At 71.1% G+C, this 54792-nt stretch carries 61 protein-coding genes (2 of these 61 running past the window's edge); 25 read left to right on the forward strand and 36 right to left on the reverse strand.

From position 1 onward, the window contains the following. Nucleotides 1–805, reverse strand: the 5' portion of a protein-coding gene (locus EDD33_RS13760) for an ABC transporter ATP-binding protein (RefSeq protein WP_211332549.1). The gene continues 134 nt to the left of window position 1, outside the view; only the first 805 of its 939 coding nucleotides appear in the window; it begins with the start codon at nucleotides 803–805; its stop codon lies beyond the left edge, outside the window. 41 nt (nucleotides 806–846) lie between these two features. Then, on the reverse strand, nucleotides 847–1284 hold the full coding sequence (locus EDD33_RS13765) for a MarR family winged helix-turn-helix transcriptional regulator (RefSeq protein WP_211332550.1): 438 nt from the start codon (nucleotides 1282–1284) through the stop codon (nucleotides 847–849). 64 nt (nucleotides 1285–1348) lie between these two features. Here EDD33_RS13765 and EDD33_RS13770 point away from each other — a divergent pair, with 64 nt between their 5' ends. Genes EDD33_RS13770 through EDD33_RS13780 form a run of 3 tightly spaced genes read left to right on the forward strand, consistent with a single transcriptional unit; the run spans nucleotide 1349 to nucleotide 4949 of the window. Continuing rightward, the gene (locus EDD33_RS13770; protein ID WP_123391528.1) at nucleotides 1349–2458 is read left to right on the forward strand and encodes an ABC transporter substrate-binding protein; all 1110 of its coding nucleotides are present in this window, start codon (nucleotides 1349–1351) and stop codon (nucleotides 2456–2458) included. Nucleotides 2459–2514: 56 nt separating this feature from the next. Then, on the forward strand, nucleotides 2515–3939 hold the full coding sequence (locus tag EDD33_RS13775; RefSeq protein WP_123391529.1) for an APC family permease: 1425 nt from the start codon (nucleotides 2515–2517) through the stop codon (nucleotides 3937–3939). Next, entirely contained in the window at nucleotides 3936–4949 is a 1014-nt protein-coding gene (locus EDD33_RS13780; protein WP_123391530.1) for an acetamidase/formamidase family protein, read from the forward strand. The genes EDD33_RS13775 and EDD33_RS13780 overlap by 4 nt, the downstream gene beginning before the upstream one ends. Nucleotides 4950–4973: 24 nt before the next feature. On the opposite strand, the gene EDD33_RS13785 is transcribed toward EDD33_RS13780, so the two are convergent. The 9 genes from EDD33_RS13785 to clpS are packed head-to-tail and all read right to left on the reverse strand — an operon-like array spanning nucleotide 4974 to nucleotide 9917. Beyond that, complete coding sequence (locus tag EDD33_RS13785; protein WP_123391531.1) at nucleotides 4974–5732, reverse strand: MBL fold metallo-hydrolase; 759 nt, start codon at nucleotides 5730–5732, stop codon at nucleotides 4974–4976. Nucleotides 5733–5742: 10 nt separating this feature from the next. Continuing rightward, complete coding sequence (gene murI / locus EDD33_RS13790) at nucleotides 5743–6558, reverse strand: glutamate racemase (RefSeq protein WP_123391532.1); 816 nt, start codon at nucleotides 6556–6558, stop codon at nucleotides 5743–5745. A gap of 53 nt (nucleotides 6559–6611) precedes the next feature. Further along, nucleotides 6612–6998 carry a hypothetical protein gene (locus EDD33_RS13795; protein WP_123391533.1) on the reverse strand — a complete coding sequence of 129 codons (387 nt, stop codon included), beginning with the start codon at nucleotides 6996–6998 and terminating at the stop codon, nucleotides 6612–6614. Then, nucleotides 6991–7362 (reverse strand): hypothetical protein, encoded by a 372-nt coding sequence (locus tag EDD33_RS13800; protein WP_123391534.1) that lies wholly within the window; start codon nucleotides 7360–7362, stop codon nucleotides 6991–6993. Before EDD33_RS13800 ends, EDD33_RS13795 begins: the two co-directional genes overlap by 8 nt. Before the next feature lie 10 nt (nucleotides 7363–7372). After that, nucleotides 7373–8323 carry a PLP-dependent cysteine synthase family protein gene (locus tag EDD33_RS13805; protein ID WP_123391536.1) on the reverse strand — a complete coding sequence of 317 codons (951 nt, stop codon included), beginning with the start codon at nucleotides 8321–8323 and terminating at the stop codon, nucleotides 7373–7375. After that, complete coding sequence (locus EDD33_RS13810; RefSeq protein ID WP_123391537.1) at nucleotides 8320–8604, reverse strand: MoaD/ThiS family protein; 285 nt, start codon at nucleotides 8602–8604, stop codon at nucleotides 8320–8322. Before EDD33_RS13810 ends, EDD33_RS13805 begins: the two co-directional genes overlap by 4 nt. After that, complete coding sequence (locus EDD33_RS13815; protein WP_056544577.1) at nucleotides 8601–9029, reverse strand: M67 family metallopeptidase; 429 nt, start codon at nucleotides 9027–9029, stop codon at nucleotides 8601–8603. The genes EDD33_RS13810 and EDD33_RS13815 overlap by 4 nt, the downstream gene beginning before the upstream one ends. Before the next feature lie 19 nt (nucleotides 9030–9048). After that, on the reverse strand, nucleotides 9049–9624 hold the full coding sequence (locus EDD33_RS13820; RefSeq protein ID WP_123391539.1) for a DUF2017 domain-containing protein: 576 nt from the start codon (nucleotides 9622–9624) through the stop codon (nucleotides 9049–9051). Continuing rightward, nucleotides 9621–9917 (reverse strand): ATP-dependent Clp protease adapter ClpS, encoded by a 297-nt coding sequence (gene clpS, locus EDD33_RS13825; RefSeq protein ID WP_123393432.1) that lies wholly within the window; start codon nucleotides 9915–9917, stop codon nucleotides 9621–9623. Before clpS ends, EDD33_RS13820 begins: the two co-directional genes overlap by 4 nt. A gap of 47 nt (nucleotides 9918–9964) precedes the next feature. Here clpS and EDD33_RS13830 point away from each other — a divergent pair, with 47 nt between their 5' ends. Together EDD33_RS13830 and EDD33_RS13835 are read left to right on the forward strand one after the other, a co-directional pair. Beyond that, complete coding sequence (locus EDD33_RS13830; RefSeq protein WP_123391541.1) at nucleotides 9965–11275, forward strand: nicotinate phosphoribosyltransferase; 1311 nt, start codon at nucleotides 9965–9967, stop codon at nucleotides 11273–11275. Nucleotides 11276–11284: 9 nt separating this feature from the next. Then, nucleotides 11285–11860: a nicotinamidase gene (locus EDD33_RS13835; protein WP_123391543.1), complete on the forward strand. Its 576-nt coding sequence runs from the start codon at nucleotides 11285–11287 to the stop codon at nucleotides 11858–11860. A gap of 6 nt (nucleotides 11861–11866) precedes the next feature. Here the strand turns inward: EDD33_RS13835 and EDD33_RS13840 are convergent, their stop codons facing one another. Next, on the reverse strand, nucleotides 11867–12637 hold the full coding sequence (locus EDD33_RS13840) for an enoyl-CoA hydratase-related protein (RefSeq protein WP_123391545.1): 771 nt from the start codon (nucleotides 12635–12637) through the stop codon (nucleotides 11867–11869). A gap of 70 nt (nucleotides 12638–12707) precedes the next feature. Between EDD33_RS13840 and EDD33_RS13845 the strand changes: the two genes are divergently transcribed. Both EDD33_RS13845 and EDD33_RS13850 read left to right on the forward strand, forming a co-directional pair. Then, nucleotides 12708–13379: a metallophosphoesterase family protein gene (locus tag EDD33_RS13845; protein WP_123393434.1), complete on the forward strand. Its 672-nt coding sequence runs from the start codon at nucleotides 12708–12710 to the stop codon at nucleotides 13377–13379. 20 nt (nucleotides 13380–13399) lie between these two features. After that, nucleotides 13400–14287, forward strand: coding sequence for a ParB/RepB/Spo0J family partition protein (locus tag EDD33_RS13850; RefSeq protein WP_170169829.1), 888 nt, complete (start codon nucleotides 13400–13402; stop codon nucleotides 14285–14287). 62 nt (nucleotides 14288–14349) lie between these two features. On the opposite strand, the gene EDD33_RS13855 is transcribed toward EDD33_RS13850, so the two are convergent. From EDD33_RS13855 to EDD33_RS13885, 7 genes are all read right to left on the reverse strand, one after another. After that, nucleotides 14350–15540: an ABC transporter ATP-binding protein gene (locus tag EDD33_RS13855; RefSeq protein ID WP_123391547.1), complete on the reverse strand. Its 1191-nt coding sequence runs from the start codon at nucleotides 15538–15540 to the stop codon at nucleotides 14350–14352. A 30-nt stretch (nucleotides 15541–15570) separates the two neighbouring features. Further along, on the reverse strand, nucleotides 15571–16410 hold the full coding sequence (locus EDD33_RS13860) for a carbohydrate ABC transporter permease (protein WP_123391549.1): 840 nt from the start codon (nucleotides 16408–16410) through the stop codon (nucleotides 15571–15573). 49 nt (nucleotides 16411–16459) lie between these two features. After that, nucleotides 16460–17389 (reverse strand): carbohydrate ABC transporter permease, encoded by a 930-nt coding sequence (locus EDD33_RS13865; protein WP_281274176.1) that lies wholly within the window; start codon nucleotides 17387–17389, stop codon nucleotides 16460–16462. Continuing rightward, nucleotides 17386–18654, reverse strand: a complete 1269-nt coding sequence (locus EDD33_RS13870; protein WP_123391551.1) for an ABC transporter substrate-binding protein — start codon at nucleotides 18652–18654, stop codon at nucleotides 17386–17388. The genes EDD33_RS13865 and EDD33_RS13870 overlap by 4 nt, the downstream gene beginning before the upstream one ends. A 74-nt stretch (nucleotides 18655–18728) precedes the next feature. After that, nucleotides 18729–20414, reverse strand: coding sequence for a glycoside hydrolase family 13 protein (locus tag EDD33_RS13875; RefSeq protein WP_123391553.1), 1686 nt, complete (start codon nucleotides 20412–20414; stop codon nucleotides 18729–18731). Further along, on the reverse strand, nucleotides 20411–20947 hold the full coding sequence (locus EDD33_RS13880) for a DUF1697 domain-containing protein (protein WP_170169830.1): 537 nt from the start codon (nucleotides 20945–20947) through the stop codon (nucleotides 20411–20413). The genes EDD33_RS13875 and EDD33_RS13880 overlap by 4 nt, the downstream gene beginning before the upstream one ends. Then, complete coding sequence (locus tag EDD33_RS13885) at nucleotides 20944–22134, reverse strand: homogentisate 1,2-dioxygenase (RefSeq protein ID WP_123391555.1); 1191 nt, start codon at nucleotides 22132–22134, stop codon at nucleotides 20944–20946. The genes EDD33_RS13880 and EDD33_RS13885 overlap by 4 nt, the downstream gene beginning before the upstream one ends. A 37-nt stretch (nucleotides 22135–22171) precedes the next feature. On the opposite strand from EDD33_RS13885, the gene EDD33_RS13890 reads away from it, so the two are divergent. The 5 genes from EDD33_RS13890 to EDD33_RS13910 all read left to right on the forward strand — a co-directional run bounded on the left by EDD33_RS13890 (nucleotide 22172) and on the right by EDD33_RS13910 (nucleotide 26329). Next, on the forward strand, nucleotides 22172–22933 hold the full coding sequence (locus tag EDD33_RS13890) for a hypothetical protein (protein ID WP_148077096.1): 762 nt from the start codon (nucleotides 22172–22174) through the stop codon (nucleotides 22931–22933). Continuing rightward, nucleotides 22930–24090, forward strand: a complete 1161-nt coding sequence (locus EDD33_RS13895; protein ID WP_246003518.1) for a fumarylacetoacetate hydrolase family protein — start codon at nucleotides 22930–22932, stop codon at nucleotides 24088–24090. Before EDD33_RS13890 ends, EDD33_RS13895 begins: the two co-directional genes overlap by 4 nt. A 206-nt stretch (nucleotides 24091–24296) precedes the next feature. Beyond that, a complete protein-coding gene (locus tag EDD33_RS13900; protein WP_123391558.1) occupies nucleotides 24297–25232 on the forward strand; it encodes an NAD-dependent epimerase/dehydratase family protein in 936 nt (311 codons plus the stop codon). Next, nucleotides 25229–25600: a VOC family protein gene (locus EDD33_RS13905; RefSeq protein WP_211332551.1), complete on the forward strand. Its 372-nt coding sequence runs from the start codon at nucleotides 25229–25231 to the stop codon at nucleotides 25598–25600. Before EDD33_RS13900 ends, EDD33_RS13905 begins: the two co-directional genes overlap by 4 nt. Before the next feature lie 102 nt (nucleotides 25601–25702). Then, nucleotides 25703–26329, forward strand: a complete 627-nt coding sequence (locus EDD33_RS13910) for a hypothetical protein (RefSeq protein WP_148077097.1) — start codon at nucleotides 25703–25705, stop codon at nucleotides 26327–26329. 66 nt (nucleotides 26330–26395) lie between these two features. On the opposite strand, the gene EDD33_RS13915 is transcribed toward EDD33_RS13910, so the two are convergent. Together EDD33_RS13915 and helR are read right to left on the reverse strand one after the other, a co-directional pair. Then, nucleotides 26396–26854, reverse strand: coding sequence for a hypothetical protein (locus tag EDD33_RS13915; protein WP_123391562.1), 459 nt, complete (start codon nucleotides 26852–26854; stop codon nucleotides 26396–26398). After that, the gene (gene helR, locus EDD33_RS13920) at nucleotides 26851–29025 is read right to left on the reverse strand and encodes an RNA polymerase recycling motor ATPase HelR (protein WP_123391564.1); all 2175 of its coding nucleotides are present in this window, start codon (nucleotides 29023–29025) and stop codon (nucleotides 26851–26853) included. Before helR ends, EDD33_RS13915 begins: the two co-directional genes overlap by 4 nt. 99 nt (nucleotides 29026–29124) lie before the next feature. On the opposite strand from helR, the gene EDD33_RS13925 reads away from it, so the two are divergent. After that, nucleotides 29125–29424, forward strand: a complete 300-nt coding sequence (locus EDD33_RS13925) for a DUF1905 domain-containing protein (RefSeq protein ID WP_123391566.1) — start codon at nucleotides 29125–29127, stop codon at nucleotides 29422–29424. 1 nt (nucleotide 29425) lies between these two features. Here the strand turns inward: EDD33_RS13925 and EDD33_RS13930 are convergent, their stop codons facing one another. From EDD33_RS13930 to EDD33_RS13940, 3 genes are all read right to left on the reverse strand, one after another. Then, complete coding sequence (locus EDD33_RS13930) at nucleotides 29426–29980, reverse strand: (2Fe-2S)-binding protein (RefSeq protein ID WP_123391568.1); 555 nt, start codon at nucleotides 29978–29980, stop codon at nucleotides 29426–29428. A gap of 91 nt (nucleotides 29981–30071) precedes the next feature. Beyond that, nucleotides 30072–31058, reverse strand: a complete 987-nt coding sequence (locus EDD33_RS13935) for a phytanoyl-CoA dioxygenase family protein (protein ID WP_123391569.1) — start codon at nucleotides 31056–31058, stop codon at nucleotides 30072–30074. Next, entirely contained in the window at nucleotides 31049–31861 is an 813-nt protein-coding gene (locus EDD33_RS13940; protein WP_123391570.1) for a class I SAM-dependent methyltransferase, read from the reverse strand. The genes EDD33_RS13935 and EDD33_RS13940 overlap by 10 nt, the downstream gene beginning before the upstream one ends. A gap of 65 nt (nucleotides 31862–31926) precedes the next feature. Here EDD33_RS13940 and EDD33_RS13945 point away from each other — a divergent pair, with 65 nt between their 5' ends. From EDD33_RS13945 to EDD33_RS13955, 3 genes are all read left to right on the forward strand, one after another. Next, complete coding sequence (locus tag EDD33_RS13945) at nucleotides 31927–32817, forward strand: class I SAM-dependent methyltransferase (protein ID WP_123391571.1); 891 nt, start codon at nucleotides 31927–31929, stop codon at nucleotides 32815–32817. Between the two features lie 61 nt (nucleotides 32818–32878). After that, entirely contained in the window at nucleotides 32879–33409 is a 531-nt protein-coding gene (locus EDD33_RS13950) for a CsbD family protein (protein ID WP_123391572.1), read from the forward strand. Between the two features lie 11 nt (nucleotides 33410–33420). Continuing rightward, nucleotides 33421–34068 (forward strand): hypothetical protein, encoded by a 648-nt coding sequence (locus EDD33_RS13955; RefSeq protein WP_123391573.1) that lies wholly within the window; start codon nucleotides 33421–33423, stop codon nucleotides 34066–34068. A gap of 68 nt (nucleotides 34069–34136) precedes the next feature. Here EDD33_RS13955 and EDD33_RS13960 read toward each other — a convergent pair whose 3' ends face one another. From EDD33_RS13960 to EDD33_RS13970, 3 genes are all read right to left on the reverse strand, one after another. Next, nucleotides 34137–35015, reverse strand: a complete 879-nt coding sequence (locus tag EDD33_RS13960) for an AMIN-like domain-containing (lipo)protein (RefSeq protein WP_148077098.1) — start codon at nucleotides 35013–35015, stop codon at nucleotides 34137–34139. Nucleotides 35016–35168: 153 nt separating this feature from the next. After that, nucleotides 35169–36188 carry an LLM class flavin-dependent oxidoreductase gene (locus EDD33_RS13965; RefSeq protein ID WP_123391576.1) on the reverse strand — a complete coding sequence of 340 codons (1020 nt, stop codon included), beginning with the start codon at nucleotides 36186–36188 and terminating at the stop codon, nucleotides 35169–35171. A gap of 61 nt (nucleotides 36189–36249) precedes the next feature. Next, nucleotides 36250–36570 carry a putative quinol monooxygenase gene (locus EDD33_RS13970; RefSeq protein ID WP_123393446.1) on the reverse strand — a complete coding sequence of 107 codons (321 nt, stop codon included), beginning with the start codon at nucleotides 36568–36570 and terminating at the stop codon, nucleotides 36250–36252. Between the two features lie 214 nt (nucleotides 36571–36784). Between EDD33_RS13970 and EDD33_RS13975 the strand changes: the two genes are divergently transcribed. Together EDD33_RS13975 and EDD33_RS13980 are read left to right on the forward strand one after the other, a co-directional pair. Then, entirely contained in the window at nucleotides 36785–38152 is a 1368-nt protein-coding gene (locus tag EDD33_RS13975) for a GntP family permease (protein ID WP_123391577.1), read from the forward strand. Between the two features lie 28 nt (nucleotides 38153–38180). Beyond that, a complete protein-coding gene (locus tag EDD33_RS13980) occupies nucleotides 38181–38795 on the forward strand; it encodes a class I SAM-dependent methyltransferase (RefSeq protein WP_123391578.1) in 615 nt (204 codons plus the stop codon). 317 nt (nucleotides 38796–39112) lie between these two features. Here EDD33_RS13980 and EDD33_RS20360 read toward each other — a convergent pair whose 3' ends face one another. After that, on the reverse strand, nucleotides 39113–39709 hold the full coding sequence (locus tag EDD33_RS20360; protein WP_211332552.1) for an aggregation-promoting factor C-terminal-like domain-containing protein: 597 nt from the start codon (nucleotides 39707–39709) through the stop codon (nucleotides 39113–39115). Between the two features lie 398 nt (nucleotides 39710–40107). Between EDD33_RS20360 and EDD33_RS13990 the strand changes: the two genes are divergently transcribed. Together EDD33_RS13990 and EDD33_RS13995 are read left to right on the forward strand one after the other, a co-directional pair. Beyond that, on the forward strand, nucleotides 40108–40431 hold the full coding sequence (locus EDD33_RS13990; protein ID WP_148077099.1) for a hypothetical protein: 324 nt from the start codon (nucleotides 40108–40110) through the stop codon (nucleotides 40429–40431). Then, nucleotides 40428–40742, forward strand: a complete 315-nt coding sequence (locus EDD33_RS13995) for a winged helix-turn-helix domain-containing protein (protein WP_123391580.1) — start codon at nucleotides 40428–40430, stop codon at nucleotides 40740–40742. The genes EDD33_RS13990 and EDD33_RS13995 overlap by 4 nt, the downstream gene beginning before the upstream one ends. A 521-nt stretch (nucleotides 40743–41263) precedes the next feature. Here EDD33_RS13995 and EDD33_RS14000 read toward each other — a convergent pair. From EDD33_RS14000 to EDD33_RS14010, 3 genes are all read right to left on the reverse strand, one after another. Further along, nucleotides 41264–41470, reverse strand: coding sequence for an SDR family oxidoreductase (locus tag EDD33_RS14000; RefSeq protein WP_246003519.1), 207 nt, complete (start codon nucleotides 41468–41470; stop codon nucleotides 41264–41266). Nucleotides 41471–42090: 620 nt separating this feature from the next. After that, entirely contained in the window at nucleotides 42091–42411 is a 321-nt protein-coding gene (locus tag EDD33_RS14005; protein WP_211332553.1) for a transcriptional regulator, read from the reverse strand. A 2-nt stretch (nucleotides 42412–42413) separates the two neighbouring features. Continuing rightward, nucleotides 42414–43034 carry a hypothetical protein gene (locus tag EDD33_RS14010; protein ID WP_123391583.1) on the reverse strand — a complete coding sequence of 207 codons (621 nt, stop codon included), beginning with the start codon at nucleotides 43032–43034 and terminating at the stop codon, nucleotides 42414–42416. 1013 nt (nucleotides 43035–44047) lie between these two features. Between EDD33_RS14010 and EDD33_RS19805 the strand changes: the two genes are divergently transcribed. Beyond that, a complete protein-coding gene (locus tag EDD33_RS19805) occupies nucleotides 44048–44902 on the forward strand; it encodes a hypothetical protein (RefSeq protein WP_148077100.1) in 855 nt (284 codons plus the stop codon). A 1-nt stretch (nucleotide 44903) separates the two neighbouring features. Here EDD33_RS19805 and EDD33_RS19810 read toward each other — a convergent pair whose 3' ends face one another. Next, on the reverse strand, nucleotides 44904–45275 hold the full coding sequence (locus EDD33_RS19810; RefSeq protein ID WP_148077101.1) for a hypothetical protein: 372 nt from the start codon (nucleotides 45273–45275) through the stop codon (nucleotides 44904–44906). Nucleotides 45276–46524: 1249 nt separating this feature from the next. On the opposite strand from EDD33_RS19810, the gene EDD33_RS14020 reads away from it, so the two are divergent. Further along, nucleotides 46525–47157, forward strand: a complete 633-nt coding sequence (locus tag EDD33_RS14020; protein ID WP_123391585.1) for a hypothetical protein — start codon at nucleotides 46525–46527, stop codon at nucleotides 47155–47157. A 377-nt stretch (nucleotides 47158–47534) separates the two neighbouring features. Here the strand turns inward: EDD33_RS14020 and EDD33_RS19815 are convergent, their stop codons facing one another. Next, nucleotides 47535–48356, reverse strand: a complete 822-nt coding sequence (locus EDD33_RS19815; RefSeq protein ID WP_148077102.1) for a hypothetical protein — start codon at nucleotides 48354–48356, stop codon at nucleotides 47535–47537. 365 nt (nucleotides 48357–48721) lie between these two features. Here EDD33_RS19815 and EDD33_RS14030 point away from each other — a divergent pair, with 365 nt between their 5' ends. Further along, nucleotides 48722–49420, forward strand: coding sequence for a TIGR02391 family protein (locus tag EDD33_RS14030; protein WP_123393449.1), 699 nt, complete (start codon nucleotides 48722–48724; stop codon nucleotides 49418–49420). Nucleotides 49421–49429: 9 nt separating this feature from the next. Here EDD33_RS14030 and EDD33_RS14035 read toward each other — a convergent pair whose 3' ends face one another. Next, the gene (locus tag EDD33_RS14035) at nucleotides 49430–51844 is read right to left on the reverse strand and encodes a hypothetical protein (RefSeq protein WP_123391587.1); all 2415 of its coding nucleotides are present in this window, start codon (nucleotides 51842–51844) and stop codon (nucleotides 49430–49432) included. Nucleotides 51845–52179: 335 nt separating this feature from the next. Continuing rightward, nucleotides 52180–53031, reverse strand: coding sequence for an alpha/beta fold hydrolase (locus EDD33_RS14040; protein WP_211332554.1), 852 nt, complete (start codon nucleotides 53029–53031; stop codon nucleotides 52180–52182). 163 nt (nucleotides 53032–53194) lie between these two features. On the opposite strand from EDD33_RS14040, the gene EDD33_RS14045 reads away from it, so the two are divergent. After that, a complete protein-coding gene (locus EDD33_RS14045) occupies nucleotides 53195–53467 on the forward strand; it encodes a hypothetical protein (RefSeq protein ID WP_123391588.1) in 273 nt (90 codons plus the stop codon). A 6-nt stretch (nucleotides 53468–53473) separates the two neighbouring features. On the opposite strand, the gene EDD33_RS14050 is transcribed toward EDD33_RS14045, so the two are convergent. Next, nucleotides 53474–54349 (reverse strand): AurF N-oxygenase family protein, encoded by an 876-nt coding sequence (locus tag EDD33_RS14050; RefSeq protein ID WP_123391590.1) that lies wholly within the window; start codon nucleotides 54347–54349, stop codon nucleotides 53474–53476. A gap of 59 nt (nucleotides 54350–54408) precedes the next feature. Here EDD33_RS14050 and EDD33_RS14055 point away from each other — a divergent pair, with 59 nt between their 5' ends. Then, on the forward strand, nucleotides 54409–54792 hold the 5' portion of the coding sequence (locus EDD33_RS14055) for a TetR/AcrR family transcriptional regulator (RefSeq protein WP_123391591.1). It continues 345 nt past the right edge of the window; 384 of the gene's 729 nt are visible here — the first part of the coding sequence; it begins with the start codon at nucleotides 54409–54411; the stop codon falls past the right edge of the window.

Below are 54792 nucleotides of genomic sequence, written 5' to 3' on the forward strand. Positions count from 1 at the left end.
CGACCCCGGCCCCGGCCGCCGCGCGACCGACGTCGACGGGGTCGGCCTCGGCGCGGACGCCGCCGTCGCCCGAGGGCAGGAAGGTGATGCCGGCCGCGGCGAGCGGCCGGTCGAGCGCGCCGGCCTCGAAGGGCTTCACGTAGGTGCCCTGGGTCTGCAGCAGCTCGGCCTTGGTGCCCTGCGCCACGATCCTGCCGCGGCCGATGAGGATCATGTCGTCGGCGATCATCTCCACCTCGTGCAGCAGGTGGGAGGACAGCAGCACGGTCCCGCCGCCCTGCGCGAAGCTGCGCAGCAGCCCGCGCATCCAGTGGATGCCGGCGGGGTCGAGGCCGTTGACCGGCTCGTCGAGGATCAGCACCGACGGGTCGCCCAGCAGCGCGTTGGCGATGCCGAGGCGCTGCCGCATGCCGAGGGAGTAGTTGCGGACCCGGCGCTTGGCCTCGTCGCCGTCGAGCCCGACCAGGGTGAGCATCTCCTCCACCCGCTGGCGACCCACGCCCATGGTGTCGGCGCTGATCCGCAGCACCTCGCGGCCGGTGCGGCCGGCGTGCTGGGCCGAGGCGTCCAGCAGCACGCCGACGTGGCGCGAGGGGTTGGGGATGTCGGCGAAGCGGTGCCCGCCGATGAGGGCCCGGCCCTCGTCGGCGGAGGTCAGCCCCACCATGATGCGCATGCTCGTGGACTTGCCGGCGCCGTTGGGCCCGAGGAAGCCGGTCACCCGCCCGGGTTGGGCGGTGAAGGAGACCCGGTCGACCGCGGTGAAGCCTCCGTAGCGCCTGGTGACGTTCTCGAGGGTGATCACGCCGGCCATCATGCCAAGAGGCGAGACGTGGCCCCGGGACCTCAGCGCGTCCCGGCGTGCCCGTCCTGCGCCAGCAGCCCCGTGAGCTCGGCCGCGGCGGCGGCCCACGGCGGCGAGGCGAGCAGCGCGGCCTCGTGGGCGGCCACCAACGCCTCCAGCCCGTCCAGGCGCCGACGGCCCTGCCGACTCAGGTGGAGCAGCACCCGTCGCCGGTCCTCCCCCGTCTGTCGGCGGTAGACCAGCGCCGCGTCCGCGAGGGTGTCGGTCACCCGGGTGAGGGTGGGGGCGGCGACCTGCAGGCCCTGGGCGAGCCCGCCCATCGTGTGTCCCTCCCCGTCACCCAGGGCGCGGAGCACGCGCCACTGGTCGAGGGTGCAACCGTCCTCGGCGAGGACCGCGGTCAGGCCACGGGCCGCGTGGCGCTGCAGCGTGGTCAGCCGGTCCACGAGGGACGGCGGCAGCGCCGTGGCCGTCGTCACGTCCGGTCGCCCCATCGCCCGGCACCCCCTCGTCCTCCCGGTGTCGCGGAGCATACTCGGGCCCGTGGAGATCGAGGCGGCGCTGACGGACCCGCTGGAGGCGCAGCACCTGCCGCGGCCGGCCGGCCGCGTCCGCGTCGCCCTGGCCGTGCCCCAGTCGGGCCCGCTCGGGCTGACCGGTCCCTCGGCCCTCGACGCTGCGCTGCTCGCGGCCCACGAGACCAACGTGCAGGAGCGCCTGCGGGGGCGGGTGCTCGACCTCGTCCTGGTCGACGCCGGCCGGCGGCCCGGCGACGTGGCGCGCGACGTGGCCGACCTGGCGACCCGGGGCCTCGTGGACGCCGTCGTCGGCTTCCACACCAGCGACGTGCACCGCGCCGTCGAGTCCGCGCTGGCGGGCCGGACGCCGTACGTCTTCACCCCGCCGCACGAGGGCGGCCGCCGGCTGCCCGGCGTGGTCTGCCTCGGCGCCGACCCGTCCCAGCAGCTGCGCGGGTCGATCGCCTGGCTGACCCGGACCCACCGGCTGCGGCGCTGGGCCCTGGTCGGCAGCGACTACATCTGGCCCCGGTCGGTGCACCGCCACGCCCGCCGGCTCGTCGCCGAGCAGGGCGCGACGGTGGTGCTCGAGGCGCGCGTGCCTCTCGGCGGACTCGACGACCGCCTCGCGCGGCTGCTGGACGACCTGGTCACCTCGCGCGCCGACGCCGTCCTGCTCAGCATGGTCGGGCGCGACCTCGCCACCTTCAACACCGCCGCCCGCCGCACCGGTCTCGACCGACGGCTGGTGCGGCTCTCGGGGGCCCTGGAGGAGAACGGGCTGCTGGCGGCGCGCGGCGACCGCACCGGGACCCTGTACGCCGCGATGCCGTCCTTCGCCTCCCTCACCGACGACGACCGCACCGGCCTGGCCGAACGGCACGCGGCGCTCCTCGGCCCGCGGGCACCCGTCCTCGACTCCTACGCCGAGGGGGTCTACGACGGGGTCCGCCTGGTGGCCGCCCTGGCCGGCCGTGACGCGCTCGGGACCGCCTCGCTCCGCCGTGGCGCACCCGAGGTCGCCGAGCTGCGTCGCCGTCGCGGCATGCACCTCGCCCGCGCCGAGGCCTTCGACCTCGCGGTCGTGGCCGGCACGCGACGGGACACCGGACAGAGTCCTTCCATCTGGAAGTGATTGGGCCTACGCTCCCCCCTGGCCGCACGGGCGGCCCGGACCCCGACGAGGACCCCATGAGCGAACCCGACCTGACGTCCCACGACGTCGAGCGCTACGGCTACACCCAGGAGCTGCACCGCTCCCTGAGCTTCACCGACCTGCTGGTCTACGGCCTGGTCTTCATGGTCCCGATCGCCCCGTTCGGCATCTTCGGCGGCGTCTTCCAGGGCTCCGGCGGCATGGTGGCCCTGGCGTACGCCATCGGCATGGTCGCGATGATGTTCACCGCCCTCTCCTACGCCCAGATGTCGCGGGCCTTCCCGATGGCGGGCTCGGTCTACACCTACGCCGGACGCGGCATCGCCGCCCCGGTCGGTTTCCTCTCCGGCTGGATGATCCTGCTCGACTACGTGCTGATCCCCGGCCTGCTCTACCTGATCGCCTCCATCGCGATGCACTCGCTGATCGCCGCGGTGCCGGTGTGGCTGTGGCTGGTCGGCTTCGTGGTCCTCAACACGGTGGTCAACTACACCGGCATCGAGATGACCGCCAAGGTCAACAAGGTGATGCTCGTCGGCGAGCTGGTCGTGCTGGCGATCTTCGTGGTGATCGGCATCGTCGCCCTGGCCATGGGCCGGGGCCGGGGCTTCGACTTCACGCCGCTCTACAACCCCGACACCTTCTCGATCTCCCTGGTGCTCGGCGCGGTCTCGATCGCCGTCCTCTCCTTCCTCGGCTTCGACGGCATCTCGATGCTGGCCGAGGAGAGCAAGGAGCAGGCTCGCGCGATCGGCCGCTCGATGGTCGCCGCGCTGCTCCTCGCCGGGACGCTCTTCGTCGTCCAGACCTGGATCGCGGCGTTGCTGGTGCCCGACCCCGCCACGCTCATCGCCGAGGGCGACGCCGACGGCACCGCGTTCTACGACGCTGCCGCCGTGGCGGCCGGCCCGTGGCTGGCCATGCTCACCGCGCTCGCCACCGCCATCGCCTGGGGCTTCGCCAACGCCCTCGTCGCCCAGCTGGCCACCTCGCGGCTGCTCTACGCCATGGCCCGCGACCGCCAGCTGCCCTCCTTCCTGGCCAAGGTGCACCCGACGAAGGGCGTCCCGGTCAACGCCACGCTGCTCGTCGCCGCCGTGTCCCTGGTCCTCGGCCTCTACATGTCCACCCGCGAGGACGGGATCACGCTGCTCAGCACCCTGGTCAACTTCGGTGCGCTGAGCGCCTTCCTCGTGCTGCACGTCTCCGTGGTGTGGCACTACGTGGTGCGCAACGGCAGCCGGGCGTGGTTCAAGCACCTCCTCGCCCCCGCCGCCGGGTTCCTCATCCTCGCCTTCGTCGTCGTCAACGCCGACGTGGCGGCACAGACGCTCGGGTTCGTCTGGCTCGGCATCGGCGCCCTCCTGCTCGCCTTCCTGCTCGCCACCGGTCGTCGGCCCGAGCTGGTGCTCGACGACACCGCCGGCAGCACCAGCACCGCGTCGGAGGTGGCCCGATGACCGAGGTCCGCACCCTGGCCCCCACGCCCGAGCAGTGGTCCTTCGCCTTCGGGGGCCGCGAGCCGCTCCTGACCGTCGCCCCGGGCACGGTCGTCGAGGTCACGACCGAGGACTGCTTCGGCGGACTGGTGCGCGGCCACGACGACCTGCCCAGCCAGGTCTGCACCTTCCCCTACCTCAACCCCGTCAGTGGCCCGATCGCGGTCGAGGGCGCCGAGGTGGGCGACACCCTGGCGGTGCACTTCGTGGAGATCGTGCCGTCGCGCGACTGGGCCGTGTCCACGACGTTCCCGCACTTCGGCGCGCTGACCACGACGCACGCCACGGCCATGCTCCACCCGGCCCTGGAGGAGCGGGTGTGGGTCTACGACGTCGACGTGGCTGCCGGGACCTGCCGCTTCACCGCCCGCCGCTCCGACTTCTCCGTCGAGCTCCCCCTCGACCCGATGCACGGCACCGTGGGCGTGGCCCCGGCCGCCGGCGAGGTCCTGATGAGCATCACCCCGGCCGCGCACGGCGGCAACATGGACACCCCCGAGCTGCGCGCCGGCGTCACGGCGTACTTCCCGGTCAACGTCCCCGGCGGGATGCTCTCGATCGGCGACGGCCACGCCCGCCAGGGCGAGGGCGAGGTCTGCGGCACCGCGGTCGAGGCGGCGATGCAGACCGTGGTGGTGGTCGACCTGGTCAAGGGCTCGGCGCCGGGGTCCCCGCGCCTGGAGAGCGACGACTTCCTGATGACCACCGGCTCGACGCGTCCGCTCGAGGACGCCTACCGGATGAGCCAGCTCGACCTCGTCGGGTGGACCGGGTCGCTGCTCGGGCTCGACGAGCTGGACGCCCTGCAGCTGGTGAGCCAGGCCGGGCTCGCGCCCGTGGGCAACGTCGTGGACACCAACTACACGATGGTCGGCAAGCTGCCCAAGCACCTGCTCGGCCCGGCCCTGGCCTACGACGGCACCCACGACCGACTGCGCGCCGTGGGGGCGGACTACCTGCGTCGCCGCTGAGGGCCGCGGGTCGCCGGGTCCCGCTCAGACCTCGTGGACCTGGCCGGGGACGGCGAGCTCGATCGGGCCGTCGTACTCCCCCTCGGCCTCGGCCAGCACCTGTGCCGGCTCGTGCCACGGCGGGATGTGGGTGAGCACCAGCTTGCGCGACCCCGCCCGCTGGGCGGTGAGCCCCGCCTCGGCGCCGGTCAGGTGCAGGTCGGGCGGGTTGGGCGCGCCCTCCATGAACGAGGCCTCGCACAGGAACAGGTCGGCCTCGCGGGCCGTGTCGTCGAGGCCGTGGCACAGCCCCGTGTCGCCGGAGTAGGCCAGGGCGCGGCCGTCGGCCTCGATCCGCAGGCCGTACGCCGTGACCGGGTGCACCACCCGCCGCGCCGTGACGGTGAACGGGCCGATCTCGATCGCGGTGGTGCCGTAGGGGATGAAGTCGAACTCCTCGTTCATCCCCGGCTGCTCCTCCAGGTCGTAGGCGCGCGCCATCCGCCCGGCGGTGTCGGCAGGACCCCACACGGGGATCCGCGGCAGCGCGCCGTCGGGGTGGTACTTGCGCATCACGTAGTAGCCGCACAGGTCGAGGCAGTGGTCGGCGTGCAGGTGGGAGAGGAAGACGCCGTCGATGGAGCCGGCGTCGACGTGGCGCTGCAGCGAGCCCAGCGCGCCGCTGCCGAGGTCGAGCAGGATCCGCCAGGTGCGGCCCTGGAGCTCGGCCTCGACGAGGTAGCAGCTGGCGGAGGACTCGGGTCCGGGGTAGGAGCCCGAGCAGCCGATGACGGTGACCCTCACCGCAGCGCCCTCATGCCGACATCACCCACGCGCCGCCGGCGTACTGCGTGGCCCGCTGCAGCTCGGGACCGAGGAAGCGCCGGCCGATGGTCGCGAACTCCTCCGGCTGGCCGGTGGTGAGGAAGCGGTGGGTGGCCGGCTCGTGGCTCCCGCGCTCCAGGCCGTGCTGCACCAGGGTGCGGTAGACGTCCTTGGCGCACTCCTCCGCGCTGCTGACCAGCGTCACCCCGTCGCCCATCACCAGCGAGATCACGCCGGTGAGCAGCGGGTAGTGGGTGCAGCCCAGGATCAGGGTGTCGACCTGCGCCTCGACCAGCGGGTCGAGGTAGTCGTGGGCGGCGGCCAGCAGCTCGGGCCCGCTCGTGACCCCCTGCTCGACCAGCTCGACGAAGCGGGGGCACACCCGCGTCGAGAGCGTCACCTGCGGCGCGGCGGCGAACGCGTCGTCGTAGGCCATGGACTCGGCGGTGGCGCGGGTGCAGATCACGCCGATCCGGCCCTCGCGGGAGGCGGCGACCGCACGGCGGGCCGCGGGCAGGATCACCTCGACCACCGGCACGTCGTAGCGCTCGCGCGCGTCGCGCAGCACGGCGGCGCTGGCGGAGTTGCAGGCGATGACGAGTGCCTTGACGCCCTGCTCGACGAGGTGGTCGAGGCACTCCAGGGCGTACTCGCGGACCTCGCCGATCGGCTTGGGACCGTAGGGCTGCCGGGCGGTGTCGCCCAGGTAGACCACCGGCTCGTGCGGGAGCTGGTCCATCACGGCCCGGGCGACGGTCAGACCTCCGAAGCCCGAGTCGAAGATCCCGATCGGCGCGTCACTCACAAGGAGAGAGGCTAGCCCCCGGCCCGGCCCGTCGGGCGGAATGGCGAGGCACGTCACGCACGGCGTACGCCGCGCAGCACCCACCACAGGCCGACCACCGGGAGCACGAGCGGCACGAAGCCGTAGCCCGCGCCGAAGTCGGACCAGACCGTGCGGTCGGGGTAGTCCTGGGGCAGCAGCAGGCTGCTCACCCCGACGAGCAGCACGCCGGCCAGCTCGATGCCGACGGCGACGAGGGCGAGCCGCCGTCGTCCCGTCGCCAGGGCGTACGTCGCGACGCAGTAGACGACCGCCGCGAACCCGCTCAGCAGGTAGGGCAGCGGGGCGCGGGAGAACTCCGTGGTCAGCTGCAGCACCGAGCGGCCGGTCGCCGCGATCGCGAACACGCCGTAGACGAAGACGAGCGCCCGTCCCCAGCCGGTGGCCGTGGGGCTAGCCACCGGTGGCCCAGATCTGGGCCAGGCGCACGAACATGAACGGCACGAGCAGCACCGCGACCAGCAGCACGGCGGTGCCGCCACGCGAGCGGTCGCCGGCCGACCAGACCAGCCCCGCGGGCACGAAGAGCAGGGTGGCGAGCAGGTAGCCGACGTACTCCCACGCGGGGACGCCGTCGCCACCGGTGACCAGGCGGACGACGCCGAGCACCGCGAGCACGAGCAGCCCGACCTCGAGCAGCCCGAGCAGGTCGGTCAGCCGGTTGCCCGGCGGGCGGTCGCGCACCAGCTGCACGACGAGCCACACCGACGCGACCGCGCACAGCACGCCCAGCGCCAGCTGGAGGTAGTCGAAGGCCTGCTCCACCGGTGTCGCCTCAGGCCCAGAGCTGGCCCTCGAGGCGGTCCTCCGCCTCGTCGACCGTGCCCTCGTAGGCGCCCGTGGAGAGGTACTTCCAGCCGCCGTCGCACACGATGAACGCGATGTCGGCGCGCTCGCCGGCCTTGATCGCCTTGGCGGCCTGCCCGAGCGCGGCGTGCAGGATGGCGCCGGTCGAGATGCCGGCGAAGATGCCCTCGGCCTCGAGCAGCTCGCGCACCCGGCGTACGGCGTCACGCGGGCCGACCGAGAAGCGGGAGTCGATCAGCGACGCGTCGTAGAGCTCGGGGACGAAGCCCTCGTCGAGGTTGCGCAGGCCGTAGACGAGCTCGCCGTAGCGGGGCTCGGCCGCGACGACCTTGACGTCGGGCTTGCGGGCCCGGAAGCAGCGGCTGACGCCCATCAGGGTGCCGGTGGTGCCCAGCCCGCCCACGAAGTGGGTGACCTCGGGCAGGTCGGCGAGGATCTCCGGGCCGGTGCCCTCCTCGTGGGAGAGCGCGTTGGCGGCGTTGCCGTACTGGTAGAGCATCACCCAGTCGGGGTGCTCGTCGGCGACCTTCTTGGCCACCCGGACCGCCTCGTTGGAGCCGCCCGCGGCCGGCGAGGAGACGATCTCGGCCCCCCACATCCGCAGCAGCTGGCGCCGCTCGGCCGAGGTGTTCTCGGGCATCACGCAGACCAGGCGGTAGCCCTTGAGCTTGGCCGCCATGGCCAGCGAGATGCCGGTGTTGCCCGACGTCGGCTCGAGGATCGTGCAGCCGGGACGCAGCGTGCCGTCGGCCTCGGCGGCCTCGATCATCCGCAGCGCCGGGCGGTCCTTGATCGACCCCGTCGGGTTGCGATCCTCCAGCTTGGCCCAGAGCCGGACCTCGGGCGACGGCGAGAGCCGCGGCAGCCCGACGAGCGGGGTGGACCCGACCGAGGCGAGCAGGTCGTCGTAGCGCGTCATCCGCCGGCGACGGCCGGGAGCACGACGACCTGGTCGCCGTCGGAGAGCGTGGTGCCGAGGCCGCCGGTGAAGCGGACGTCCTCGTCGTTGACGTAGAGGTTCACGAAGCGGCGCAGGTCGTCCTGGCCGTCCTTGACCTCCACGAGCCGGTCCTTGAGGCCGGGGTGGTTACCCTCCAGGTCCTCGATCAGCGCCGCGAGCGTGTCGCCCTGGCCCTGGACGGCCTTCTCGCCGCCGGTGTAGGTGCGCAGGATGGTGGGGATACGGACCTCGATGGTCATGAGTGCTCCTTCACGATGGTGACCTCTTCCTCGGTCACCTCGCCGTCGATGATGCGATACGACCTGAACTCCACAGGGCCGTCAGAATTCCCGTGCTCGCGTGTGCTGACGAGCACGTAGTGCGCTCCCGGCTCGCTCGCCAGCCCGATGTCGGTGCGGCTGGGGTAGGCCTCGGTGGCGGTGTGGGAGTGGTAGACCACGACCGGCTCCTCGTCGCGGGCCCACATCTGCTTGTAGAGGTCGAGCAGCTCGCCGGAGTCGAACTCGTAGAAGGTGGGCGACCCCGCGGCGTTGACCATCTCCACCACGCGCTCGGCGCGGTCGCTGCCCTCGGGTCCGGCGACCACGCCGCAGGCCTCGTCGGGGTGGTCCCGCTTGGCGTGGGCGACGATCTGGTCGCGCACGGCCTCGGTCAGGGTGAGCACGCGGCCAGCGTAGGCGAGATCAGGCTGCGGACCGGACCAGGGTCTCCTGCAGGAAGCCCAACCACTCGTAGATGTCGTGCACCTGGGCCTGGGGGTCGTCCTCGGGCAGCGCGGCCCAGCGCTCCTCGTCGCCCTCCTCCACCCCGAGACGGGTGGCGATGGCCAGCCGCATGTCGGTGAACGCGCGCATCCAGGTCATCGCCGTGGGCGGGTCGAGCTCGACGTCGATGAACACGCCGTCCTCGGGCTCGGCCGGCAGCCCGGCGTCCTCGAGGCTGTCGATCACGGTCGCCGCCGAGGCCGCCTTGCCGTTGCGCAGCGTGGCCTCGGTGTAGCGGCGGAAGTCGCCGGCCGCCTCCTCGTCGTCGGGGTACGCCGAGGGGAACAGCCGCGCCAGCACCGGGTCGTCCGGGACGGTGGTCGGCCCCGAGAAGTCGAGCATCCGCTCCAGCGGGTCCTCGGCCTGCGGCGTGGCCTCCTCGCTGCGCAGCAGCTCGATGATCTGCCCCGCCAGCGAGCGGAGCAGGTCGGCCTCGTGCACGGTGAAGGTCGCCACCGCGGCGCCGCTGCGCCGGTGACGTCGGAAGCCGCTCACGCGGTGTCGGACTTCTGCATCGTGGCCCACAGGCCGTACTCGTGCATCGCCTGGACGTCGCGCTCCATCTCCTCGCGCGTGCCCGTCGAGACCACCGAGCGGCCCTGCTCGTGGACCTCCATCATCAGCTTCTCCGCCTTCTTCCTGCCGTAGCCGAAGTGCTGCTGGAAGACGAACGAGACGTAGGACATCAGGTTGACCGGGTCGTTCCAGACGATGGTCACCCAGGGGGTCTGGAGCGCCGTGGTCTCGTCGACCGCGGGCTCGTCGAGCTCGACCGGGGAGGTGGACACCACGCCATTGTGCACGCCGGGCACGCGGCCAGCCCTAGTGTGTCCCGGTGACCTCGACTCCCGGTGCCGCAGCGTCGACCGCCCTGCTCACCGACCACTACGAGCTGACGATGCTGCAGGCCGCGCTGGCCAGCGGCGCGGCCCACCGGCGCTCCTTCTTCGAGCTGTTCCCACGCCGGCTGCCGGCCGGTCGCCGCTACGGCGTGGTCGCCGGGGTGGGGCGCGCGCTGGACGCCCTGGAGTCGTTCCGGTTCGGCGAGGCCGAGCTGGCGTTCCTGCGCGAGGAGCGCATCGTCGACGAGCCGACGCTGGCGTGGCTGGCCGACTACCGCTTCCACGGCAACGTCTGGGGCTACCCCGAGGGCGAGATCTACTTCCCCTACTCCCCCCTGATGGTCGTCGAGTCGACCTTCGCGGAGGCCGTGGTGCTCGAGACCGTGCTGCTCTCGATCTACAACCACGACTCGGCGATCGCCTCGGCGGCCTCGCGGATGACCTGGGCGGCCGGCGAGCGTCCCTGCATCGAGATGGGCGCCCGGCGTACGCACGAGGGGGCGGCGGTGGCCAGCGCCCGGGCGGCGTACGTCGCCGGCTTCACCGCCACCTCCAACCTCCGCGCCCGCCAGAAGTACGGCGTCCCCAGCACCGGCACCAGCGCGCACTCCTTCACGCTGCTGCACGACTCCGAGACCGACGCCTTCCGCGCCCAGGTCGCCTCGCTGGGGCGCGGCACGACGCTGCTGGTCGACACCTACGACATCGCCGAGGCCGTCCGGCTCGGCGTCGAGGTGGCCGGCTCCGAGCTCGGCGCGGTGCGCATCGACTCCGGCGACCTCGGCGTGCTCGCCCACGAGGTGCGCCACCAGCTCGACGACCTCGGCGCCCACGACACCCGCATCATCGTCACCAGCGACCTCGACGAGTTCGCGATCGCCGGGCTCGCCTCGGCCCCCGTCGACGGCTACGGCGTCGGCACCCAGCTGGTCGTGGGCAGCGGCCACCCGACCTGCGGCTTCGTCTTCAAGCTGGTGGCCCGCGAGGACGACCGCGGCACGCTCGTCGGGGTCGCCAAGAAGAGCACCGACAAGATCTCGATCGGCGGCCGCAAGTACGCCCTGCGTCGGCTCTCGCCCCAGGGCGTCGCCGAGGCCGAGGTGGTCGGCATCGGCTCCCCCGCGGTCAACGACGGCGACGACCGGCCGCTGCTCACCCCGCTGGTGCGCGACGGCGAGGTCGTCGGCCGCGAGCCGCTCAAGGCCGCCCGGGCGCGGCACCTCCGCTCGCGCGACGAGCTGCCCCAGGTCGCGCGGCAGCTGTCCAAGGGCGACCCCGTGATCGAGACCGTCCACGAGCGGTAGCCTCCGCGCATGAAGAGCGCCCTGATCGTCGTCGACGTCCAGAACGACTTCTGCGAGGGCGGCTCGCTGCCCGTCAGCGGTGGTGCGCGCGTCGCCGGCGAGGTCTCGCAGCTGCTGCGGGCGTGGTCGGCAGGCGGGTCCGGCGCTCCGTCGTACGACGTGGTGGTGGCGACGAAGGACCACCACGTCGACCCGGGCGACCACTGGTCCAGCAACCCCGACTACGTCGACACCTGGCCGGTGCACTGCGAGGTCGGCACGGACGGCGAGGAGTTCCACCCCGCCCTGGAGCACCGGCCCTTCGACGAGGTGTTCCGCAAGGGGCGCCACGAGGCGGCGTACTCCGGGTTCGAGGGCACCTCCCCCGACGGGGAGAAGCTCGCCTCCTGGCTCCGCGACCGCGGCATCGAGCAGGTCGACGTCTGCGGCATCGCCACCGACCACTGCGTCCGCGCCACCGTCCTCGACGCCGTCGGCGAGGGCTTCGAGACCCGCGTCCTCACCGACCTCTGCGTCGGCGTGGCCCCCGAGTCCACCGAGGCCGCCCTCGCCGCCTTCCGCGACGCCGGCGCCCACCTCACCTGACCCCGGCTACTCGCCGGTGAAGGTCGGGCGGCGCTTGGCGGCGAAGGCGGCCATGCCCTCGGCCGCGTCGGCGGTGCGGAGCAGGACCGACTGGCCCGAGCGCTCGCGGGCGAAGGCGCCCTCGAGGTCACCCAGGGTGGTGGCGTTGACGGCCTTCTTGGTCGCGGCGTACGCCAGGGGCGGGCCGGCCGCCACCCGGGCCACCACGTCGGCCAGGCCCTGCTCGTAGTCGGCGTCGTCCACGACGTGGCTGACCAGCCCGGCCGCGTGGGCCTCGTCGGCGTCGATGCGCTCGGACAGCAGCGCCAGGCGCATCGTCCGGGCGCGGCCCACGGCCGCGGCGACCAGGGCGGTCGCGCCGCCGTCGGGCATCAGGCCGATCCGGGTGAAGGCCAGGGTCAGGGAGGCCGAGCGCGTCGCGACGACCAGGTCGCAGGCCAGCGCCAGCGGCATCCCGACGCCGGCGGCGACGCCGTTGAGGCCGCAGACGACGGGGACGGCGAGGTCGGTGACCGCGCGGACCAGCGCGTTGGCGCCGTCGACCGAGCCGCCGTCGTACTTCCCGGCCGGGTCCTCGCCGCCGAGGTCGGCCCCGGCGCAGAAGGCCGCGCCGGTCCCGGTGAGCACGACGACCCGGACGTCCGCGTCGGCGGTGGAGCCGCGCAGCGCCTCGGCGAGGTCGGCGACCATCTCGCCGGTGAGGGCGTTGGAGGAGTCGGGGCGGTCGAGGGTGAGCCACAGCGCAGCGCCCTCGCGTCGTACGAGCAGGTCGGCCATCGCCCCACTGTGCCCCGGGCCCCCGCCGAGGCGTGTGCATGACCCGCGCCACGCCGGTAGTGTCCGGGTGATGGTCACCACCCTGGTCGTCGCCGACGAGATCGCGTCGAACCTGCAGGACCACACCCTGCGGGACATCGCGCCGGGTCTCGTCCTGTCCGCGGGCGACCTGCCGTGGGACTACCTCGAGTGGATCGCCTCCACCGTCAGCTGCCCCGTCGTCTTCGTGCCGGGCAACCACGACCCCGAGGTCAGCCGGGCGCGCGAGTCCCGCAACGGCGTCTGGACCCTCGACGGCCGCTGGGCCGACTCCCCCCGCCCCGCCGGCGTGATCCACGCCGACCAGGAGGTCGTGGAGGTCGCCGGTCTCCGCATCGCCGGGCTCGGCGGCTGCGTGCAGTACCGACCCGGCCCGCACCAGTACACCCAGCGCCAGTTCAACGGCCGCGCCGGCCGGCTCGTTCGCAAGGCCCGCCGCCGCGGTCCGGTCGACGTGCTGCTCACCCACGCGCCGCCGTTCGGCCTCGGTGACGAGGACGACGGCCCGCACGTCGGGATCGAGGCGCTGCACGGCGTGCTCGAGCGGCTGGAGCCGACCTGGCACCTGCACGGCCACATCCACCCGTTCGGGATGCCCAAGCCCGACCGCACCGTGGGGCGTACGACGGTCCGCAACGTGATCCCCTGGCGCGTAATCGACATCACCGCCCGCACCGGGTCGATCGCGACGCAGTCGGCCTGAGGACGGGGGATGATGGAGTCATGGTGAGAGACACCGGCTCCCCCCGCGCCGATGCCGAGAACGACTTCCTGCGCGCCCGCAGGCACCAGACCCTGTCCCAGCTCGCCGGGTGGCTGCGCGCCGACACCGAGTCGGCCAAGGAGAGCCTGTCGTTCTCCGAGGTCGTCAAGGCGCTGGGCCGCCGCGGCGAGCACTCGCTCGGCATCCAGGTGATCCCGCTGGACCGCATCGTCGGGTCGGTCGACAAGGTCCGCGACTTCGACCGCCGCTTCCGTCCCACCACCGACAAGAGCCGCCAGCGCTGGGAGCAGATCGCCCGGAAGACCCGCGAGGGCCACTACTTCCCGCCGATCGACGTCTACAAGCTCGGCAACCTCTACTTCGTGCGCGACGGCCACCACCGCGTCTCCGTCGCCCGCTCGCTGGGGACCCGCGAGATCGAGGCGATGGTCACCGAGATCGAGACCGTCATCGACACCGAGGGCATCGGCGGCCGCCGCGACCTGGACGGCAAGAACTGGGGCCTGCGGTTCCTCAAGCGGGTGCCGCTCACCGGTCACCGCCGCGCCGAGATCAACTGCACCCGCCCCGACGACTACCACCGGCTCGCCGAGATGGTCGAGGCGTGGGCCTGCCGGCTGATGCACGCCGAGCGCGCCTACTTCGACGAGGAGACGATGGCGCGGCGCTGGTTCGACGAGGAGTACACGCCCGTCCTGCAGATGATCGACGACGCCGGGGTGCGCGGTCCGCTGGAGACCGGCGCCGACGCCTACATCCGCGTGGCCGGCGAGCGCTACCGCCTGATCCGTGAGCACGCCTGGAACACCGAGGTCCTCCAGATGATCCGCGACCAGCAGGAGCGTGCCCGCCGGCGCTCGAGCCCCGGCGGGGCCGTCCGCGCGTGACTGACGCCTGGCCGACCCCCGACCCGGCGCCGGCCCGGGCTGAGCCCCGGGCCGGACCCGGATCAGCTCGCAGCGCCCGCCCGCTCGTGCGACTCGTGGGTGAGGTTCTCGCCGGTCTCGCCGTCGAAGACGTGCATCTTCGCGGTGTCGACCCACAGCTGCGCCTGCTGGCCCGACCGCACGTGCGCCGCCGCGTCGAGGCGGGCGTTGACCTGCGTGCCCTCGCTGTGCATGTCCTGGCCGGAGTCGGCCGCGAGGTCGTCGAGGTCCCGCGAGGTCGCGGTCGAGCCGCGCACGCTGAAGTAGGCGTAGACGTCGGAGCCCATCGACTCCACCAGGTCGACCGGCACCTCGAAGGTCGAGCCCGGCTTGTCGCCCACCAGGGCGGCGTCCTCGAAGTGCTCGGGCCGGATGCCGACGATGACCTCACGACCCTTGCTGCGCTCGACCGCGCGACGGATCCGATCGGGCATCTGCAGCTGGCCGAGGCCGGTGGCGAGCGCCTCCCCCTCGATGGTGGCGGGCAGGAAGTTCATCGAGGGGCTGCCGATGAAGCCGGCCACGAACAGGTTGCGCGGCTGCTCGTAGAGCTCGGTCGGCGAGCCGACCTGCTGCACGATGCCGCCACGCATCACCACGACGCGGTCGCCGAGCGTCATCGCCTCGGTCTGGTCGTGGGTGACGTAGAGGGTGGTCGTGGCCAGCGACTTCTGGATCCGCGAGACCTGGGTGCGCATCTGCACGCGCAGCTTGGCGTCGAGGTTGGACAGCGGCTCGTCCATCAGGAACGCCTTGGGGCTGCGGACGATCGCGCGCCCCATCGCGACCCGCTGCCGCTGGCCGCCGGAGAGGTTGGCCGGCTTGCGGTCGAGGTGCTGGGTCAGCTCCAGCATGGTGGCGGCCTCGTCGACCTTGCTCTTGATGGTGGCCTTGTCGACGCCCGCGAGGGTCAGCGGGAACGCCATGTTCTCGCCCACCGTCATGTGGGGGTAGAGCGCGTAGGACTGGAACACCATCGCGATGTCGCGGTCCTTGGGCGCCTTGTCGTTGACCACCTTGCCGTCGATGCGCAGCTCGCCCTGGGTGATGTCCTCCAGCCCGGCGACCATGTTGAGGGTGGTGGACTTCCCGCAGCCCGAGGGGCCGACCAGGATGATGAACTCGCCGTCGGCGATGGTCAGGTTGAAGTCGTCGACGGCCAGGGCCCCGTCGGGGTAGCGCTTGACGACGTGGTCCAGGACGATTTCAGCCACGGGGTGCTCCTTTGTTGGTGGTCGCGGGCCCTAGCCCTTGACCGCTCCGGACGTGAGGCCGGCGACGATCCGCCGCTGGAAGAACAGCACGAAGATGACGATCGGGATGGTGATGATGACCGCGGCGGCGGCCACCGCGGCGACGGGCTTCTCGAACGTCGTCGCGCCGGTGAAGTAGGACATCGCCGCGGGCACCGTGCGGGCGCTGTTGGTCGAGGTCAGCGAGATCGCGAACAGGAAGTCGTTCCAGCAGGCGATGAAGACCAGGATCGCGGTGGTGAACACCCCGGGCATGGCCAGCGGCGCGATCACCTTGCGGAAGGCCTGGTACGGCGTGGCGCCGTCCATCTTGGCGGCCTTCTCCAGCTCCCACGGGATCTCCCGGAAGAACGCCGAGAGGGTGTAGATCGCCAGCGGCAGCGCGAAGGTGATGTAGGGCAGGATCAGGCCGAGCCAGGTGTCGAAGATCCCGATCGTCGTCCACATCTTGAACATCGGCGTCACCAGCGCGATCTGCGGGAACATCGAGATCAGCAGCGACATCGCCACGATGGTCCGCTTGCCGGGGAACTCCAGCCGGGCGATGGCGTACGCCGCCATGGTGCCCAGCAGCAGCGCCACGAACGTCGCGATCACGCAGATCCCGATGGAGTTGATGAGCGCCCGGACGAAGTCCTCGTTGGCGAAGATCTCGCTGTAGGCCTCCCCGGTCGGCTTGCGGACGAGGAAGTTGCCGTCGTTGAGGGTGTCGTCGCCCTTGAGCGAGAGCGACACGATCCACACGACGGGGATGAAGGCGTAGAGCAGCACGATCAGGTCGACCGCGGCCCAGCCGGCCTTCTTGGTGGGCGTGATGGTGTCGGCGCTCATGCGGGGCCCCCTGTCGAGCGCGAGCGGAGCGAGTGGTCGGCTGGGGTGCTCAACGCGACTCCCCCTGTCCGGGCGCGGAGGCCCCGAAGAGCTTCACGAACAGGAACGCGATGATCGCGATGGTGATGAAGATCAGCACCGCCATCGTCGAGCCGATGCCGAGGTTGAGCCCGCGGATCAGGTTGTTGTAGGCGACCATCGACACCGACGAGGTGTCGTTGGCCCCGCTCGTCAGCACGAAGATGTTGTCGAAGACCCGGAACGCGTCGAGGGTGCGGAACAGCAGCGCGACGAGGATCGAGGGCTTGATCAGCGGGACGGTGATCTTCCAGAACCGCTGCCACGCGGTGGCCCCGTCCATCGAGGCGGCCTTGAGCAGGTCCTCGGGCACCAGCGCCAGGCCGGCCATCAGCAGCAGCGCCATGAACGGCACCGTCTTCCAGACCTCGGCCAGGATGATGATCCAGATCGAGGACCAGCGGTCGGTCAGCGGCGCGGCGTCGCCGGCGAGCCAGCCGATGTCCTGGGTCCAGGCGAACCGCCAGGAGAAGGCGGCCACGACGGTGACGATGGCGTAGGGCACCAGCGCCGAGGTGCGGACCAGGCCGCGGCCCACCAGGGTCCGGTGCATCACCACCGCGAGCATCATGCCGAAGACGAGCTCGAGGAAGGCGCTGATGACCGTGATGAACATCGTCAGCCCGAAGGCCGTCCACCAGATCGGGCTGGTCAGCACGGTGACGTAGTTGGAGAACCCGACGAACTCGTTCTGCCCCGGCAGCCGCAGGTCGGCGCGGAAGAAGGACAGGTAGATGGCGTAGAGGATGGGGTACGCCGTGACGGCGAGCATGAACACGACCGCCGGGGCGCAGAGCAGCATCCCCAGCTTGCGCTCGGCCCGCTTGCCGTCGCTGGCGCGCTTCTTGGCGATCTCCACCGCCTCGTCGGCGCCGGTCGGCTGCTGCAGGGTGGTGCTCACGGCAGGATCCCCTTCCCGTCGATGGCGTCCTGGATGGCCGACTTCAGCTCCTCGGCCGTGGCCTCGGGATCGATCTGGCTGGGCGGCGAGAGCGTGCTGGACACGATGGTCGAGATGTTCTGGTAGAGCGGCGTGATCGGCCGCGGGACGGCCGTCTCGAGCTCGTTGAGCATCTCCGGGCCCATCGGGTAGGCCTCCTTGAACTCCGCCTCCTCGTAGACGCTGGGCGCGACCGGCGGGTCACCGGACTCCAGCGAGGTCTCCAGCTGGTGCTCGGGGGTGCGCAGGCACATCGCGGCGTCGAAGGTCTCCTCCGGGTGCTTGCTGTAGGTGCTGACCGCGTAGTTCATGCCGCCGAGCGTGGCCCGGGGCTTCTCGCCCTCGGCGAACTCGGGGAGCTCGGAGTAGCCGAGATCGTTGGCGACGTCCTCGTTGGCGGCCTTCATCGCCGAGAGCACGTAGGGCCAGTTCATGATGAACGCGGCCTGCTCGTTCTGCATCTGGGCGAAGATCTCGGGCTCCTGGCTGTTGGACAGCGAGGCGCTCGCGACGCCGCTGTCGGCCAGGCCCTTGAGGATCTCCAGCGCCTGCACCGTCTTGTCGTCGACGGTCACCTCGGTGCTGTCCTCGTTGACCAGGGTGCCGCCCAGCGAGGACAGGATGGTGTTGAAGGCGACGACGTAGCCCTCGTACTGCGCGGCGGTGATGCCGACGACGTAGGGCTTGTCCTCCTCCTTGAGCGCCTTGGCCTGCTCGATCACGCCGTCCCAGGTGGTCGGCGGGTCGGGCACCAGCGACTTGCGGAACCACAGCAGCTGCACGTTGGTGTGCTTGGGGACGCCGTAGAGCTTGTCCTCCCACATCGCGGTGTCGATGGTCGGCTGGAGCGTGTCCTTCGTGCCGGCGTCGGCCTGCTCCGGGGTCAGCTCGCGGATCCAGCCGGCCTCGGCGAACTCGGCCGTCCAGGTGACGTCCATGCCCAGCAGGTCCAGGCTGTCGTCCCCGGCGGCGAGGCGGCGTACGAGCTGCTCGCGCTGCCCGTCGGCGTCGCTCGGGAGCAGGTTGCCGACGATGCGGTACGCGCCGTCGGCCTGCTCGTTGCAGTCGGCGATGATCTTGTCGAACCCGGCGGCGGACGCACCGCCGTACAGGTTGATGACGGGGACGCCCCCGTCACCGCCGCCGCAGGCCGAGAGCAGGCCGCAGGCGAGGACACCGGTGGCGGCGGCACCCACCAGGCGCTGAGGACGTGGACGACGACGCATGGCTGCTCCTCGGTCCCCCGCACGGAAGTGGGATCGCGCTCACGTGACCTGGATCACAACGGGGAGACAGCAACCTAGCCGCGGGCGGGGTCCTCCACAAGCATCCAGACCGTCGCGTCCGCCGGGAGGGACGAGCCGCCGACCTCGGTGGAGGACACCAGCACCTCGCCCGCGGGCAGGTCCACCGGGCCGCCACCGACGTTCGTCAGCACGCGCACGGCGGGCCGACCCGCCGCCGTGAGGTCGAAGGCCACGACGTGCTCGGGGTCGCCGGCGTCCTCGACCCAGGACAGCTCGCGCACGCCGAGCCCGTGCTCGCGGCGCAGCCGCAGCAGGGTGCGGTAGAGCTCGAGCGTCGAGCCCTCGACGCCGGTCTGGCGGTCCACGGCCAGCTCGCCGTACGCCGCGGGCTGCGGGAGCCAGGAGGCCTCCGTCGGTCCGAAGCCGTACGACGGGGCGTCGCCCTCCCACGGCATCGGGACCCGGCAGCCGTCGCGGCCCCACTGGGTCTGCTCGGAGCGGAACCAGGTCGGGTCCTGGCGGACCTCGTCGGGCAGCTCGGTGGCCTCGGGCAGGCCGAGCTCCTCGCCCTGGTAGAGGTACGCCGACCCCGGCAGCGCCAGCATCATCGCGGTCGCCGCCCGGGCCCGCCGCAGGCCCAGCTCGGCGTCGGGCTGCGGGTCACCGGGGCCGATGCCGCCCATGCGGGACGGGCCGGGCGTGGGCTCGAAGCCCAGCCGGGAGGCGTGCCGGACGACGTCGTGGTTGGACAGCACCCAGGTCTGCACGGCGCCGTGGGGCGCCACCGCGGCCAGGGAGTCGGTGATCGAGGCGCGCAGCGCCGGCGCGAGCCACGGCGTGACCAGGAACGGGAAGTTGAAGCCCTGGTGGAGCTCGTCGGGACGGACGTAGGCGGCCAGCGCCTCGGCCGGGGTCACCCACGCCTCGGCGCACAGGATCCGGTCGGCGTCCTCCCCGGGGCGGGCGTAGGAGTCGGTCACCGTGCGCCAGCGGCGGTAGATGTCGTGCACCCCGGGCTGGTCCCACATCGGGTGGTCCGAGGTGCGTCCCACCATCTCGTGGCTGAGCACGGCGTCGTCGGGGAGGCCCTCGGCCTTGACCATGCCGTGGGCCACGTCGATGCGGAAGCCGTCGACGCCGCGGTCGAGCCAGAAGCGCAGGTTGCGCTCCATCTCGTCGCCGACCTCGGGGTTGTCCCAGTCGAAGTCGGGCTGGGTGACGTCGAAGAGGTGGAGGTACCACTGCCCCGGCGACCCGTCGGCCTCGGTGACGCGCGTCCACGCAGGGCCGCCGAAGTTGCTGATCCAGTTGTTGGGCGGCTCGGCGCCGTCGGGGCCCTTGCCGTCACGGAAGATGTAGCGGGCCCGCTCGCGGCTGCCGGGCGCGGCGGCCAGCGCCTCGGTGAACCACACGTGGTCGCTCGAGGAGTGGTTGGGGACGATGTCGACGATGATCCGCAGGCCCAGCTCGTGGGCGCGGGCGATCATCGCGTCGGCGTCGGCGAGCGTGCCGAAGCGCGGGTCGACGTCGCGGTAGTCGGCGACGTCGTAGCCCGCGTCGTGCTGCGGCGAGGTGTAGAAGGGCGAGAGCCAGATCGCGTCGATGCCGAGGTCGCGCAGGTGCGGCAGCCGCGAGGTGATGCCGGGCAGGTCACCCATGCCGTCACCGTCGGCGTCGGCCCAGGAGCGCGGGTAGACCTGGTAGATGACGGCGTGACGCCACCACTGCTGGGAACTCATGGGGACCACTTCTCGGAGAGGGTGCGGAGCACGGTGAGGTTGCGGTTGGTCGAGACCCCGAACGCCCGGTTCACGGCGGCACGCGGCGGCTTCGCCTCACCGAACGCGACATCGTAGAGGAGGTGGACGGCCCGCTCCCGCACCAGGGCCCGGGCCCCGGGGACGCCCCCCTCGATCAGCGCGGCGGCGGCCGCGTCGGGTCGGTCGGCCAGCAGCTCGACGTACTGGCGCCAGGCCGGGTCGCCGTGCTCGACGCGCACCGCGTCGGCGTCCGCGACCACCTGCACCAGCTCGGCCGGGGTCAGCAGCACGACCGGGACCTCGAAGCCGCGGTCGGCGAGCATCGCCGCCTCGAGCGCCGCCACGACCCGCTCCCGGCTGCGCATCCGGGTGCGCACCCGCACGTTGCCGGTCTGGATGTGGGTCTCGACGTCCTCGAACCCGGCCGCGGTGAGCGCGGCGCGCAGCTCGGCCATGGGGTACTGCCGCTTGCCGACGTTGACCGCCCGGAGGAAGCCGATCCAGGTGCTCACGCGGGGCCGCGGCCCGACCAGGTCCAGGCGTACGCCGGGTCCTCGACCGCCAGCGCGAGCTCGCCCAGCTCCAGCGGCCGGAAGGTGTCGACCATGACCGCGAGCTCGTCGAAGTACTCCGCCCCGATCGAGGCCTCGATCGCGCTGGGCTGCGGGCCGTGGGCGTGGCCGCCCGGGTGGAGCGAGACCGACCCGATCCCGATGCCCGAGCCCTTGCGCGCCTCGTAGTCGCCGCCGACGTAGAACATGACCTCGTCGGAGTCGACGTTGGAGTGGTAGTAGGGCACCGGCACCGACTGCGGGTGGTAGTCGACCTTGCGGGGGCAGAACGCGCAGACCACGAACCCACCCGCCTCGAAGACCTGGTGGACCGGCGGCGGCTGGTGGACCTTGCCGGTGATGGGCATGAAGTCCTCGACGTTGAACGTGTAGGGGTAGAGGCAGCCGTCCCAGCCCACCACGTCGAGCGGGTGCGTGGCGTAGGTCAGCCGGCTGCCGACGATGCCGGCGGGCCCGTGGCCGCGGTGCTTGACCAGCACCTCGACGTCGCTCGCCCCGTCGCCGTCGAGCAGCAGCGGCTCGGTGGGGCCGTGCAGGTCGCGCTCGCAGTACGGCGCGTGCTCGAGCAGCTGGCCGTAGCGGGACAGGTAGCGCTTCGGCGGCGCGACGTGGCTGCTCGACTCGATCGCGTAGAGCCGGCTCGGCTCCGCGGGCACCCAGCGGTGGGTGGTCGCGCGGGGCACCACCACGAAGTCGCCGGTGCGGTAGGCCAGCGCCCCGAACACCGTCTCCACCGTGCCGCTGCCCTGCTCGACGTAGACGCACTCGTCGCCGACGGCGTCGCGGTACCACGCCGAGGTCTCCCCCGACACGACGTAGGAGATCCGCACGTCGGCGTTGCCGAGCACGAGCCGCCGCCCGGTCACCGGGTCGCCACCGGGCGGCTGGTCGTGCAGCCGGAGGTGACGCGGCTTCAGCGGGTGGTTGGCCTGCGTCGCCAGGTCGGGCAGCTCCCACACCCGGCTGTCGACGATCGCCGACGGGACGCCGCGGTGGTAGAGCAGCGAGGAGTCGCTGGAGAACCCCTCCTCCCCCATCAGCTCCTCGTACCGCAGCGCGCCCGCCTCGTCGCGGAACGCGGTGTGCCGGGTGCGCGGGACGTCGCCGACGCAACGGTAGTAAGCCACGCCTGCCACCCTGCCCGCCGTCCTCTAGCCTCGCAACATGCCTGCTCCGTGGCGCCACGCCCTGCTCGACGACGCGGCGGTGCTGCCGCCGCGCGGACTCCTCCTCGCCCGTGCCCTCGGGGCGCACGCGCCGCTGCGGCGCGGCGACCTCGGCGACGCCGTCGGGGGCTTCGCGGTGACCGACCGCGAGCTGTCCCACCTCCGCAGCGGCGACCTGCCGGTGCACCTGCGCGTGACGGGCGGCGCGGGGATGCTGGAGGCCGCGCTGCGGTCGCTGGCGACCAGCGACCTCGCCGTACGACGGATCGAGATCGCCCTGCGCGACGAGGCCGACCTCGCCCACAACGCGCGACGCGTCGTGCAGGTGCTCGACGTGACCGACGCCCCCGACGACCTCGCGGTCCACGTCGCGCTGCCGGTGCTCACGGGCGAGCCCACCGCGGGGTGGCTGGGCGCTCTCGACGAGCTGGCCGCGCGCGAGCTCGGCGTGCTGCTCACCCACGCACCCGGCCCGGGGACCGCCGCCGCGATCGAGGCGGCGCTCGACCGCGAGCTGCCGCTCGCCCTGCTCGGCGAGGGCCTCGACGACGCGCTGACGGCGCTGCACGCGGTGCGGGTCGCGCTCGACGGCGACGGACCGGCCGCGGTCGCCGCCGCGCTCACCGACGCCGACGCCGCCGTGGCCTGGGTCCGCGACGACCCGGACGCCGCGCGTCGTACGCGGCGGTGGTGCGTCTCGGTCGCGGTGCCCGACCTGGGCGCCGCCCTGGACGACCTGGCGGCGCGGGACCTGCCGTGAGCTCCGCGGCCGGGGCGGTCTCGTGGGTCGAGGGCGCGAGCGGGTCCGGGCACGACGTCGACCACCTCCCGATGGCCGTCGTGGTCGGGGCGGGCGGGACGCCGTACGTCGGGGTCCGGGTGGGCGACCTGGTGCTCGACCTCGGCCGCCTCACCGGTGACCCCGTGCACGCCGCGCCGTCGCTCGGCCCGTTCCTCGCCCGGGGCCCCGCGCTGTGGGCGAGCACGCGCGCGAGCGTCGTCGAGGCGCTGACCGACCCGGGCCGTCGCGCCCGGGTCGAGCCGCTGCTGGCACCGGTCGCCGACGTCGCGGCGCTGCTGCCGTTCGAGGTCGCCGACTACGTCGACTTCTACTGCTCGCGGCAGCACGCGACCAACGTCGGCCGGCTGTTCCGCCCCGACGCCGCCGACCCGCTCCCCGAGGCCTGGCGGCGGCTGCCGATCGGCTACCACGGCCGGGCCGGGACGGTCGTCGTCTCGGGCACCGACGTCCGGCGACCGCGGGGCCAGCGGCCGTCGTACGGCCCGACGGAGGAGCTCGACCTGGAGGCCGAGCTCGGCTTCGTCGTCGGGGCCCCCTCGGTGCACGGGACGCCGGTGCCGACCACGGCCTTCCGCGACCACGTCTTCGGCGTGACGCTGCTCAACGACTGGTCGGCGCGTGACGTGCAGGCCTTCGAGTACCGCCCGCTCGGGCCGTTCCTCGGCAAGTCCTTCGCCACCTCGATCAGCGGCTGGGTCACCCCGCTCGCCGCGCTCGAGGCCGCCCGCGTCCCGCTCCCCGGCCAGGACCCGCCCCCGCCGGCGCACCTCGCGGTCGCCGAGCCCGCCGGCTACGACGTGGCCGTCGAGGTGGTGGTCGACGGCGAGGTGGTCAGCCGCCCGCCGTACGCCGCGACGTACTGGTCGCCCGCGCAGATGCTCGCCCACCTGACCGCCAACGGCGCCTCGCTGCGCACCGGCGACCTCTACGCCAGCGGCACCATCTCCGGCGACGCACCCGACCAGGTCGGCTCGCTGCTCGAGCTGCACCGCGGCGAGCGCTTCCTCCCCGACGGCGCCGAGGTCGTCCTGCGCGCCAGCGCCCCCGGCGCGCTCGGCGGCCGGATCACCCTGGGCGAGGTCACCGGCCGCGTCCTGCCCGCGCTCACCGACTGAACGGGGCCGTTCCCCCCGGGGCGGACCCGACGGACGATCAGTTCGCAGCAGGGCGCGGGCCGGTGAGCGTGACGCGCTCCCCCGGCCGGAACGAACTGATCGTCAGTTCGGCGTGGCCGACCCGTGTCCGTGACCCGTCGAGCCTCGGGACGGTCGCCGCGCAACCTCCTCGACCACCCCGACGGGCTGCGTGCTTGGCTGGGGACATGACCGAGTCGAGCAGCACCACGTCCTCCCCTGGCTCCTCCCCCGTGGTCGTCGTCACGGGGGCCAACGGCCTCGTCGGGGCCCGCACCGTCGAGGCCCTCGTCGAGCGGGGCGCCTCCGTCCGAGCGGTCGTACGCCGCGCCGGCACCGCGCCCGACCTCGCCGGCGTCGAGGAGCACGTCGGCGACTTCTTCGACCCCGACCTCGCCGAGACGGTGGTGCAGGGCGCCGACGCCGTGGTCACCACCGTGCACCCCATGGGCTCCGACCTCGAGACCCAGCACCGCATCGCCGTCGAGGGCACGCCGGTCCTGGCCCGGGCCGCCCGGGACGCCGGGGTGACCCGGCTGGTCCACGTCTCGACCGCGGCCGTCTACGACCGCTCCCCCGAGGCCGGCGACGTCGACGAGGAGTCGCCGCTGGTGGGCGAGGACGGCGGCGACTACCCCGTGACCAAGCTGGCCACCGACCGCGCGCTGGCCGAGGTCGACGGCCTCACCACGGTGCTGCTCCGACCGCCGGCCATCCTCGGCGCGGGCGAGACCTCGGTGTGGAACACGCTCCGGCCCGCGCAGGTCCGCGACGACGAGTCCGCCCGCAGCGCCCACCCCGACGCCACCTTCCCGTGGGTGCACGTCGACGACCTCGCCGCCGTCGCCGCGGACCTCGCCGCCGGCCGCATCCCCAGCGGCTCCGACCCCGCGACCGGTCCCGTCGAGGGCGGCTGCACGCCGCTCAACGTCACCGGCGAGCGGGCGACCCAGCGCGACTACCTCGGCACCGTCACCGGCGCCCTCGGCGTCGACCCGGTGTGGGAGGACGGCCCGACCTGGACGGGACGCTTCTCGGCCGACCGCGCCCACGCGTGGGGCTGGGCCCCGCAGGTCGGACTGACGCAGGCGCTGTCGGAGATCGACGCCGGGCTCCGCGGATGACCCAGGAGATGCGGCTCGAGCTGATCCCGCTGCCGTGCACCGACGTCGACGTCGCCACGGCGTTCTACGTCGACCAGGTCGGCTTCGGGCTCGACCACGACGTCGAGCCCGGCAACGGCATGCGGGTGGTGCAGCTGACCCCGCCCGGGTCGGCCTGCTCCATCGTGATCGGCGTCGGCATCAGCGACCCCGACGCCCCGCGGCTGCGGGGGCTGCACCTCGCGGTCGACGACCTGGACGCCGTACGCCGGACGCTCCTCGAGCGCCAGGTGGAGGTCTCCGACGTCGACGACCTGGGCGGGGTGCTCTACGCCCACTTCGAGGACCCCGACGGCAACGGCTGGACGCTGCAGCAGGTCCCTCACTAGCCTCCGGGCCGGTTCCCGGTCCACGAGGACGAACCGCGTCGGGCCGGGCCGTGCCGCTGCTACCTTGACCGCCACGACCGGACGGCACCACGGGGGAACGGCATGTCTCGGATGCACACGCGTCGGCTGACCACGGCCGCGTGCGGGCTCGCGCTCCTCGCCGCCCTCGGCGCCTGCGGGTCCGGCTCGGACGAACCGTCCGGCTCCGGCGGGGCGACCTCGTCGAGCGAGCCCTCGGAGTCCTCCTCCGGCAGCGACGCCGTCGCGACCGAGGACCTGGCCGACCCGGGCGAGGACCTGCTCGACGGTCCCAGGCTGGGGGTGGTGTTCGAGGGCACCGACCAGCGCCTGACGTGGCGCTTCCCGGAGAGCTACGAGTCCGAGACCGCCCAGCAGGCGACGTCCGGCGAGGGCGCCGAGACCTACGAGATGACGATCGGGTTCAAGGCCGGCACCACCGCCCAGGCGGAGGGCGAGTCGGTCACCGAGGGCATGGAGGGGGCGACGGTCGAGGAGGTGCAGGTGCGCGACAAGACCATGGTCACCACCGCGGCCGACACCGACGGCGGCAGCCTGCGGACCTTCTTCTGGACCCCCGAGGGCAGCGACACGACCTACGCGGTCCTCTTCTACGCGATCGGCACCTCGGTGACGGACACCCCGGCCGAGCGGCTCGACGAGCTCTACCAGACGATCGGCTCGCTCGCGGTCGACGACCGGACCGGATGACTGCTGCCCGACGTCCTGCCGGGTCGACCGGTCATCCGACCGGGCAGGTCGAGCCCGCCCCCGCCCTCAGGCGTCGCCGGCGGGCACGAGCGCGGCCAGCACGACACCCGCGTCCACGTCGCGCCGCAGGTCCTCGCGGGTGACGGTCCCGTCGGGTCCCACCGCGGCCTCGACGAGCAGCACCGCGGCCTGGCCCCCCTTCACGGCCCGGGAGAGCCAGGCGCGGTCGAGGCCGTGCAGCGGGATCCGGCTGGCGTCCTGTCCTCCCAGGCGCAGCAGCAGCTCGGCGCGGGTGCGGCCGGTGCGGGTCAGCAGGCAGCCGTTGGCGGGCTGCAGGTCGAGCTCGTCGGTCTCCACGACCGCACGGAACCCGCGCAGCCCGAACAGCTTCTTCATGGCGTCGTGGGCCGCGCCGTCCCGGTCTACGGGCACGGGCGGGAGCTGCAGGGCGAGGAAGTCGGGACCGACGTGGGTCGCCCACCGCACCTCGGGTCGCAGGTCGTCGTCGGGGGGAAGGTCGCTCACACGTCCAGCCTGTCAGGCGCCGGTGCGAGGACGACGAGCTGCTGGGTGGCGCGGGTCATCGCGACGTAGCGGTCGACCGCCCCCTCGATGCCCTCGCCGTACGACGCGGGGTCCACCAGCACGACGAGGTCGAACTCCAGCCCCTTGGCCAGCTCGGGGGTCAGCCGCCGGACGCGCGCCGAGTCGGGGCCGGTCGGCCCGGTGGCGATGACGCACGCCGTGCCCTCGGGGTGCTCGTCCAACCAGTCGGCGAGCACGGCGTCGAGGTCGGCGAGCGGGCGGCGTACGACGGGCAGGTGGGACTCGCGCACCGACGTGGGCACGTTGGCGTCGGGCAGCACCGCGCGGATCACCGGCTCGGCCTCGGCCATCACCTCGGCGGGCGTGCGGTAGTTGATGCTCAGCGAGGCCAGCCGGACCCGGTCGATGCCGACCCGGCCGAGGCGCTGGGACCACGACTCGGTGAAGCCGTGCCGCGCCTGCGCCCGGTCGCCGACCACGGTGAAGCTGCGCGACGGGCAGCGTTGCAGCAGCCCCTGCCACTCCGCGTCGGTGAGCTCCTGGGCCTCGTCGACCACGACGTGCGCGAACGGTCCCGCCAGCAGGTCGGGATCGGCGCGCCGCAGCTCGCCGTCGTCGACCAGGGCGTCACGGATGCCGTCCTGCCGCAGCTGTGCCATCAGACCCTCGTCGTCGTCCTGCTGGAGCATCTCGTCGACCACCCGGTCCATCCGCAGCCGCTCGGCCGCGACCACGGCGTCGTGGCGCCGCCGGCGGCGGGAGTCCTCGGGGTCCCCCAGCCGACGGCGGGCGGCGTCGAGCAGCGGCAGGTCCGCGGTGGTCCAGGCCTGCGGGTCCTCGCGCTGGAGCCTCCGCACCTCGTCGGGGGCGAGCCAGGGCGCGCACAGCCGGAGGTACGCCGGCACCTCCCACAGGTCGCCGACCACGTCGGTGGCCTCCAGCAGCGGCCAGGAGCCGCCGACGACGTCGACGAGCTCGTGGTTGCCCGCCAGCGACCGGGCGAGCAGGTCGGGCGGCACCTCCTCCTCGCTGGTGTCGGCGAGCCGGTCGGCGACGATCGCGACCAGCGCGTCCCACACCACGTCGCGCGCCTCGTTGTGCGGCGTGCCGGGGTCGGGGGCGCCGAACGCCTCGGTCCAGTCGGCGGGCCGCAGCCGCACGTCGCCCCAGGGCGTCGCGACCTCCACCGTCGAGCGCGGCGGCTGCTCGTGGAACCGCACCGCCGGCTCGAGCGCACCCACCATCGCGGCCGACGCCTTGAGCCGCGCCACCTCCGGGTCGGTCTCGGCCCGCGCCGAGGCCCCCTCGGGCACGAGGTCGCGCAGCGTACAGGTCTGCACCCCCTCCTCCCCCAGGCTCGGCAGCACGTCGGAGACGTAGGCGAGGTAGGGCTGGCTCGGCCCGACCACGAGCACGCCGCCGCGGCGGTCGCCCAGCCGCGGGTCGGAGTAGAGGAGGTACGCCGCGCGGTGCAGCGCCACGACCGTCTTGCCGGTGCCCGGCCCGCCGTCGACCACGAGGGTGCCGCGCGACCCGGCGCGGATGATCGCGTCCTGGTCGGACTGGATCGTGCCGAGCACGTCGCGCATCCGGGTCGACCGGCTGCTGCCGAGGCTGGCCACGAACGCCGACTGGTCGTCGAGGGCCGCGTGCCCCTCGAGCCCCTCGGGGGTGAACACCTCGTCCCAGTAGTCGGTGATCCGCGCCTTGCCCCACCGGTAGCGCCGCCGGCTGGCCAGCCCCATCGGGTCGGCGTGGGTGGCGCCGAAGAACGGCTCGGCCGCCGGCGAGCGCCAGTCGACGAGCAGCCGCCGACCGTCCCGGTCGGTCAGCCCGGTGCGTCCGACGTACGTCGCCCCGGAGCCGTCGGCGGGCACCATCCGGCCCAGGCACAGGTCGAGGCCGAAGCGTCGTACGGTGCGCAGCCGGGCCGCCAGCCGGTGCACCTCCTGGTCGCGGTCCAGCGCCGCCTGGCCGGTGCCCCCGGGGGCTCGACGGGCCTCGTCGAGGCGCGCGGTGAGGTCGGCCAGCGCGTCGTCGATGCTGCGCCCGATCGCGGCGAAGTGCTCCTCGTCGGCGCTCACCAGGGCCGCGTCGGCCTTGGCCGGGTGCTCGGTGAGCGCGAAGACGCTCGTCGTGCCGGTGCTCACGTGGGTTCCCTGTCGTGGTGCGGTCGTGGTGCCGTCGTGGTGCGGGGGTCGGGCCGCGGTCGGGCTCCATCCTCCCGGGTCCCGGGTGATACTCGCCGGGTGGACGTCGAGTTCGTGGGTGAGGTCGTGGAGTGGCGCGGCCCGGCGCCGTACTGGTTCCTGCGCGTCCCGGCCGAGGAGAGCGAGGACATCAAGCTCGCCGCCAGGGGGCTGGAGTACTGGGGCCAGGTGCCGGTGACCGTGCGCATCCGCGGCACGGTCTTCACGACCGCGCTGTTCCCCCGGCACGGCTGCTACCTGGTGCCGCTCAAGGTCGCCGCGCGTGAGCGCGCCGGGATCGACCTGGAGACCGACCGCGAGCTCGCCGCCGGGCTCGACGTCGGGCGGACGGACCGCTGACTCAGCCCGCGTCGTAGGCCGGGTGGTGGCTGCTGACCTTCCGGGCCGCGGCGAGGTGGCCGCCGAGGTAGGCGCCCGCTCCGGAGACCGTGGCACCCGCGAGGCCGAGGGTGCGGCCGGTGTCGTGGTCGCCCCGGCGCCGGGCGAGGTAGGACGCGGCGTACAGGCCGATCGCGACCGCGTTGGTGCCGGCGTGCACCAGCCCGACCCGCTGGTCGCGTGGGCCGCTGCCGGACCACTCGGCCCAGCCGGTCCAGGCCGTCGGGCCGGCCGCGAGCAGCCCCGTGGCGACGAGCGTCCGGGCCGACCCGGCGGCGTCGCGGCCGCCGACGAGGTCGAGCACGGTCGCCGAGGTCCAGCTGCCCATCACCAGGTCGGTGAGCAGCGGGTGCAGGGCGTGGCCGAGCCAGTCGCCGCGCAGGACCCGGCCGCGCACCCCGCTGCCGAAGAGCTTCGTGACGTGCGGCCGCAGCGCCCGGACGGGCGCGTCGAGGACGGCCGCGTCCTCGAGGGCGAGGGTGGCGCGGACGAGGGCGGGGCGGTGCTCGGTCGACATGGGGCCTCCTCGGTCGTCCCGGCGCGTCCGGGGTGGTGCCCACTGTGGTCCCGCCGGGCGTGGGCTGACAACCGTTCGTCCGCGCGGTGGGTCAGCCCGCGTGCCCACCGACCACGGGGTTGAGCTCGGAGGCGGCGAGCCCGCCCGGCTCCACGCCGGGGAGGAACTCGCGCCAGGTGCCGCTGATCAGCGTGGGCGACTCCACGACGCGGGCGCCATCGGCGAAGTAGGTCGTGGCCAGCGCCCGGCGGGGCTGCGTGGTCAGGTTGGGCCCGGCGGTGTGGAAGCACAGCGCCGAGTGGAACGACACGTCACCGACGGCGAAGGGCTGCGACTCGACCGCGACACCGCGCTCGGCGAAGCGCTCGGCGACGGCGGCGTCGTAGGACGTGCCGACCTTGTCGAAGGCGAGGTCGGCGACCTGCTCGCGGACGTCGCGCCCCCGGGCGAAGGACAGCGGCCCCATCCGGCCGGGGATGGCCGACATCGGCATCCACGCGGTGACCGCCTGGACCGTCTGCAGCGGGAAGTGCTCGCCGTCGTGGTGCCACGGCGTGCGGCCGCAGCCGGGCTCCTTGGACAGGGCGTTGTCGTGGTAGAGCCGTACGCCGGGCTCGCCCAGCAGCGACGCCGCCAGCCCTCCGACGCGCGGCGAGAGCGCGACCGCGCGCATCAGGTCGTCGTGCAGCCACATCTGCTCCAGTGCCGTGAACCGGCCGGCCACGTCGTCGCCGTGCTCGGCGCGCAGCAGCTCCTCGAGGCGCTCGGCCAGGCGGCGCACGACGGCCGGCGACAGCACGCCCGGCAGCCGCACGAAGGCGTCGCGGGCGAACGACGCCACGGCCGCGTCCGGCAGGTCGTAGGGCTCGGCGAGCTCGCGGACCAGCTGCTCGTCGGAGGCCGCCTCGACCTCCGGCAGTCCGGGGCCCTCGACGAGCTCGGTCGGGGCCTGCTCGTTGACGGCGAGCGTGACGTACCAGTCCCACCAGTCCTGGTCGTCGCCCGCCCAGTCCTGCTCCAGCCCGCCCTCGCGGTTCTGCGCGGGGAGCCGCTCGTTGACGTCGGGGTTCACAGCCACAGCAGTGCCGCCTCGTGCTCGAAGGTGTAGGAGCCGGCAGCGTCGCGGCAGGAGTCGAGGTAGTCGCCGAGCACCGGCGCCGCCTCCATCTCCTCCAGCGACACCCCGGTGTCGAAGGCGCAGCGTTGCAGGAAGCCCTCCGCGACGGTGCGGTCGCTCGTGCCGGTGCGGTAGCGCACCCGCTGCTCGCGGACGTCGGCCCCGGCGCCGACGAGGGCGTCGCGGACCTGCTCCGCGGTGGTGTACGGCGTCGCGTCGCGGACGCCGGCGCGGAACGCGTCGTAGAAGGCCAGGTAGTGCGAGGTGGCGGTGGCCTGTGCGACCAGGCCCAGCCCGCCCGGGGCGATCGCGCCGACGAAGCGCTCCGCGGCGGCGTCCAGCTCGGCCGGGGGCAGGGCGTAGAGCGCGTGGGTGGCCCAGACGACGTCGTACGCCGTGTGCTCGGGCGCCAGGTCCTGCAGCGTCGTGACCAGCTCGTGGCGCGCGACGAAGGGCGGCCGGAGCACGCCCCTCGCCTCCTGCACCGAGAACTCCGAGGGGTCGAGCAGGTCGTAGGCGAGGTCGGGCAGCCCGGCCAGGTCGGCGTGGCGCAGCAGCGCCGTGGGCCACTTGCCGCTGCCGCAGGCGACGTCGAGCAGCGACCAGCCCTCGTGCGCGCGCTCGGCGAGCAACGTGCGCCAGTCGGCGGCCAGCGCGAGCTGGCGGTAGTCCTCGGTGGCCAACGCGTAGAACGCCTCCATGCCGGTGCGCCCCGCCTCGCTCCAGTGCTCGAGGCTGCGTGCGGCGGTGTCGCCGGTGGTCATGGGAGCCCCTCACCCGGTCGCCGGATCGCGGCACCCGTGATGGGCCGCGTGCTTGACTCCCGGAAGTGACCAACCTAACCCGGACCCCCTCGCCGGGACCCGTGCCCCAGGTGCGGCAGGACGACGGGCCCGGTCTCCTGGACGCGCTGCGCGAGGCGCACCGCGGGGCCGGACCGCTCCCGGCGCTGGCCCCCGACGGGTACGCCCGCGACCACGCCGCCTTCGAGGCCCGCTCCGACCAGCGCGCGCTGATCGCCGACCACCTGTGCTCCCGGCTGGCCGGTCGTCCCAACGGCCCGGTCTCGGTGCTGTCGGTGGGCTGCGGCGACGGGGCGCTCGACGTCCGGGTCGCCGCGAGGGCCGTGGCCGCGCGTCCGGCCCGCCCGGTCCGCTACGTCGGGGTCGACCCGTGGGCCGGCAGCGCGGATTCCTGGGCCGCGGCGATGGCGGGGCTGCGCTGCGACGCGCTGAGCGCCGAGTCGCAGGTCGCGACGTTCGCCGACGCCCGACTGACGGGTCGGTTCGACGTCGTCACCTTCGTGCACTCGATGTACTACGTGCCCGACGTCGCGGCCGCGCTGCGGGCGGCGTACGACCTGCTGCGGCCGGGTGGCGAGCTGCTCGTGCTCAGCGGGCCCCGCGGCGTGCTCAACGCGCTCACCGACGTGCTCGCGCCCCCGGTTGCCGGGCACCGGCAGTGGTTCAGCGAGGACGTCGCCCGCGGGCTCGCCGACGCCGGTCTGCGCCCCGAGCCCACCACCACCCTGGCGGCGCGCCTCGACCTCGTCGGCGCGAGCGACCGGGTGCTCGACTTCACGGTGCAGGGCCGGCTCACCCCGCGGTTGCGACCGCTGGTGCGGGAGTACCTCGCGGCCGTGGCCCGCACCGACCCGGCGTACGACGGGCCGCGGGTGCCGCACCCCGTCGACGTCCACCGGGTCGTGCGCGCCGCCTGAACGGGACCAACGTCACACCGCGCCCTCGTCTCGGCCTCTCCCGCACCGGGCACGGTGAGGCATGAGCAACGACAACGCCGCACAGGCACGCGAAGGACTGCTGGACAGCGTCAAGGGCAAGGCCAAGGAAGTGGCCGGAGCCGTGACCGGGAAGGACGAGCTGGTCGAGGAGGGCCAGCTCCAGCAGGCCGAGGCGGCCAACCGCAAGCAGGCCGTTGCCGACGAGGCCGTCGCGGACGCCAAGCGCGAGGAGGCCTCGCAGGAGCTCCGCGAGACCAGCCGCGAGGCGGCCCGCGAGCAGGGCGAGGCCCAGAAGGACGCCGCCAAGGCGGAGTCCCAGGTCGAGGACCGCCGCGAGGGCGAGCACGCCGACGCCGAGCGCACCGCCGCGCAGCTCGCCGCCGCCGAGCGCGCCCAGGCCGAGCGCGACGCCGAGCAGCTCGCCGAGAAGAACCTGCAGGACGCGGAGCGCGAGGTGCGCTCCGCCGACGCCACCGAGCAGCAGGCCGCTGCCGAGAAGGCGCGCCTCGAGCGCGAGGCCGCCCAGGCCGACGTACAGGCCGCGCAGCTGCGCGCCGACACCGAGAAGTGAGGACCCACCCCATGATCAAGACCCTGATCGCCCTGCCCTACGAGATCGCCCGCTTCCCCCTGACGGTCGTCGACCGTCGGCTCAGCAGCCGGGTCGCCGACGACGCCCCCGCGCGTCTCGGCTTCGACCGCGTCGTCGGCTCCACCGACAAGCTGGCCGGCACGCTGCTCTTCAACGAGCAGCTGACCCAGCGCGGCACCGAGCGCCTGGAGCGCTCGGCCAAGCTCGCGACCGCCACCCAGCTCGAGGCCGAGGCCGCCGAGCGTCGCCGCGAGGCCTCCAAGAAGTCCGCCGCCGCGCGCCGCAAGGCCGCCAAGCAGCGCGAGCAGGCCCAGGACAAGGCCGCCTCCGGACTGCAGGAGGCCGACGTCGCCGAGGCCAAGGGCAAGGCCGAGGCCGAGAAGAAGGCCGCGCAGGTCGCCGCCGACAAGAAGGCCGCTGCCGACAAGAAGGCGCAGGCCCGCAAGGACGCCGTCGAGAAGCAGAAGGCCGCGGAGCAGAAGCGCGCCGAGGACAAGAAGGCCGCCGCCCAGCGCGAGGCCAAGGCGGAGCTCGACGACGCGAAGGCGTCGAAGAAGGCCGCCGACGACGCCCGCGCCGACGCCGAGCGCCTCGAGCAGCTCACCGAGACCAAGAAGCAGGCGCGCAAGGACAGCTGACCCGCTGACCTCCCGCTACGCCGGCAGCCCGTGACCTGGTGGTCACGGGCTGCTGTCGTCCGGGCAGGTCAGGGTTCGAGGCACTCCGGGATGGAGTCGCGACGGCCGGTGGGGGTCTCGGTCTGGCCCGCGGGGTCGTAGATCTTGACCCAGTCGACCGTCGGGAACTGCCTCAAGGTGGGGGCGATCTCACCTGCCACCGACACCGTCGACCCGCCGCTGCTGCACCCGCCCGTCAGCCGGACCCGGGCCACCTGGTCGGCGATCCGGAGGTCCCGGAAGCTCGTCGCGCCGGAGCGGAGCAGCTCCAGCCCGTCCGCCTTCTCCCCCGGCAGCGGCCCGGCGAAGAGCCGGTCCATGACACCCACGGCCGGCGTCCGGACGGGCACCGGACGCAGTCGTGCGCTGAAGTAAGGACGACGGCCCTCCGCGTAGTTGTCGCGGTCCAGGAAGTAGACCTTGCGCTGCACCGTCGGGAAGGCCGCTGCGACGTCGACCACGACCCGGCTCGGGTGGCGCAGCGTCGTGACCCGGACGGGCGTGCGCCGGGCGAGGCCGATGCCGTACGTCGTCACCGCCTCGAAGTCGCCGGCACGCACCGTGGTCATGATGTTGGGCAGGGCGAACGCCTTGCGCACCGCCGCCGTGGGGCCGTCCGCGTCGTGGGCCTGCGCCGGCTCGAACCGCACGCTGAGGACCGCGCGGCCGGCGATCCGCACCGGCTCACCCGACCCGTCGGCGGTCAGCGAGTCGACGTACCTCACCTGCCGGCTGGTGGGGAGCCCTCCGCGGAACTCGTAGACGATCCGGTCGAAGCCCGGGTGGTGCGCGGCGCGGATGGCGACGAGCGTCGGTGTGGGCGGCGGTGCGGCAGTCGTGGCCGGGACGGTCACGACGCCGACCAGGACGACGAGCAGGAACACGCAGCCGCGAAGCAGGAGACGCATGGGGCACCACCGGTGAGAGTGAGGGTGAGCTGACTCCTCACCATGGGTCCCGGGCGGCGTCCGGCGTAGGGCAGGACGTCCACACCCCAGGGGTCCTCCGACCCGCCGACCTCGCGCAGACGCGGGTGGAGGTGCTGCGGGCCTGAGCCCGCCTCAGCGCCAGCCGAGCTCCGGCGCGACGTACCGCACGACGCTGTCCAGCAGGTGCGCGTTGTAGTCGACGCCGAGCTGGTTGGGGATCGTCAGCAGCAGCGTGTCCGCGGCCGCGACCGCCTCGTCCTCGGCCAGGTCCCGGACGAGCTGGTCGACCTCCCCGGCGTAGGTCTTGCCGAAGCGGGCCAGGCCACCCTCGAGGTGCCCGACCTGGTCCTCGCTGCGCGTCTGGGCGCCGAAGTAGGCGTGGTCGGTGGCGTCCACGATCGGGAAGATGCTGCGGCTGACCGAGACCCGCGGCTCGCGCTCGTGCCCGGCCGCGCGCCACGCCTCCCGGAAGAGGTGGATCTGCTCGGCCTGAAGCTGGTGGAACGGCACCCCGGCGTCCTCGGTGAGGAGCGTCGAGCTCATCAGGTTCATCCCCTGCTCACCGGCCCAGACGGCGGTCTTGCGGCTGCCCGCGCCCCACCAGATGCGGTCGCGGAGACCGGGCGACTGCGGCTCGATGCCGAGCAACCCGGGCGGGTTGGGGAACATCGGTCGCGGATTGGGCTGCGCGAAGCGCTTGCCGTCGATCGCCTCGAGGAACACCCGGGTGTGCTCGCGCGCCATGCCGGCGTGGTCGTTGCCCTCGCCCGGGTCGTGGCCGAAGTACTTGAAGCCCTCGACCACCTGCTCCGGTGACCCCCGGCTCACGCCGAGCTGCAACCGACCGCCGGCGATCAGGTCGGCGGCCCCGGCGTCCTCGGCCATGTAGAGCGGGTTCTCGTAGCGCATGTCGATCACGCCCGTGCCGAGCTCGATCCGGCTGGTCCGCGCGCCCGCTGCGGCGAGGAGCGGGAACGGCGACGCGAGCTGCCGGGCGAAGTGGTGCACCCGGAAGTAGGCGCCGTCCGCGCCCACCTCCTCGGCCGCCACCGCGAGCTCGATCGACTGCAGCAGCACGTCGGAGGCCGAGCGCACGTGCGAGTGCGGCGAGGGGTTCCAGTGGCCGAACGACAGGAAGCCGATGTTCTTCATGTCCTCGCAACCGTCGCCGGTCGCCCCTTCTTCCCCCGACGTGCGAGCGCCGCCGTCCGGCTCAGAACTCCGACATCTTGTCCCAGCCGTCGCGGTCCGCGGCGTCGATGTACATGATGTCGGGACGCTCGGCGATGTACTGCTTGGCGTCGCCGTCCACCCCCTGCTGGAAGTGGTCGGAGGCGACGTGGGCCTCGCCGGCGGCCGCGTCGTCGAAGGCCTCGATCGTCAGGATCGTGTCGGGGTCGTCGACGCTGCGGTAGTGCTCGTAGAACTTGTTGCCCGGCTCGGCGCGCGTGGCGTCGGTGTAGGCCTGGCTCGCCGCGAGGTAGGCGTCCGCGGTGCCGGGCTTCAGCTTCTTCTTGACGGTGATGTAGATCAACGCGTTCTCCTCGGTCGGGTGCGTGGGCGGGTCCGGTCGCACCCGCTGCGACCCGCACTCTCGCACGCCCGCGGGCCGCGCCGCCGGGCCCGGCGCCGGGGCCGGCGCGCTCGCCAGGCTCCTCCCCCGAGCGTGGCCGTGTAGAAAGGCCCGCATCCCCGCTCACCCAGCGCACCTGGGAGCGACGTCCCCGACGCCGAGGAACGGAACACCCATGGAGATCGTGCACTCGGGCATCGCCATCCTGGCGGCGATCCTGCTCATCATCCGGTTCAAGGTCGACCCGGTCATCTCGCTGCTGCTGGCCTGCGTCTACCTCGGGCTCGCCACCGGGCTGGGCGCCACCGGCACCGTCGAGGAGATCACCAGCGGGTTCGGCGACATCATGGCCGAGGTCGGCCTGCTGATCGGCTTCGGCGTGCTGATCGGCGCGCTGCTGCACGCGATGGGCACCTTCAGCGACCTTGTCGCGATCCTCGCCCGCCGGGTGGGCGGCAAGCTGCCGTACGCCATGGCGGGCACCCTCGCGGTGATCTTCCCGTCGATCTACGTCGACGTGCAGGTGGTGCTCGCCGCGCCCATGGCCAAGGAGTCGGCGCCGGCCGTCGACAAGCGCCACGGGCTGCCGTGGCTGGCGGGCGCGATGGGCATCGGGATCTTCTCCGGCTACGTCTTCGTCGTGCCCGGTCTCGCGGCGGTCGCCATCGCCGGCCTGCTCGACGTCCCGCTCGGGACCTACCTGCTCTACGGCCTGCCGATCGGGCTCGCCACGGCGCTGATCACGACGTTCCTGTTCCGGCTGCTGCTGGCCCGGGGCCTGTGGAACGACGAGACCGACTACGACCAGGACGTCGTGCTCGAGGACGGCCGGCCGCGCGACGAGTCCGAGGAGGTGCCGGTGGTCCAGGGGGCGTCGAGGCTGCCCCTCGGCGTACGGCTGCTGCCGATCCTGGTGCCGCTCGTGCTCATCGCCACCGGCGCGATCCTGGGGCTGGCCGAGGTCTCGAACCCCGTCGTCACCTTCCTCGGCGACGCCAACATCGCGCTGTTCGTCGGGCTGCTGATCGCCTTCTTCCTGGTCCGGCCCTCCGCAGGCGCGGACGGGGTCGGCAAGGTCCTCACCGCGGGCTTCCACACGACCGGCGAGATCCTGCTGGTCACCGGTGTGGGCGGCTCGCTCGGCGCCGTGATCGCCGCGAGCGGCATGGACAAGACGCTCGAGGGTCTCTTCAGCGCCGACGAGAGCGCCCCGGTCGTGGTCAGCATCCTGCTGGCCTGGCTGATCGCCGCCGTGCTGCACTTCGCCATCGGCTCGGTCTCCGTCGGCGCCATCACCGCCGCCGGGATCATCTCCCCCATCGTCGGGTCGCTGGGGGTGGACCCGGTCGTGATCGCGCTGTCGATCGCCTCGGGCGCGATGTTCGCGCTCCACGTCAACAGCAACTTCTTCTGGATGTTCACGACCCTGCTCGACCTGTCGACCAAGGGCAGCCTGAAGACGCTGACCCTGGCGACGTCGCTCGGCGCGGTCGTCTCGCTGCCGCTCGTCCTGGTGGCCAGCGCGGTCGCCGCGGCCACCTGAGGTCGCCCGTCGTGAGGGTGGCCGGAGCATGACCCGGGCCGAGGTCGCCGCGGCGTACGACGCCCGGGCGGAGGAGTACGTCGAGAAGCTCGGCTCGCTCTCGCAGATGGCGCCGCAGGACCGGTCGACGATCGCGACCTGGCGCGACGCCACCACCGGTCGGCTCCTCGACGCCGGCTCCGGTCCCGGTCACTGGACCGACGTGCTGTCCGACGGTGGCCGACGCGAGGTGCTGGGTGTCGACGGGACGCCCCGCTTCGCGGCGTCCGCCCGGCAGCGCTTCCCCCACCTCCACCTCGCCGTCGCCGACCTCGCCGCCCTGCCCGTCGCCACCGCGTCGGTCGGCGGTGTCCTCGCGTGGTTCTCGGTCATCCACACCCCGCCGGCCAGCGTGCCGGCGACCCTGTCCGAGCTCGCCCGCGTCCTCGCCCCGGGCGGATCGCTGCTGCTGGGCTTCTTCGACGGCGAGGCCGGCGTGCCCTTCGAGCACACGGTGTTGACCGCCTACCACTGGTCGGCCGACGCCCTCGGCGTACTGCTGGCGGAGGCGGGGTTCGTCGTCGAGCGGACTGCGAGTCGTCAGGATCCGGGGGCGCGGCGGCAGGGTGAGCTGGTGGCGAGGCGTGCTTCGTCTGGCTCGTGATGGAACGGCAGCACATCTCACGGCTCCCCAGCATCAGGTAGTGCTCCGGCGCGATCGCGAAGCACGAGACGTTGTGGTCGGACATCTCGGGATTCAGCGTCCAGCCGAGGGTGGTGTACGAGGCGGTCGCGCGCTCGATGCTCTCGACAGGGCAGGTGACGAAGAGGCTCATGGGAGAGCGACACATGCAAGGAGCAGTGCAACGTGGGTGGACAAGGCTGGCCCTGCCCGACGTCGCGCAGCACCGAGCTACACGTTGATCCGACCGGACGGGTGCTCCTCCAGGCACTGCTCGCCCCGACCGCTCGGGGGCCCCGTCAGTACCAGCCGACGCGCTCCGAGTGTTCCCACGCGCCCTGGGGGTTGCCGTAGCGCGCGGCGATGTAGGCCAGCCCCCAGGTGATCTGGGTCTCTGCGTTGGTGCGCCAGTCGGGAGCGACGTCCGCCATCTTCGAGCCCGGCAGCGACTGCGGGATGCCATAGGCACCTGAGGAGGCGTTCTCGGCCAGGTGGTTCCAGCCGGACTCGCGCTGCCACAGCGCGTCGAGGTACTGCCACTGATCGGCCGGCAAGCCGAACTGGAGCATCAAGCGATATCCGAGCCCGCGGTTGGAGTCGGGGTCGACGTCGGTGGGCAGCACCTCGGGCGAGGCGGTGGCCATGGACGCAGCGATGCGCTCGGCGCGCTTGGCCAGCTGCTCGATGATGACGCGGCGCGGCACGCGGGCGGCAGCGCCGGTGCGCTCGACAGCAGCCTTCGTCCTCGCGGGGGTCGGCGCCTCGGCGGTCTGCGTCGCGACCGGTTCTGGGGACGGGGATCGCGTCGGTGCGGTGGGTGCCTCGGACGCCGTCGGCTCGGCCGCCGCGCAACCCGAGGTCAGCAGCGCGACGATCAGCAGCGCGACTATCCGCACGGCTGGCCGCCCGGGAACCCCTCGACAGCTGCCGTCGTGGTGACACCATGCCCTCGTCGCCACTCCGTGCCTGCGTTCACCGGCACAGGGTGGCATGGGGCCGTTGATCTGCGCACCGAACCTTCGGATCTCGGCAGAGTGCGTCCTGCAAGCGGCGGTGTGACGCACATCGGAGTCAGGCCCAGCGTGCTGTTCGCAGCCCGATGAGGACAAGACCCGTTGACAGCGCGTCCAACAAGTAGTTTCTTGTTCGTAAACTACTTACACCGAGAGGCGGGCGGGCGATGGAACCCATCAGGCAGGATGCGGCAGCCATGCTGCAAGGAGCTAGTGGGGTCGAGTCCGCGGTGCGGGCACGGGCCCCACAGGAGCACCCGCTGTACTTTGCGACCGGTCTCGTGTTCGTGCTCGCCGGGCTGATCTTCGACATCACTGGCAACGCCGGCAGCGGCGGCGCAGCGGTGGCACTGACGGTGGCGTGGGTGCTCCTGGTCGGCGTCATGGTCGCCACCCATATCCCTTACTGGCGTCGGTACCGCCAGGTGCGGAAGCGGAGCACTCCGAAGTGGGTGGAGTGGACGCTTGCAGCGTGGGGCGTCGCCGCGCTCTTCGTCCTGGGGATCTTGCTCGACGGCAGCATCGGCTACGCCTTCGCCCTGGGAGGCGTTGTGGGCGCTGTGCCGAGCCTGCTGTGGGCCGAGCGTCTTCGGCGCACCACGTGACCGCCCACCCCCGGGCGCGCCTTGACGACTTGGTCCACCAGCCTGTGCGCTTCTCCATTCTCGCCGGCCTGGCCCAGGCCGATGAGCTGGAGTTCCGGTTCCTCCGCGACACCCTGCAGATCAGCGACTCAGTCCTGTCGCGCCAGGCCTCGACCCTCGAACAGGCTGGCTACATCGCCATCCGTAAAGGTCACGTCGGCAAGTGGCCCCGCACCTGGTTGGAACTCACGTCAGCCGGGCGCGCCGCTTTCGACCGGCACCTCGCCACGCTGCGCGAGATCGTCGAGTCCCCGACAGGCACGCCAACTTGAGCGGCAGATTGCTCAACGGCGACGGCCCCTTGAACTGGACCCGAGGGGTCTTGCAGCGGGAGGCCGTCGAAGTGCCCCTCAGGAACTATCGAGTAAGCCGAGCAAGCCCGCAGTCGCGAAAAGGGTCAAGTGACTGGTCGTCGTCGTCGGTGGTGACTCCTGCATGACGCGGTGCGTTCGTTGCCGGCATGACGGGGCACTGAACGCCCCAACGCTAGCCCGGGCCGCTTGCTGCAGCAGGCCCACGGCCACATACAAAACGATGCGGTAGGCCGATATTCCGGGGTGAGCGAATGCTTTCAAGTTACGCCAGCAGGCGGCGGATTGACGCACGTTGGACTGCCAGTCCCGAAACGGGATCCCGCGCCGGGTTGCTCCGCGAGCCCATCGTCTTCCGGCGAAGGACAGGGGGCACCTAGCGCACTTCCGCGCGTGTCCACTGGTGCAGAGACTGCGAACCACGGGGCTGTGCGGTTAGGGAGCACCTTGGTGCGATGAGGTGCCCTCGACACGCCCTGCCGTCACGCTCCTGAGCCGACCCGCAACCCGGACATTCCCCCATCGACAGCGAGAGCCACTCCCGTGACCGAGGCCGACCCGGGGCCTGCGAGGTAGGCGATGGCCTCGGCCACCTCGGCGGCGGCGACCAGACGGCCGGTAGGTTGACGGGCCTCGAGGGCGGCCTGTTCGGCCGCTGGGTCCTTGGCCTCGGCCAGCAGCCGCCCCAACGGTCGACGTCGTGTGGAGATCGTGTGCAGATCCGACGGCCGGCGGCGGCTGTTATGGACCCGGCTGAGAGGCCGGCGTTGAGCCCGTTTGGCGGCGCGGTCGGGCGGACACGGTCGCGGGGCCCTTTCAGCGTCGGTGGCCGATCAGGCACGACCGGCTCGTAGACCTTCGAGCAGAGACCGGCAGTGTCAGTCCACGGTAGTCGCTGGGCCTGTGTGCCGAGCGCGCCGAGCGTCAGCGCTGCGGCAGTCGGATCGCTGGTTCCGATCTGCAGAGGCTCAGCCACGTCGCCAACGGCGTGGGGAGACGGCGACCCTCCCACGGACGAACCCCTGGAGTCTCCCGCGCCGCGCTCCGTGCGAGGAAGGCTGGCGTTAGTTGGGTGCCAGATGCGGGACAACCGCTCCGATAGCGGATCGGTCAGCGGGACACGAAGGGAACGACTGCGACCGCCCAGAGCCGGACGTGGGCGACCGGCCGGATGTGACGACCCAGACGCCGGTTGTTGTACGTCCTGTGCCGATGGTCGACGCCTTTGCTCGCCGGTCACAGGGAGTCGGGCGGACGGTTCCTACAGCAAGCGAAGCTGCCCACGCAGAGAGTTGGGGCGTTGCCCCTCTCAATCGCGCATGAGGTCGTGCAACCTCTCCAGCTGCTCCCAGTGCTCCTTGCGTGCGCGCCGCCCTTGAGCAGTGATGCATACGGTCGTGCGCTGTCTGCGCCCGCGGAAGGACTTCTTCACCGTGATCAACCCGGCGACTTCCAGGCGGGTCAGGTGGCTGGAGAGGTTCCCCTTACTGAGCCCGAGCATCGTCTCTAAAAAGGTGAAGTCGGCCTCGGCTACGGCGTCCAGCACCGACAGGATCGCCATCCGAGCCGGTTCGTGTACGACCTTGTCGATTGCGGGCAGGTCCGTCTGCGCCGGGGTGGGCTCCGGCACGGTCACACCCCCTGTCTCCCAGACCCGCCCACCGAAGCCAGGAGCCGACGGTGGTCGAGCAGACCAATCACGATGACGGCGAGCCCGGTGGCGAAGAATGTCGATGTGATGCGGTGCCCATTGGCGACGGGCACCACGGCGGGTAGTAAGCCGCTCAATCCCAGCAACCCACAGGCCACTAGATGGCCTCTCGTGAGGCCACTGCGTCGCAGTTGGTGCCTCAGGAGCAGCAGGATGAGTCCGGCCAGCACTGGCGGGGCGAGGAGCACCGGCCACCCGGAGAAGAAGTCGTGGCCAATGCTCACGAGGATCAACGGCAAGCACAGGGCCGCCCCGACGCCCGGAAGAACCATGTCGCGCCGGTCTGCGCGCGCGGACCCCAAGTGATCGTCGTACCACCTGGCGACCCACCACGTCCCCACCCCCTGGATCACGAGGCCGACGAGGCACGCAAACGGAGCCACCATGCCCGACTCGCGGCCACTCCAGAGCAGGGCGGAGGCCAAACCGGCACCCAGGGCCAACCCCAGACCGGTCGGCAACAGCAATAGACCCTTGAGGCTCTCGTACTCCCGCACCACGGTCTCCAGCGGCAGGCGGTCGGCTTTGGCAGACAACCTCATGTCACACCTCCCATCAAGTTTGTACTGCAAACCTATTGGTCTCACAGACCATCGTCAAGGCCAGTCGGAAGACGCGCTCCCAAGCACCGGGGCGCGGGCCAGGTTTGAGGAGCGCGGCAGGTCAACTCACTGCTGGGCCGCGAAAGCGACCGTTGCCCCCGTCCCGCGTAGCGAAACACATGCAGCGACGACCCATGGGCGTATCGACGCGTAACGACCAATCCCCGGAAGCGGATGGTGTTGTGGGACATGTTCGTCGCCGTCGACCCCATTCGGGCAGCGAGATCCTGGGTGAGGACGCCGAGCGCGTCGACCGGCTCGTTGGGCTCGGTGGGTAGTGTCTCCCAGAGCGCTTGCGATCCGGGTGTTGGACTGTGCTCGTCCCTGTTCTCCGGATGGGTGAGCCGAAAGGCGCCGCTGACCGTCGTTCCCGTTTACCAGACGCCCAAGTCGCGGGGCATGGCTGCCGGAACGTCTACGCGGCTGCGTGATCGGACATCGAAGTGAGTAACCGGCGCGAACATACGGCGCCTCACGTCATCCGATCGAGTCCTCCGCGCCCCGGGCCACGAGGATGCCAGTTCGGGTTCGCCAACCCGACAGGGTTTGCGAGCTACTAGCGCGACACCCAGGGCACCTCGCCCTCCGCGTCACTACGCCGCGCGTAAGCCTCACAGTCACGTCCGAGCGCTCCAGTCGACCCGCGACTCGCCGTCCCGATTGAAGAACCCTCGGCGGGACACGGGCCATTGCTGAGGCAGTATCGTGAGCGTGCGCGTCCCACAAGACCCGTCCGACGGAGATTCCGGGGCAGGGGTGTTGAGCAACTCATGCGGCCATCTCAAGGAGTAGCGACGCAGACGCTCGTCTGGCATAGCGTCCAGCACGCGGCGGAATGACGCAGGTGCCGAGCTATGCGGATCTACGGCGAGGCGCCGCCGAAGGGACCTCGTCCCCAGGACGCGGCCTGGCATGGCCCGGCATCGACTGAGCCGGTCGCGGATAATGACTGCATGAGCGAATCTGACGCCAGGCAGATCTTCGTCGCGGCTGCGTCGGAGCAGGACCTCGTGAATGCACAACGACTCCTGAGGGCTGCCGGTCTCAGACCTGGCGGTTTCGGCAGTAGCGACAATGCGGGTGTCATCGGTGAAGCGGCTGTCGATCTCCTTTCGCGTTCGAGCGGCGCACTCGCGGTTGTCTCAAGTCGAGGCCTCACCTCGAATGTGGCATTCGAGATCGGTATGGCTGCCGGCGCGGGGTTGCCCGTGGTGGTCCTCCAACTAGTTGACAAGAACGATCCTCCGTACGAGTTGCCGACTGACCTCCGCTCGATCTTCCAAGTCCGTTGGGATCCAGCGGAGGCCCCCAGTCAGTCACTGGCCGCCCGCTTGCACGATCTGTTCATGGTCAAGTCCCCACGGGTGGACACGGTCCCCCACGTGGGGTCGGAAGAGAATCGACGTCCCTTTGCAGATGAAGCGGAACGACGCGTCGCGACTGCGCTTGCGCCCATCGCTGAGTCGGTCGTGCCTCAGGGGCCTGGCAATGCCGTCGGAGTGCCAGACCTCGCCGCTTGGGTCGAGGATCTACCGAACTGGGCCAACCCCGTGTTGGTCGAGGTGAAGGCCCGCGACCTGACCGGTCGTGGACACGGTCGCGCCATCGCCGGATTGCGCACGTACATGATTAGGGGCCAAATCTCGTTGGGTCTTGTAGTGGTTCCGGGTCTTCATGAGGTCGAATGGCACAGCACTGAAGGGACCGCGATTGCACTGCTTGGGATAGACACTCTGGAACGTATGCCGCGCGAAGAGGTCGTTGCCCTTCTAATGCGAGGACGCAACCTCGTGGCGCACGCCAAATGAGCTACGACCGCGCCACGCTTGCCAGTTTGATCGGATCGCTCGAGGCTGCCGGAAGCACGACCGCGCGAGGCCAGCGGCTGCAGACTTGGTCCACTTCTTGGTGGAGGATCTTTCCGGCGTTGAAACGGTCGATCCCAATCGATTCAACATCGGGCGCACAGAGGAAAAAGACGTTTGGCTCCGCCACGCGCGAGAGCCAGCTGGGATGCCCTTCGACGACCGAGATGTTCCCGTCGAGTGCAAGAACGAAGGATCCAAGACCAGCCCCAACGAGGTTGCCTGGTTTGGAGAAAAGATCCGGAACAGCGGAGGGCGCGATGGTGTGTTGATTACGAAGGCTGGACTCTCGGGTGACGTTCAGAGTGGTGGTCACGAGGAGGTGCGCCGACAGCTCGCTAAAGGCACGCGGATTGTTGTGCTAACGGTGCAAGAGCTCGCCATGCTTCGTTCAGGCGCCGACCTGCTTGCGCTCATCACGGACAGATTCACAGAGCTCAGACACCTTCAGGGCTACCGATCCGTTTAAGCCAATGCTGGTACGCAACGAGAAGCGACGCTCGGAGGTGATCCGACGCCGTTCCGCGGCGGCAGGACGCCCATCTCGACAACCCGCATCGCGCAGATCCGGTTGGCTTCAGGTCGCTAGCGAGGGCCGCGGTCGAACGCGTTAGCAGGTCGGCGGCGGGCTTCCCGGCGAACCTGGTGGCCGACTGAGCCCTATCTAGCTACTCCAGTATATTCCCAACGTCGGTCCCCCAAGTCTGCGGTTTCAGGTCCGTCAGGCGACTAATCTCCCGCAGTACTGCACCGACTGTGTCGATGACATGCGCGGCCTCAGTGGGCCTGGTCTCGTGCGGGAAGGGACGTTTTTGGGTGCACGCAGCGGTCGCGCAGTTCGGTGGCTTTCAGCAAGTCCCGCCACAACCGTCCACCGCGGTCCAGTTCCTGCCAGACAGGAACGCCGCGAGGAAGCTGATACGAGTCTTCAGGGACGTGAGGCGAGGTCGCGTGACAACCCTGCCGTGCTCATCCATGGCCGTTCCTGCTGGCGCAGCGTGTCATGGACAATCGGCTCTAGGCGCTCGCGACGCGCCTCCGCATGCCCGGCGGCAGCCATCTTCAACTGGCCCTCCAAAGCCGAGGACACGATTGCGGCTCGTGCGCACCTGTCCCTCCGGTCGAACTCCTCTGCATCCTCGGCCTCAACCGCTTCCGCATAGAACGTCGCGGCGTCGCGGTGTAGTTCCATGCGGAAGCATCCAGTTGTCGTCACTACCGTCGGCCGTGCGGCCGTTCTCACCGGTGTTACCGGGGTCAACGTCTCTCCGTGCGCTGGAGATTAGTCGGGGCTCAGCGCCCGGTCGGCCCATCCTGGGGCTCGCGTGCCGCAGTGCGCGGTAGGCCTCCGCCGGGGCGACTACTGCTCGGCTTGATGCTGTTGGTCGGCCATCGGCGATCCGAATATTCTGGCGTCCAGCGCCGGCGAATCGATGCATGCGCACGACACAGAAGGCCCGCAGGCCCGTCCAGATCCGCTATAGTCGGACGGTCGGCTTTGCGCCAACATTCTCAAGGCTGGAGCGAGCTTGCTGGGCTACCGTGGGCACGCCGGATGGCGCGACATGTCAGAGTACGCCGTGCATTTCACAAAGGACGGCGCGGGGGGTACCGACGGCTATATGTCGATGATGTCGATCCTGTCTCAGGGCTACCTTAAGCCGAGCGGGCCATTCGGCGTGGCGGCGGAACTCGATTTTCTAGGAAGTGCGCAAAAATCCGTGTGCCTGTCCGAGGTTCCCTTAGATCAGCTCGCGCGAGTGGTCGAGCATCGTAGTGAGTACGGAATTGGCTTCAAGCAGACAGTCTTGATTGAAAAAGGTGGGGCGCGGGTCTGGTACGTGAACGAGCCGTCGCTACTTGCCGAGTTTTGGCGAAAAATAACTGCAGAGCAGGGGGCCTTGCGGGACACTGACGCCGAGCTCTGGCGCGCGACGCCCTTTGTGGACCTTGCATCAGAGTCCGCATTGTTCAGTCGCTACGAGTGGGAACGCGAGTGGCGCGTTCCCGGCGGGCTGACGTTCAAGCCGAGTGATGTGGCGTTTCTGTTCATCCCCGAAGCGCTGCACGGCGCAGCTAAGTCCTTCTTTATCGATGTAAAACTCGAGCGCCTAGGCCCGCATTACTCGTGCCCACTCCTCGACGCCGCCTGGCCCGAGGATCAGCTACAAGAGGCGTTCGCTCGAGTTGAGGATTAAAGTCCCCGCCTAGTGGCGACAACAGCGGGCAGGCGGCGGTGGAACGTATACGCGCCACCTGTTGGCGATGCTCATATCGTCAAATCTAGCAACGCCGAGATTGGCGCCGTCAGCGCGAGCGCCCGTCAGTGCCGTCGAATCTGCCCGCTGATCAGCGCGCGGACCGGGCGCTTGAAGGCGCCTCGGCCTGCGACTGGTGCCGACGGGCGGCGGCAAGACGCGCTGCTAACGCAGGTGCTAGCTGGCGATCGCCTCGAGATAGTCGGTCTCGGTCGGGCGTCGTGGCGCGCGTCGGATGGCACGAGAACGCCTGACTACACAGACCCGCCTCGGCAGGCCGGTACCACGGCGGTTCTACACGTCGACCGGTGGCACCTTCACGACGGCGCCTCGTCTCGCGAAGCGAACGGATTCTCCGATACAAGCTCCCCTCGTTGCGACTCTTCCTTGAGGGGAATAATTCCCGCAAGCCATTCGTGCACCTGGGCGTGGACCGTAGGGTAGTCAGCGCCCGACCATTCCAGGAACTTCTGCACGCCCCACGTCACGAACCCGTCTGCGAGCTTCAGCACCGCGGTCATGGCCTCCGGGTCTGGGATCGCTTGTGTTCGGTGCTGACCTGGCTGGTATTCCTCGCCCACGGTGTAATTGCGCAGAGCAAGAGACGGCCAGCGTTTTCCATGCGCCGATCCTGCCGAGGCCCGCCAGAGTGCCTCTGCCTCGGCGGGATCGCGTTTGATTGTTCGGCAGGAGGAGCGAATCACGTCCAGATAGGTCGGTGGGCGCAACTGCTCGGCCGTCCAACGAGCGGAGACCCGGGCAAGAAGCGCGTCGTCAACAGCCGTCATCTTGTGCTTGTGCTCTACTGGCAGGCTTTTTCGCTGCTCGGAAATATCCCACCGAATCAGGCAGAGATGACGCCTGGCCGCTTCTTCTCTCGAGTTCCCGCCGAGTATCCAAACGGCCTGCGCAGCAGATTCCACTGCGGCTCTAGAGAGGGTCTGAACCGGCCGGAAGTCATGGTCGACGGGTTCATCCGCATGCACCACCAGAGGAGCGGTGACATTCGCCCAATACAGCAGGTGCTCCAGAGCGGCGTCTAGGTACCCACGAACCCAGTCTGACGCTAACTCGTAGGGATAGTCCGCATTAAGTAGTGCCAGTTGACTGAGAGGCGCCGGGTCGCCGACAAGCTCCAAGCACCGCCCACTCCACCGCGCAGACAGGGCAAGTTGGCTCCATTCTTGGGTTGTCGCTGCGTCCAACGGGAACGGTTCTCGTCCGGGGCGTCCCATGGAGCGCGGATGGCCATCGTTCATGTCATGACCCTAGGCGCACCTGCTGCGTAGCGGTCTTCTGATGAGCCTGTGGACAGCGTCCAGCGGCTGCCGTAATACGCCTAGCCTCACATTCAAAGGGCGAGTCAAGGCGGGGTAGCTCCCCGAATGGGTCAGACGCCTGCGACGTAGGCGGTAAGGAAGTGGACACCGTGGCGGTCCAGGTTGCCTCGTGCTCGGTCGTGATGCTCGGCGACTTGGTCAGTCGTTCGCCTACCGTGGTCCCCATGCAACTCGCTTACGAGGACGTTCGCAATCTCCCATTGCCCAATTTGAGCTTGCGGCTGCTGCAGTCGCTGAGCAGCGAGCCCAACTTCAACAACATCGTCCAGGGTTTCAAACAACGCGAGCCCTATGGAACTCCACCACCGCCGGACTTGGACCCCATGCTCGCGCGACTGTCCGATGCTTGGTCGTGGTTGGAGTCTCATGCGCTGGTTGGTCCGTCGGCGCAGAATCCACCCGGTGGGTGGCATCGCGTGACTAGAGCCGGCGCGGAAGTTGCAGCCGACCCGAACGCTGTCGCGAAGGTGTGGGCCGCCGATCGACTCGCCGGAGATCTGCATCCCGCCTTATCCTCGGCTCGATCTAATTTCGCCCTCGGAGACTACGAAACCGCGTCGTTCGCGGCGATGAAAGCCGTCGAGGTTGAGGTAAGGCGGGTTGCTGGACTACCGAAGGAGTCCCTGGGGGTGAACCTCATGCGAAAAGCCTTCAACCCGAGGGATGGTGCGCTTCGCGACCCCGGAGCCGAAGGTGGTGAGCAGCAGGCGACCGCTGATCTCTTCGCCGGTGCCATCGGAGCCTACAAGAACCCCGCCAGCCACAGAGCGGTTCTTTTCGATGATCCGGTGGAAGTTGCAGAAGTGATCCAGCTGGCCGATCTGCTCCTGCGTATCGTGCAACGGGCAGAGTCACGCCTGTGACCCGAGCGCTCAGCCCTCAACCGGAGTTGAGCCCAGCCTAGTAATGGTTCGGATTAGCGGTCGCATTGCCACATTGGGAATTGCCCCGCCAAGCGCGTCGGTGATCGCTGCAATGTCAGCAGTCGACCATTCCGACGCCGAGGTAGTGCAAAGCAGTAGTTCATCAGCCCTGACGGCAGTAGCGATCGTCGCTAGCTTCCTTGCCTTGGCCGCGCGCTCGCTTCGGGTACCGAGCTTCGGAGTCGCCTTCGCTTCGCCAAGAATTATGCGTCCGTCCACGACAGCAAGTAAGTCGGCCTCGGCTACCGGATCGTTCCCGCGAAGGAACTCCAGCTCGCTTACATCGTCGTAGGCTCGGCCCTTCCGGCGCAGGTAGTCGGCTGCAAGGAGGCCCACGCCCGCGTCTGCCGCGAGTAGTTCTCGCGCTGCTGGATGAAGGTCGTACCACCAGGTTGGTTCGTCGAGCGGGATCCCCCATCTTTCGTGGGACATCGGGTTCGCAGCACCGCACCGATGGCACGCGTTGGTGGAGCGAAGGTCATCTACCGTTATGAAGTTGAATACTAAGCATGAGCCACAGCGCAGAATGAGCCCGCGACGCAGAACCCCGAGAGCGCACAAGTGGTCGACCTGCCCCCTCAGCTCGACAGCGATCGCTTGGTCAACTGCGCCGTAAAGCCGTGCCATACCGGCGAAGGACAAGTAGGCGTCGGGGGTTTGCAGCACTACTCCGTCATGCGCAGGGAATGCGTCGGAGGTCCGCTTCTTATTCGTGTGAAAGGCCAAAAGCACTGGACGCAATGGGCCTGACCAGGCTCGCATCAGATCGAGGCGACCGCCCCACAGTCTACGCAGAATTTCCACTCGCTGACCGGCCGGAGAAAAACGTGTAGAGAAGCCGTTGGCGGCGGCCATTGCGCCAGTCCAGGTAATGACGCTCGGAAATTGCAGCCGAGGTTTGGCCATCGCTTGGGTGCGTGTTGATCCGGCCAGGATGAGGCCCCAACTCGCCGAGTAGCAGGAGAGCCCGTTGCGTGACGACCGCACGAAAAACTCCCGGGCGTTTTCGCCGTGCTGGAGGATGTGGGGCGGCGTGCCCCGCATCCGCGGACCTTTGAAGTCTGCGGTGTCGACGTCGATTTGCCACGTAACCTCCGAGATGGAGTCGAGGTCCGGATGGGCCGGCGCTAACGGAGGAAGATCGACTAGCAGCTCGATCTGTCCGTGTTCGTCGGTAGTTGCCGGGAGTGCGAGCGGAACGTCGTACTGATCGCGGACGACCAGAACCCCCCCTTCAGTGAAGTCGAGACCGTCAGGGCTCATCACGCGCGGAGCCGGGGGGTCTTTCTCGTCTTCTTGATCTGTGACGGTCTCGCCATCGTCGTCGACCCAGGAAGTAAAAACTCGCACACGCTTTTCGACCCAGCCGTCTGCGATGGCCTGGAGCTGCTTCTCGTCCAGTGTTGCGCTTGTGAGAACGGCTTTGCGGTCGCGGTACTCCGTCTCCGACAGCATGTCTTGGCCCAGGCCCCAGAGCAGCTGGTCGGCCACCTTCTTGGCGATCGGTGGCTGTTCTGGGATCCAGTAGGAGTTGCCGAACTGCACATGCCAACCCTGCGCTAGAGCGAAGTCGTCCGCGGACCGGCCGACGACCACGAGGTTATGTTTTCGGCTCGCCTGCCATGGCTGGACCCGTACTGTGCCGGACTCGCTCATAGCCCATGCCGAGTTCCAGGCCGCACCCTCGCTGCTGAACGTAACTGAGCGTCGCCGAGAGGGAAGAGCCCGGCGCATGACGGACTTAGCAACCTCGAACGAGACTGGTGATGCGTCGGCAAAGGGGAGGGCGGGAGGTTCGCAAAGGCCGAAGTGGACGGCTGCCGCGAGCCCCCATAGCCCCTGTATATCGCCCGGGACGCCGGCGGCGAGGCGAGTTTCTCCCCCCATCGCGACCGGCGCACGCGAGAGGGGTTGGTGGCCGCCGAACCGGTCGTCACTCAAGCTCAGGACGTGCAGTTGCTCATGCGCCTCCTCGCTCCCGTCGGGTTGCGGGATCATGTAGCGGTGTGGAGTGCACGCATTTGCGATGAGGTCCCTAGCGGCCCGCGCGGCCGGGTCGGGAATCCTCGTCTCGAACGAGTGGCGCAAAGCGTTGGTCCGTTGCTCCCCGACCATCATCTCGCCGTTGTCCCTGTTCACCCTCAAGTCGCCGGGGTAAATGGCCTCATGCTGACCGATCGTCGTTTGGGCATTCAACACGTAGTCGGGGTCGAACGCGGCAGCAAGCCTGACGAGTGCCGGTAGAACACTGCCGTTGTGGTGGGGGATAAGGATGAATCCGCTGCCGCCCCATACACGGCCGCATTCGTAGATCGCTTGGGCTGCGTGGCTAAGCCAGTCCCCGTCGCCCTTGAATACCACCACGGCCCGGGGCGGACGCAGGGTCGTACGCAATCCCTGAAAGCTTGGAGTCGCGTAGCGGTCTGAGTGCATGTCTGGAGTCTGCCTGACGGGGCGCTGGCCAGGTCGTCAACGTGGGCTGCGTTCAACCCCTCACGGGCCCGTACCGAAAGTCCACTACTCCGTCGCCAGGCAATGACGTGCCGTACCAACCGTGAACTAGGTCGTCCGGCACTGTCACGGCCCTGTGTTGATCGGACGTTTACAGCTGGTCGCGCGGATGCGGGAGGATTTACGAGGCCGCCCCATCCTGGGCGGGGGCCGCGGCTCAGGCGTACCCCATTCTGGGCGAAGTGCGCCTACGCCCGCCCACCAGCAACGAACCCCCGCAGCACCCGGGCGAACCGGTCGGGGTCGTCGAGGTGCGGGAAGTGGCCGGCGCCCTCGAACAGCTCGACCTGGCAGTCGGGCACCGCTTCTTGGGCGGCGACGGCGTGGGCGGCCGGGATCATGTGGTCCTTGGTGCCCCACACGATCAGCGTCGGGATCGGGGGTGCGTCCTCGAGGTGGTCGTGGGCGCTGATGCTCTGGCCCCCGAAGTCGATGACGGCGCGCGTGGTGGAGAGGAACGCAGCCCTGCTCCCCCGATCGCCGAGGGTGCTGAACCCACGCCAGATGGCGGCGACGTCGGCGCCGGGCTTCCACCCGACCCTCTGGGCCCCGCGGCCGAGCGCCTCGACGCGGGACAGGACGGGCGCGGAGGCGACGACGCCGAGCACCTGCGCCGCACCGGGCAGGGTGGCGGCGCGGAGCACCAGGTTGACCTCGCGGCCCAGTCCCCCGCTGGAGACCAGCACGAGTCGCTCGACCCGCTCGGGGAAGAGGTAGAAGAACTGCATCGCGATGCCGCCGCCCAGCGAGTGCCCCACGAGCGTCACCCGGTCGACGCCGAGGCGGTCGAGGAGGTCGCGCAGGGTCGCGGCGTGCGAGCTCAGCGAGTAGTCGCCCATCGGCTTGGCCGAGTCACCGTGGCCGAACAGGTCCGGCAGCAGCACCCGGTGGTCGTCGTCCATCCGGTCGACGAGGTGCTCCCACTGGCGCTGCGAGCCCAGGATCCCGTGGATGAACAGCACGACGGGGCCGGTGCCGCTGTCGACGTACGACAGGTCGTGGCCGTGCAGCCGGACCGTGCTCGGTGTCATGCGGGGCATGCGGATCGTCCCTCGGGTGGTCGTCGGCCGGGGTCCCCACGCTAGCCCCCGCCCTCGGGGGCTGGTGCGGCGCGGCGTTCGGGCGCACAGTGGAGCGACGGTCTCGGGATCTGACCTGGACGGGCCTGCGGCCTGCGGTCGACCCGAGGAGAGGAGTCCCGCGATGGGACGCACCGAGGACATCCGACACGTGCAGGCTCACCTGCAGGACCTGTTCGAGACGCTGCCGGCCGGTCAGGCCGACGTCCTGGAGGCGGTGGTCACCGGGACGCCGCTGGAGGTCCGCGACGACGACCAGCGACCCACCACCGCCGAGGAGACCTCGATCATCATCGTCGGGGGACGTGGACGGCGCTGGATGGTCCTCGACGTGGACCGCGTGCTGGCCGAGCTCAACCCGCAGCCGCTGCCCCCGGAGCCACCCGACCGCCGCTGAGCCGTCTCACCCCAGCAGCAGCGACCCCCGCCAGGTCTTCTCCTGGTGGGCGGGCAGCAGGTCGGTCGAGCGCAGGAACGCCAGCGGCTTCTCCCCCATCCACTGCATCGTGGCGCGGTAGTGCGGGTTGCCGAGCGCCGCGCGACGCCCCACCCGCGGGTCGATGCCGACCGAGCGGTAGACCTCGGGGTTGACCAGCGAGCGGGCCACCATGAAGCAGGTCTGTGCGGTCAGCACCTGCTGCTTCAGCAGCGCCAGCCCGGACAGGCCCGCCACCTGGCGGCGTACCTCGTCCCGGGCGAAGGTCATGTGGCGCGCCTCCTCCAGCACGTGGATCCGGGCCACCATCCGGGTCACCGGCTGCACCCGCTCGTCCTTCATCACCTCGCGCTGCCAGGTGTCGAGGATCTCCTCGGCCACCAGGATCGAGGCGTACGCCGAGGGCCCGCGCACCACCGCGTTGAAGAGCCGGCCGAGGCGGTGGACCGATGTGGGCGGGCCGTACGCCGGGACGCCGAGGTGGGCGATCGACTTGCCGAACATGGTCGAGTGCCGGCACTCGTCGGCCACCTCGGTCAGCGCGTAGTGCATGTGCGCGGCGGTCGGGTCGTCGTCGTACGCGTCCCGGAGCATCATCTGCATCAGGATCAGCTCGAACCACAGCCCGACGCTCGCGATCGAGGCGACCTCGTGGTTGGACAGCGTGATCCGCTGCTCCTGGGTGAGGCCCTCCCACAGCTCGGTGCCGTAGAGCGACGTCCGCTCGGGCTGCATCCCCCACAGCGTCGGGTCGATCGGAGCGTCCCAGTCGATGTCGACCTCGGGGTCGTAGGAGTGGCGCGCGGATGACTTCAACAGGCGCTCGGGGACGGAGAGGCTCATCAGGACTCCTGACTCGAAGTAACTGTTACTTGCCGTAACACTGAGTTACTGTGACGACCATGACACGCCGCGTCAAGGACGTCACCGACACCGCCAAGCGCGTCGGCACCGGGGTGCGGGACGGGGTCAAGGACCTGGTCTCCCCCGAGGACGGCCGCGCCTCCCGCTGGGACGAGCACCGCGAGGCGCGACGCGCCGAGCTGGTCGAGGCGGCCGTCGCCGCGATCGACGAGCACGGGCCGGGGGCCTCGATCGCGCAGGTCTCGGCGTCGGCCGGGGTGAGCCGGCCGGTGCTCTACCGCTACTTCGCCGACAAGGACGACCTCTACCGCGCCGTCGGCGCCTGGGGCGCGCAGCAGGTCATCGACGGCCTGCTCCCGGTGCTGCTGACCGACGCCCCGATCCGCGAGCGCGTCGAGCAGGGGTGCGAGGTCTACCTGCGG

This window comes from Nocardioides aurantiacus, from assembly GCF_003752505.1.
Classification (GTDB): Bacteria; Actinomycetota; Actinomycetes; order Propionibacteriales; family Nocardioidaceae; genus Marmoricola; species Marmoricola aurantiacus.

What these genes read in the sequence shown, in the direction of transcription:
- EDD33_RS13905 (WP_211332551.1), top strand. Translation starts at nt 25,229, where the DNA reads ATGACCCAGGAGATGCGGCTCGAGCTGATCCCGCTGCCGTGCACCGAC.
- EDD33_RS13875 (WP_123391553.1), bottom strand. Translation starts at nt 20,414, where the DNA reads ATGAGTTCCCAGCAGTGGTGGCGTCACGCCGTCATCTACCAGGTCTAC.
- EDD33_RS13960 (WP_148077098.1), bottom strand. Translation starts at nt 35,015, where the DNA reads ATGCGTCTCCTGCTTCGCGGCTGCGTGTTCCTGCTCGTCGTCCTGGTC.
- EDD33_RS14030 (WP_123393449.1), top strand. Translation starts at nt 48,722, where the DNA reads ATGCAACTCGCTTACGAGGACGTTCGCAATCTCCCATTGCCCAATTTG.
- EDD33_RS13860 (WP_123391549.1), bottom strand. Translation starts at nt 16,410, where the DNA reads ATGAGCGCCGACACCATCACGCCCACCAAGAAGGCCGGCTGGGCCGCG.
- EDD33_RS13835 (WP_123391543.1), top strand. Translation starts at nt 11,285, where the DNA reads ATGAAGAGCGCCCTGATCGTCGTCGACGTCCAGAACGACTTCTGCGAG.
- EDD33_RS13810 (WP_123391537.1), bottom strand. Translation starts at nt 8,604, where the DNA reads ATGACCATCGAGGTCCGTATCCCCACCATCCTGCGCACCTACACCGGC.
- EDD33_RS13900 (WP_123391558.1), top strand. Translation starts at nt 24,297, where the DNA reads ATGACCGAGTCGAGCAGCACCACGTCCTCCCCTGGCTCCTCCCCCGTG.
- EDD33_RS13975 (WP_123391577.1), top strand. Translation starts at nt 36,785, where the DNA reads ATGGAGATCGTGCACTCGGGCATCGCCATCCTGGCGGCGATCCTGCTC.
- EDD33_RS14045 (WP_123391588.1), top strand. Translation starts at nt 53,195, where the DNA reads ATGGGACGCACCGAGGACATCCGACACGTGCAGGCTCACCTGCAGGAC.
- EDD33_RS13930 (WP_123391568.1), bottom strand. Translation starts at nt 29,980, where the DNA reads ATGTCGACCGAGCACCGCCCCGCCCTCGTCCGCGCCACCCTCGCCCTC.
- EDD33_RS19805 (WP_148077100.1), top strand. Translation starts at nt 44,048, where the DNA reads ATGAGCGAATCTGACGCCAGGCAGATCTTCGTCGCGGCTGCGTCGGAG.
- EDD33_RS13775 (WP_123391529.1), top strand. Translation starts at nt 2,515, where the DNA reads ATGAGCGAACCCGACCTGACGTCCCACGACGTCGAGCGCTACGGCTAC.
- EDD33_RS14020 (WP_123391585.1), top strand. Translation starts at nt 46,525, where the DNA reads ATGTCAGAGTACGCCGTGCATTTCACAAAGGACGGCGCGGGGGGTACC.
- EDD33_RS13910 (WP_148077097.1), top strand. Translation starts at nt 25,703, where the DNA reads ATGTCTCGGATGCACACGCGTCGGCTGACCACGGCCGCGTGCGGGCTC.
- EDD33_RS14040 (WP_211332554.1), bottom strand. Translation starts at nt 53,031, where the DNA reads ATGCCCCGCATGACACCGAGCACGGTCCGGCTGCACGGCCACGACCTG.
- EDD33_RS14050 (WP_123391590.1), bottom strand. Translation starts at nt 54,349, where the DNA reads ATGAGCCTCTCCGTCCCCGAGCGCCTGTTGAAGTCATCCGCGCGCCAC.
- EDD33_RS13845 (WP_123393434.1), top strand. Translation starts at nt 12,708, where the DNA reads ATGGTCACCACCCTGGTCGTCGCCGACGAGATCGCGTCGAACCTGCAG.
- EDD33_RS13870 (WP_123391551.1), bottom strand. Translation starts at nt 18,654, where the DNA reads ATGCGTCGTCGTCCACGTCCTCAGCGCCTGGTGGGTGCCGCCGCCACC.
- EDD33_RS13950 (WP_123391572.1), top strand. Translation starts at nt 32,879, where the DNA reads ATGAGCAACGACAACGCCGCACAGGCACGCGAAGGACTGCTGGACAGC.
- EDD33_RS13840 (WP_123391545.1), bottom strand. Translation starts at nt 12,637, where the DNA reads ATGGCCGACCTGCTCGTACGACGCGAGGGCGCTGCGCTGTGGCTCACC.
- EDD33_RS13980 (WP_123391578.1), top strand. Translation starts at nt 38,181, where the DNA reads ATGACCCGGGCCGAGGTCGCCGCGGCGTACGACGCCCGGGCGGAGGAG.
- EDD33_RS14010 (WP_123391583.1), bottom strand. Translation starts at nt 43,034, where the DNA reads ATGAGGTTGTCTGCCAAAGCCGACCGCCTGCCGCTGGAGACCGTGGTG.
- EDD33_RS13890 (WP_148077096.1), top strand. Translation starts at nt 22,172, where the DNA reads ATGCCTGCTCCGTGGCGCCACGCCCTGCTCGACGACGCGGCGGTGCTG.
- EDD33_RS13850 (WP_170169829.1), top strand. Translation starts at nt 13,400, where the DNA reads ATGGTGAGAGACACCGGCTCCCCCCGCGCCGATGCCGAGAACGACTTC.
- EDD33_RS13955 (WP_123391573.1), top strand. Translation starts at nt 33,421, where the DNA reads ATGATCAAGACCCTGATCGCCCTGCCCTACGAGATCGCCCGCTTCCCC.
- EDD33_RS13940 (WP_123391570.1), bottom strand. Translation starts at nt 31,861, where the DNA reads ATGACCACCGGCGACACCGCCGCACGCAGCCTCGAGCACTGGAGCGAG.
- EDD33_RS13805 (WP_123391536.1), bottom strand. Translation starts at nt 8,323, where the DNA reads ATGACGCGCTACGACGACCTGCTCGCCTCGGTCGGGTCCACCCCGCTC.
- EDD33_RS13780 (WP_123391530.1), top strand. Translation starts at nt 3,936, where the DNA reads ATGACCGAGGTCCGCACCCTGGCCCCCACGCCCGAGCAGTGGTCCTTC.
- EDD33_RS13965 (WP_123391576.1), bottom strand. Translation starts at nt 36,188, where the DNA reads ATGAAGAACATCGGCTTCCTGTCGTTCGGCCACTGGAACCCCTCGCCG.